The sequence below is a fragment of the Pseudarthrobacter xylosi genome, from assembly GCF_055412765.1.
Genome location: NZ_JBVAYT010000003.1, coordinates 56,348 through 114,018, shown reverse-complemented (window position 1 = coordinate 114,018; position 57,671 = coordinate 56,348). Strand labels below are relative to the sequence as shown.

At 66.3% G+C, this 57,671-nt stretch carries 47 protein-coding genes and 1 pseudogene (2 of these 48 running past the window's edge); 15 read left to right on the top strand and 33 right to left on the bottom strand.

The genetic code is table 11. The features are described from left to right. Positions 1-1,108 carry the 5' portion of a DUF4389 domain-containing protein gene (locus ACZY1F_RS08085; RefSeq protein ID WP_463941246.1) on the bottom strand. 530 nt of this gene lie to the left of the window's left edge, so only the first 1,108 of its 1,638 coding nucleotides appear in the window; its start codon is at positions 1,106-1,108; its stop codon lies beyond the left edge, outside the window. A gap of 252 nt (positions 1,109-1,360) precedes the next feature. Further along, on the bottom strand, positions 1,361-2,806 hold the full coding sequence (locus ACZY1F_RS08080) for a short-chain fatty acid transporter (RefSeq protein ID WP_463941245.1): 1,446 nt from the start codon (positions 2,804-2,806) through the stop codon (positions 1,361-1,363). A gap of 505 nt (positions 2,807-3,311) precedes the next feature. Here ACZY1F_RS08080 and ACZY1F_RS08075 point away from each other — a divergent pair. The 5 genes from ACZY1F_RS08075 (at position 3,312) to ACZY1F_RS08055 (ending at position 8,565) form a co-directional block, all read left to right on the top strand. After that, positions 3,312-4,613 carry an ABC transporter substrate-binding protein gene (locus ACZY1F_RS08075; protein WP_463941244.1) on the top strand — a complete coding sequence of 434 codons (1,302 nt, stop codon included), beginning with the start codon at positions 3,312-3,314 and terminating at the stop codon, positions 4,611-4,613. A gap of 2 nt (positions 4,614-4,615) precedes the next feature. Continuing rightward, complete coding sequence (locus tag ACZY1F_RS08070) at positions 4,616-5,737, top strand: Gfo/Idh/MocA family protein (protein ID WP_463941243.1); 1,122 nt, start codon at positions 4,616-4,618, stop codon at positions 5,735-5,737. Continuing rightward, positions 5,734-6,675, top strand: coding sequence for a DUF6807 domain-containing protein (locus tag ACZY1F_RS08065; protein ID WP_463941242.1), 942 nt, complete (start codon positions 5,734-5,736; stop codon positions 6,673-6,675). Before ACZY1F_RS08070 ends, ACZY1F_RS08065 begins: the two co-directional genes overlap by 4 nt. Then, positions 6,672-7,418, top strand: coding sequence for a cupin domain-containing protein (locus tag ACZY1F_RS08060; protein ID WP_463941241.1), 747 nt, complete (start codon positions 6,672-6,674; stop codon positions 7,416-7,418). The genes ACZY1F_RS08065 and ACZY1F_RS08060 overlap by 4 nt, the downstream gene beginning before the upstream one ends. 100 nt (positions 7,419-7,518) lie before the next feature. Continuing rightward, positions 7,519-8,565 (top strand): LacI family DNA-binding transcriptional regulator, encoded by a 1,047-nt coding sequence (locus ACZY1F_RS08055; protein ID WP_463941240.1) that lies wholly within the window; start codon positions 7,519-7,521, stop codon positions 8,563-8,565. Positions 8,566-8,583: 18 nt separating this feature from the next. On the opposite strand, the gene ACZY1F_RS08050 is transcribed toward ACZY1F_RS08055, so the two are convergent. Together ACZY1F_RS08050 and ACZY1F_RS08045 are read right to left on the bottom strand one after the other, a co-directional pair. Then, positions 8,584-9,843, bottom strand: a complete 1,260-nt coding sequence (locus ACZY1F_RS08050; protein WP_463941239.1) for a M20 family metallo-hydrolase — start codon at positions 9,841-9,843, stop codon at positions 8,584-8,586. Between the two features lie 9 nt (positions 9,844-9,852). Continuing rightward, positions 9,853-10,692 (bottom strand): aldehyde dehydrogenase family protein, encoded by an 840-nt coding sequence (locus ACZY1F_RS08045; RefSeq protein WP_463941238.1) that lies wholly within the window; start codon positions 10,690-10,692, stop codon positions 9,853-9,855. Between the two features lie 202 nt (positions 10,693-10,894). Between ACZY1F_RS08045 and ACZY1F_RS08040 the strand changes: the two genes are divergently transcribed. Then, the gene (locus ACZY1F_RS08040; RefSeq protein WP_463941237.1) at positions 10,895-11,164 is read left to right on the top strand and encodes an RraA family protein; all 270 of its coding nucleotides are present in this window, start codon (positions 10,895-10,897) and stop codon (positions 11,162-11,164) included. A gap of 99 nt (positions 11,165-11,263) precedes the next feature. Here the strand turns inward: ACZY1F_RS08040 and ACZY1F_RS08035 are convergent, their stop codons facing one another. The 7 genes from ACZY1F_RS08035 to ACZY1F_RS08005 form a co-directional block, all read right to left on the bottom strand. Beyond that, complete coding sequence (locus tag ACZY1F_RS08035; RefSeq protein ID WP_463941236.1) at positions 11,264-12,166, bottom strand: aldose 1-epimerase family protein; 903 nt, start codon at positions 12,164-12,166, stop codon at positions 11,264-11,266. Next, positions 12,163-13,683 (bottom strand): L-arabinose isomerase, encoded by a 1,521-nt coding sequence (gene araA, locus ACZY1F_RS08030; protein WP_463941235.1) that lies wholly within the window; start codon positions 13,681-13,683, stop codon positions 12,163-12,165. Before araA ends, ACZY1F_RS08035 begins: the two co-directional genes overlap by 4 nt. Positions 13,684-13,742: 59 nt before the next feature. Beyond that, positions 13,743-14,450: an L-ribulose-5-phosphate 4-epimerase gene (locus ACZY1F_RS08025; RefSeq protein WP_463941234.1), complete on the bottom strand. Its 708-nt coding sequence runs from the start codon at positions 14,448-14,450 to the stop codon at positions 13,743-13,745. After that, positions 14,447-16,171, bottom strand: a complete 1,725-nt coding sequence (araB, locus tag ACZY1F_RS08020; protein ID WP_463941233.1) for a ribulokinase — start codon at positions 16,169-16,171, stop codon at positions 14,447-14,449. The genes ACZY1F_RS08025 and araB overlap by 4 nt, the downstream gene beginning before the upstream one ends. Before the next feature lie 106 nt (positions 16,172-16,277). Then, positions 16,278-17,291: a LacI family DNA-binding transcriptional regulator gene (locus ACZY1F_RS08015; RefSeq protein ID WP_463941232.1), complete on the bottom strand. Its 1,014-nt coding sequence runs from the start codon at positions 17,289-17,291 to the stop codon at positions 16,278-16,280. 129 nt (positions 17,292-17,420) lie between these two features. Further along, positions 17,421-18,641 carry an ROK family transcriptional regulator gene (locus ACZY1F_RS08010; RefSeq protein ID WP_463941231.1) on the bottom strand — a complete coding sequence of 407 codons (1,221 nt, stop codon included), beginning with the start codon at positions 18,639-18,641 and terminating at the stop codon, positions 17,421-17,423. Positions 18,642-18,652: 11 nt separating this feature from the next. Then, positions 18,653-19,927: an FAD-binding protein gene (locus tag ACZY1F_RS08005; protein WP_463941230.1), complete on the bottom strand. Its 1,275-nt coding sequence runs from the start codon at positions 19,925-19,927 to the stop codon at positions 18,653-18,655. Positions 19,928-20,166: 239 nt separating this feature from the next. Between ACZY1F_RS08005 and xylA the strand changes: the two genes are divergently transcribed. Both xylA and ACZY1F_RS07995 read left to right on the top strand, forming a co-directional pair. Continuing rightward, positions 20,167-21,357, top strand: coding sequence for a xylose isomerase (xylA, locus tag ACZY1F_RS08000; RefSeq protein ID WP_463941229.1), 1,191 nt, complete (start codon positions 20,167-20,169; stop codon positions 21,355-21,357). 19 nt (positions 21,358-21,376) lie between these two features. Continuing rightward, entirely contained in the window at positions 21,377-22,954 is a 1,578-nt protein-coding gene (locus tag ACZY1F_RS07995; protein ID WP_463941228.1) for a xylulokinase, read from the top strand. A 67-nt stretch (positions 22,955-23,021) separates the two neighbouring features. Here ACZY1F_RS07995 and ACZY1F_RS07990 read toward each other — a convergent pair whose 3' ends face one another. The 3 genes from ACZY1F_RS07990 to ACZY1F_RS07980 form a co-directional block, all read right to left on the bottom strand. Then, a complete protein-coding gene (locus ACZY1F_RS07990) occupies positions 23,022-23,657 on the bottom strand; it encodes a dihydrofolate reductase family protein (RefSeq protein WP_463941227.1) in 636 nt (211 codons plus the stop codon). Between the two features lie 208 nt (positions 23,658-23,865). Continuing rightward, a complete protein-coding gene (locus tag ACZY1F_RS07985) occupies positions 23,866-24,450 on the bottom strand; it encodes an adenylate kinase (protein WP_463941556.1) in 585 nt (194 codons plus the stop codon). A 334-nt stretch (positions 24,451-24,784) separates the two neighbouring features. Further along, positions 24,785-25,303, bottom strand: a complete 519-nt coding sequence (locus ACZY1F_RS07980) for a flavin reductase family protein (RefSeq protein ID WP_463941226.1) — start codon at positions 25,301-25,303, stop codon at positions 24,785-24,787. A 249-nt stretch (positions 25,304-25,552) separates the two neighbouring features. On the opposite strand from ACZY1F_RS07980, the pseudogene ACZY1F_RS07975 reads away from it, so the two are divergent. From ACZY1F_RS07975 to ACZY1F_RS07965, 3 genes and pseudogenes are all read left to right on the top strand, one after another. Then, a pseudogene (locus ACZY1F_RS07975) lies at positions 25,553-25,954 on the top strand (RidA family protein). A 113-nt stretch (positions 25,955-26,067) separates the two neighbouring features. Further along, positions 26,068-26,286 (top strand): three-helix bundle dimerization domain-containing protein, encoded by a 219-nt coding sequence (locus ACZY1F_RS07970; RefSeq protein ID WP_463941225.1) that lies wholly within the window; start codon positions 26,068-26,070, stop codon positions 26,284-26,286. A 46-nt stretch (positions 26,287-26,332) separates the two neighbouring features. After that, complete coding sequence (locus tag ACZY1F_RS07965) at positions 26,333-27,625, top strand: cation:proton antiporter (protein ID WP_463941224.1); 1,293 nt, start codon at positions 26,333-26,335, stop codon at positions 27,623-27,625. Positions 27,626-27,652: 27 nt separating this feature from the next. On the opposite strand, the gene ACZY1F_RS07960 is transcribed toward ACZY1F_RS07965, so the two are convergent. Both ACZY1F_RS07960 and ACZY1F_RS07955 read right to left on the bottom strand, forming a co-directional pair. Then, positions 27,653-28,840 (bottom strand): 4-hydroxybenzoate 3-monooxygenase, encoded by a 1,188-nt coding sequence (locus tag ACZY1F_RS07960; protein WP_463941223.1) that lies wholly within the window; start codon positions 28,838-28,840, stop codon positions 27,653-27,655. A 124-nt stretch (positions 28,841-28,964) separates the two neighbouring features. Further along, entirely contained in the window at positions 28,965-29,717 is a 753-nt protein-coding gene (locus tag ACZY1F_RS07955; protein ID WP_463941222.1) for an IclR family transcriptional regulator, read from the bottom strand. 238 nt (positions 29,718-29,955) lie between these two features. Here ACZY1F_RS07955 and ACZY1F_RS07950 point away from each other — a divergent pair, with 238 nt between their 5' ends. Further along, positions 29,956-31,023, top strand: coding sequence for a quercetin 2,3-dioxygenase (locus ACZY1F_RS07950; protein WP_463941221.1), 1,068 nt, complete (start codon positions 29,956-29,958; stop codon positions 31,021-31,023). A 64-nt stretch (positions 31,024-31,087) separates the two neighbouring features. Here the strand turns inward: ACZY1F_RS07950 and ACZY1F_RS07945 are convergent, their stop codons facing one another. The 9 genes from ACZY1F_RS07945 to ACZY1F_RS07905 all read right to left on the bottom strand — a co-directional run bounded on the left by ACZY1F_RS07945 (position 31,088) and on the right by ACZY1F_RS07905 (position 43,555). Then, positions 31,088-32,620: a carboxyl transferase domain-containing protein gene (locus ACZY1F_RS07945; RefSeq protein ID WP_463941220.1), complete on the bottom strand. Its 1,533-nt coding sequence runs from the start codon at positions 32,618-32,620 to the stop codon at positions 31,088-31,090. Continuing rightward, the gene (locus ACZY1F_RS07940; RefSeq protein ID WP_463941555.1) at positions 32,617-33,849 is read right to left on the bottom strand and encodes a CaiB/BaiF CoA transferase family protein; all 1,233 of its coding nucleotides are present in this window, start codon (positions 33,847-33,849) and stop codon (positions 32,617-32,619) included. Before ACZY1F_RS07940 ends, ACZY1F_RS07945 begins: the two co-directional genes overlap by 4 nt. Before the next feature lie 41 nt (positions 33,850-33,890). Beyond that, entirely contained in the window at positions 33,891-35,162 is a 1,272-nt protein-coding gene (locus ACZY1F_RS07935) for a DUF3500 domain-containing protein (protein ID WP_463941219.1), read from the bottom strand. After that, positions 35,140-36,891, bottom strand: coding sequence for an FAD-dependent monooxygenase (locus ACZY1F_RS07930; protein ID WP_463941218.1), 1,752 nt, complete (start codon positions 36,889-36,891; stop codon positions 35,140-35,142). Before ACZY1F_RS07930 ends, ACZY1F_RS07935 begins: the two co-directional genes overlap by 23 nt. Continuing rightward, positions 36,891-37,748 (bottom strand): fumarylacetoacetate hydrolase family protein, encoded by an 858-nt coding sequence (locus tag ACZY1F_RS07925; protein WP_463941217.1) that lies wholly within the window; start codon positions 37,746-37,748, stop codon positions 36,891-36,893. Before ACZY1F_RS07925 ends, ACZY1F_RS07930 begins: the two co-directional genes overlap by 1 nt. Before the next feature lie 93 nt (positions 37,749-37,841). After that, complete coding sequence (locus ACZY1F_RS07920) at positions 37,842-38,714, bottom strand: alpha/beta hydrolase fold domain-containing protein (protein WP_463941216.1); 873 nt, start codon at positions 38,712-38,714, stop codon at positions 37,842-37,844. Positions 38,715-38,811: 97 nt separating this feature from the next. Next, complete coding sequence (locus tag ACZY1F_RS07915; RefSeq protein WP_463941215.1) at positions 38,812-39,789, bottom strand: alpha/beta hydrolase fold domain-containing protein; 978 nt, start codon at positions 39,787-39,789, stop codon at positions 38,812-38,814. After that, positions 39,786-40,796: an alpha/beta hydrolase fold domain-containing protein gene (locus ACZY1F_RS07910; protein ID WP_463941214.1), complete on the bottom strand. Its 1,011-nt coding sequence runs from the start codon at positions 40,794-40,796 to the stop codon at positions 39,786-39,788. The genes ACZY1F_RS07915 and ACZY1F_RS07910 overlap by 4 nt, the downstream gene beginning before the upstream one ends. Next, entirely contained in the window at positions 40,793-43,555 is a 2,763-nt protein-coding gene (locus ACZY1F_RS07905) for an alpha-L-rhamnosidase (protein ID WP_463941213.1), read from the bottom strand. The genes ACZY1F_RS07910 and ACZY1F_RS07905 overlap by 4 nt, the downstream gene beginning before the upstream one ends. Positions 43,556-43,705: 150 nt before the next feature. On the opposite strand from ACZY1F_RS07905, the gene ACZY1F_RS07900 reads away from it, so the two are divergent. Next, entirely contained in the window at positions 43,706-44,536 is an 831-nt protein-coding gene (locus ACZY1F_RS07900; RefSeq protein ID WP_463941212.1) for an IclR family transcriptional regulator, read from the top strand. 5 nt (positions 44,537-44,541) lie between these two features. Here the strand turns inward: ACZY1F_RS07900 and ACZY1F_RS07895 are convergent, their stop codons facing one another. From ACZY1F_RS07895 to ACZY1F_RS07860, 8 genes are all read right to left on the bottom strand, one after another. Further along, entirely contained in the window at positions 44,542-46,029 is a 1,488-nt protein-coding gene (locus tag ACZY1F_RS07895; protein ID WP_463941211.1) for a glycoside hydrolase family 43 protein, read from the bottom strand. Beyond that, on the bottom strand, positions 46,026-46,874 hold the full coding sequence (locus ACZY1F_RS07890) for a nucleoside hydrolase (RefSeq protein WP_463941210.1): 849 nt from the start codon (positions 46,872-46,874) through the stop codon (positions 46,026-46,028). Before ACZY1F_RS07890 ends, ACZY1F_RS07895 begins: the two co-directional genes overlap by 4 nt. 5 nt (positions 46,875-46,879) lie before the next feature. Beyond that, positions 46,880-49,198 carry an alpha-L-rhamnosidase gene (locus ACZY1F_RS07885; protein WP_463941209.1) on the bottom strand — a complete coding sequence of 773 codons (2,319 nt, stop codon included), beginning with the start codon at positions 49,196-49,198 and terminating at the stop codon, positions 46,880-46,882. Positions 49,199-49,267: 69 nt separating this feature from the next. Next, positions 49,268-50,278: an oligopeptide/dipeptide ABC transporter ATP-binding protein gene (locus ACZY1F_RS07880; RefSeq protein ID WP_463941208.1), complete on the bottom strand. Its 1,011-nt coding sequence runs from the start codon at positions 50,276-50,278 to the stop codon at positions 49,268-49,270. Beyond that, positions 50,275-52,344 carry a dipeptide/oligopeptide/nickel ABC transporter permease/ATP-binding protein gene (locus ACZY1F_RS07875; RefSeq protein ID WP_463941207.1) on the bottom strand — a complete coding sequence of 690 codons (2,070 nt, stop codon included), beginning with the start codon at positions 52,342-52,344 and terminating at the stop codon, positions 50,275-50,277. Before ACZY1F_RS07875 ends, ACZY1F_RS07880 begins: the two co-directional genes overlap by 4 nt. After that, on the bottom strand, positions 52,341-53,294 hold the full coding sequence (locus ACZY1F_RS07870) for an ABC transporter permease (RefSeq protein WP_463941206.1): 954 nt from the start codon (positions 53,292-53,294) through the stop codon (positions 52,341-52,343). Before ACZY1F_RS07870 ends, ACZY1F_RS07875 begins: the two co-directional genes overlap by 4 nt. Before the next feature lie 62 nt (positions 53,295-53,356). Next, positions 53,357-54,913 (bottom strand): ABC transporter substrate-binding protein, encoded by a 1,557-nt coding sequence (locus ACZY1F_RS07865; RefSeq protein WP_463941205.1) that lies wholly within the window; start codon positions 54,911-54,913, stop codon positions 53,357-53,359. 225 nt (positions 54,914-55,138) lie between these two features. Further along, the gene (locus ACZY1F_RS07860) at positions 55,139-56,401 is read right to left on the bottom strand and encodes a glycoside hydrolase family 1 protein (protein ID WP_463941204.1); all 1,263 of its coding nucleotides are present in this window, start codon (positions 56,399-56,401) and stop codon (positions 55,139-55,141) included. 198 nt (positions 56,402-56,599) lie between these two features. Between ACZY1F_RS07860 and ACZY1F_RS07855 the strand changes: the two genes are divergently transcribed. Both ACZY1F_RS07855 and ACZY1F_RS07850 read left to right on the top strand, forming a co-directional pair. Beyond that, complete coding sequence (locus tag ACZY1F_RS07855) at positions 56,600-57,214, top strand: TetR/AcrR family transcriptional regulator (protein WP_463941203.1); 615 nt, start codon at positions 56,600-56,602, stop codon at positions 57,212-57,214. 263 nt (positions 57,215-57,477) lie between these two features. Then, positions 57,478-57,671: the 5' portion of an amino acid permease gene (locus ACZY1F_RS07850; RefSeq protein ID WP_463941202.1), read on the top strand. The gene runs 1,219 nt beyond the window's last position; the window shows 194 of its 1,413 coding nt (coding positions 1-194); its start codon is at positions 57,478-57,480; its stop codon lies beyond the right edge, outside the window.

The following is a 57,671-nucleotide window of genomic DNA, read 5'->3' as shown; positions in this document are numbered from 1 at the left end:
CAGTCCTGGCAAGGGTGAAGGGCGGATACCTGTCCGTCCCCAAAGCCCCGTAAGTGTAAAAGGCCACCCGCCAGCCCCAACGCAGCACTCCCACGTTGAAGTTGAACAAGGAATGCGGATAGCGGCCCGTAAACAGGATGGCAAACCCGGCAATGATTGTTACCACCACGAACGCGAACCACAGGAAGAACAGCACAATGAAGTGCGGGATGGCCAGGAACCACTTCACCAGCCACATCCATCTGGAAAGCAGCGGGTCCAGTTCACCGCGAAGCCGCGCCGGGTACGGCGACAGCCCTGCAGAAGCCTGGACGTTTGGGGTCTGGACGTTTGATGTCCCGCCGACGGGGCTCTGGGATGCGGAAGGCCTTACGGCGCCCGGATACGAGACTGGCACCGCAGAAGGCACCCCAACGGTGGGCGGCGCCGGCGCTGCGTGCCTGCCCAGCCCTTGGGCTCCAAAGATCAGGAGTGGCACGCCGAGAACCAGCAGGATCACCCCCGCAGTCAGCAGACCCGCGGCTACGGGGCCGAACAGCTCCGACCGGAACCCTGCCTGCAGATCCGCCGAAACTCCGGCGCTGGCATCGGCGTTCATGACCACCACAGACCAGTCACCTGCCTCGATTTTCCAATCCAGGTTCCGTTCGCCGCTCCCGGCGGTAGAAGCCACCCAGAAGTCCTGGCCGGCGGGGGCTGACAGTTGGGTTGTGCCCTGCACTTCCCGGTACTCGGCGCGGAACGGCCGGAACTCCACATCCCGCAATTCGGCGTAGTTGGCTCCGGCGAGGTAGCCGTCAACATCCTTCCTGGGCGCTATGCCGACAAAGATGTCCTTGCCTGGATTGGCTGATTCTGCCCCTAACCGGATGCTGCCCACGTCAAAGGGCAGGGGTCCCGGGTAGGAGTCACCTCGCATAGTGTCAGCCCTGGCGGACACTATCGCTGTGGAATCCACGGCAAAGCGTTCCCTCGGAGAGGTGAGGTATCCGCCGTCGTTCTGGAGCGAGTTGACCCACGAAGCGCCAATGCCGCCGAAGAGCAACCCCCCACCCAGCATCGATAACAAAATGCCGAGAATAAGCATGGTGATGGAACGAGCACGCATGGGAGTCCTCCCGTGGACGAATGCGCTGAGTACTTCGATTCGTACGCCGGCGTTAAGTAGCCAGGCACCCGCCCCGGCTTACTGAGCGGGCTCGTCTAATGAAAACCGCCTTCCAGCGGAAGGGCATCCACACGGGCCGGTGGACCGGGCTGCTGCCGGTGAAAACAGACTACGCCTGCAGGGGACTGCCACCTAGGCTCTGCACCTTTATTGGGGGTTTTGGCGCTCCTGTACCGTCCACGGATTGCCCTGCTATTGCCCGGCGGGCATCACCGGCGGGACGAACTGGAATGTCATTCCGAGCAGCCAGACGAGCAACAGCACCACCGGCAGGTGGAACAGGAACTGCAGGAAGGTGAAGCCGACGAGGTCCCTGGCCCGGAGCCTCAGCACCGCGAGCAGCGGCAGCATAAAGAACGGGTTGACCAGGTTGGGCAGGGCCTCGGCGATGTTATAGATCTGCACGGTCCAGCCGAGGTTCATCTGCACATCGGTCGCGGACTGCATCACATAGGGCGCCTCCACAAGCCACTTGCCGCCGCCGGACGGGACAAGCAGGCCCAGCACGGCGGTGTAGAGAGCAATGACCACAGCGAACGCGCCGCCACCGCCGATGTCCGAGAAGAATTCAGCCAGATGCGCGGAAATGGTCATCCCGCCGTGGCCGGTGGCTTTGGTCAGGATGGCTGCCATGGCCGCGTACAGCGGGAACTGGACCAGGATCCCGGCGGTGGCCGGAACAGCCTTCGTGACGGCCTGCAGGAACTTCCGCGGTGTCCCGTGCAGCACCAGGCCCAGGATCAGGAAGACCAGCAGGTAGCCGTTAAGGCTGCTGACCACGGTCAGGAACGGCTTCGTCAGGAACTGGGAGACCAGCCAGCCCAGCGTCAGGACGCCCGCAAGGATTGGCAGGATCATGCTGTATTCGAGCCACTCGCCCGGGCGTGAACGGGGCGCCGATTCGCTGGGTTCGTCGTCGAGGTCGACGCCGAGATCCTCCGCCGTGCGGATCGCACCGCCCTGGGGCGCGGAGAAGTGCGCGATCACGGTTGTGAGAGCCATCAGTATGGCCAGAGTGAGCAGGGACTGCCAGGTGAAGATAGTGGCCCCGAAGTCCAGGATGCCCGTGATCTTCAGCAGGGCCGGCGGCAGCGACGCGGCGGTGGCCTGCAGCTGGGCGGCGGACGAGGACAGTCCCAGCGCCCAGACTGCTCCGAGGCCCATAAACGCCGCCGCACCAAGCGCACGGTAGTCCACAGTGAGGTCCTTGCGGCGGGCAATGGCCCGGGCCAGCAGGCCGCCGAAGATGAGGCTCAGACCCCAATTCAGGAATGATACGGACATGGACATCAACGCCACGAAGCTGACGGCCGTGCGCGCGGTGGCAGGGATCAGCGCCAGCCGGTTGATGAGCTTCGCAACCGGTGGCGACGTGGCCACCACGTAGCCGGTAAGGACCACCATGGCCATCTGAAGCGTGAACGCCGTCAGATCCCAGAAGCCGTTGCCGAACGAGTCGGCGATCGACTGCGGTGAAGCGCCGATAGCCAAGGCGGCGACGGCGATGATCACAACTCCCGCCAGGGCAAAGATGTAGGCATCCGGGAACCATTTTTCGGTCCAGGCCGCCATCCGTTGGGCCACTCGGGCGAGCCCGCGTTCTTCGGTTCCGGTGTTCGTCAGGGCTGCGTCGGCCACAGTGGACCACCTCTCCGTTGAGTGCAATTGCGTACCCGAGGGAGTCTAGTTCCGATCCTGCGGGAACCTCGGTTAGCGCGGATCCCCGGCGCCGAGTACGACGGCGGACCATTCCGCGGTCGTGTCCTCGCCGAAAATCGCGGCGTACGTTTTTCACTGCGGCCGCAGCAGGATGCGAGAACCCGTTGACAGAAAGTGATCGATAACTAACAATTGTGTTATCGATCACTTTAGTTGGGTTGGGTACCAAGCCCTTTGGTCTGCAGCCTCATCTTCTGATGGACCCCGGTCGGCACCGTTTTCCTCCGTACATTACGGACGTTCCTGTGCCACGCCGCAGTAGGCAAAAACGTCCCAGTTAGGCAGCAATGAAACCGTCACTCCGCCCGGGTGTCGCTTTCCTTCTTGGCCAGAAGTTCCCGGTCAAGGGCATCGCCACCACCGGCATCAAGTAGCCCCCACAACATCAGGCGCCGACGACGACGCCGCCCACGAAAGGACTCCCATGAACTACAGCCCAACCCGCCGGAGCTACCTCAAGCTCTCGACCGCCGTCGCGGTTTCCGTCCTCGCCCTTTCAGGCTGTGCCGCTGATGGCAGCCCTGCCGCGGAGGAGACGGGCCCGGTCACCATCAGATTCACCTGGTGGGGCGGCGACGCCCGCCAGAAAGCCACTCAGAAGGTCATCGACGCTTTCCAGGCGGAAAACCCCAACATCACGGTGGTGGGCGAGTACAGCGACTGGAACGGCTACTGGGACAAGCTCGCCACCCAGGTGGCCGCGAACGATGCCCCGGACATCATCCAGATGGACGAGAAGTACGTCCGCGAATATGGTGACCGCGGCGCCCTGCTTGACATCAAGAAACTCAGCGGACTGGACACGTCCGGCATCGAACCGGACACCCTCAAGAGCGGCGAAGTGGACGGCAAGCTCGTGGGGCTGGTCACCGGCGTGGCCACATTCTGCATCGCTGCCAACCCCAGCGTCCTCGCCAAGGCCGGGGTGGCCATGCCCGATGACACCACCTGGAGCTGGGAGGACTACCAGAAGCTCGGCGAACAGATCAGCGGCAGCGGCACAGGCACCACCGGCGTCGGCGTCCAGTACGGCGACCAGGACCTCTATATCTGGGCCCGGCAGAACGGCGACCGGCTCTACGACGACGCGGGCAAGGTGGTCATCAAACCCGAAACCCTCGTCTCCTTCTGGAAGCACACGCTGGAACTGTCCACGTCCGGTGCCGGGCCCAAGCCCTCGGCCATCATTGAAAACGCCTCGGCCTCGCTGAACCAGACTGCCCTCGCCAAGAACGAGATGGGCCTTACCGGCGTGTTCAGCACGCAGCTGACGGCATTCTCGGGGGCCGCCGGTCAGGAGCTTAAGCTGTTGCGCCTGCCCGGCGAATCCACATCCAAGGAAGCCGGCGCCTACTACAAGCCCTCCATGTTCTGGTCTGTCTCGTCCCGCACCAAGCACCAGAAGGCCTCGGAAAAGTTCCTGAACTACCTGACTAACAGCCAGACCGCCGGCGACATCATGCTCACCGAACGCGGCATCCCGGCCAACACCAAGATCCGTGCGGCCATCGCGCCCAAGCTCAGCGCCACGGACAAGGCCGCCATCGACTTCACCGACGCCATCGCCGACGAAGTCCGGCCCGCCCCGCCCATTACGCCCGCCGGCGGAAGCACCATCACGGACATCCTCAGCCGCTACACCTCCGACATCCTCTTCGAGCGCACCACCCCCGAAAAAGCCGCGCAGCCCTTCATCGACGAACTCTCCTCCTCACTCCGGAAGTAAAAATGACTGACCAAAAAATCCACGACGCCGGAACTCCCCTGCGCGTCGCCTTCCTCGGCACCGGCGGCATCGCCAACGCCCACGCCGAAGCGCTGCAGCAGCAGCCGGATGTGGAGCTCGCCGCCGCCATCGACGTCGACGCGTCCCGTGCCGAAGCCTTCGCGGCCAAGTGGGGCGTCACCCGCACAGCGGCGAACCTCCAAGAAGCCGTCGACGGCGGCGGGCTGGATCTTATAGCCATCTGCACCCCGCCATCCAGCCACTTTCCGCTGGCACTGGAGGCGCTCTCGCTCGGGCTGCACGCCGTCGTCGAAAAACCCCCGGCACTCTCCTTGAGCCAGATGCGGCAGCTGCAAGCCGCCGAGGCAGGATCCGCGGGATCCCTCAGCTGCATCTTCCAGCATCGGTTCGGGTCCGGCGCCCAGCGGCTGCTCGCCCTGCAGCGCTCCGGCGCACTCGGCCGGCAGCTTGTGGGAACCTGCAACACCCTCTGGTTCCGCGACCAGCCCTACTTCGATGTGCCGTGGCGCGGGCTCTGGGACGTGGAAGGCGGCGGGCCCACCATGGGCCACGGCATCCACCAATTCGACCTGCTCCTGCACCTGTGGGGTCCTTGGTCCGAAGTCACCGCCTTCGCCGGCAAGCTCGCCCGGAAAACCGATACCGAGGATGCTTCAGCCGCCGTGGTCCGCTTCGAATCCGGCGCGATCGCCACCATCATCAACTCCGTGATCTCGCCGCGCGAAACCTCCTACCTCCGGCTGGACTACGAAAACGCGACCGTCGAACTGAACCACCTCTACGGCTACAGCGACCACAACTGGACGGTAACACCGGCGCCCGGCCAGGACGCCGTCGTCGGCCTTTGGGCCCAGGGTGAGGACAAACCCAGCGGTCACGCGGCGCAGTACACGGCCATCATCCGCAGCCTGCAGGCGGGCGGCGCCGCCCCCGTCTCCATCACCGACGCCTACGCCACCATGGAACTGGCCGCCGCGATCTACGCATCCAGTGTCAGCGGAACCACCATCGCCCGCGGCCAGATCGACGAAACCAGCCCGTTTTTCACCCGCATGGACGGCCACCTTGAACCCTGGAAGCAAGAGGAAGCACTCAACGCATGAGCACATCAACAGCACTGACCTGGCGGGATGACAACCAGTCCCTGACCGTAGCGCTCGGGGACCTGGACATCGCCACCTACACCTACGACGCCACCGACGAGCAGCGCGAATCCCCGCGGCCGTTCTTCCACCCGCTGCGCACCACCGCCGGGGAAACCGTCAGCGTCTACCGGCCCTGGGACCACGTCTGGCACAAGGGCATCGCCTGGTCCCTCCCCCACTTCGGCGACGATAACTTCTGGGGTGGCCCCAGCTACCGCCGCGGGGAGGACTACAAGTGGCTGCCCAACAACGGAAGCATGCGTCACGAAGGCGTCCTGGAGGCCGGGCTCGACGGCGGCGCGTTCCGTTTTGCCCACACGCTCAGCTGGTGGACGCAGGCCGGCAAACACGTGGTTGATGAAACGCGCTCCATCCGGATCAGCGCGGGCCCGGACGGCGACTCGTGGACGCTGGTCTTCGAAACGGCGATGACCAACGTCTCCGGCAGCGACATCCAGATCGGCTCGCCCACCACCGAAGGCCGGGAGAACGCCGGCTACGGCGGACTCTTCTGGCGCGGAGCCCGCGAATTCGCGGGCGGCCGGATCGCCGGCCCGGGCGGAGTAAGCGGCGAAGCGCTCCGGGGCACCCGCGGACCGTGGCTCGCGTTTGTGGGCCAGCACGATGACAGCTGCCGTTTCTCCACCGTGCTGATCGCCGATGACACCGCTAACGCCCAGCACCCGCCGGAGTGGTTTGCCCGGTCCGAGCCCTTCGCCTGTTTCGGGCCCGCCCCGTTCTTCAGCAAGGAGGTCACCTTCGCCGCGGGAGCCACCATGGTCAACCGTTACGCCGTGGTGATCGCCGACGGCGACTCCGACGAGGCGCGGCTCGACGCCCTCGCAGCGGCCGCTGCCGGTTCGCTGCGGCAACAAAAGGTGGCATCGCACGCATGACGGCAACCCAGCAGACTGTACCGTTCCCCGGCGCGGTGGCCCTCACCCGGCTTGGCGTCTACGACTGGGAGGCGGCCGACGGCGTGTGCGGCGGATCGCCCCACATGCACACGGCCTCCACCGAGGCCTACCTGGTGCTGGCGGGCACGGGGCGCGTGGAAACGGTCACGTCCACCGGCTACGAGTCCCACGACCTTGCCCCCAACGACCTCCTGTGGTTCGGCCCGGGAACGATCCACCGGATCGTGAACACCGGCAACCTGGACATACTCGCCATCATGCAGAACGGCGGGCTGCCGGAAGCAGGCGATGCAGTCCTCACGTTCGAGGCGGACATCGTTGCCGACCCGGAGCGGTACTTCCGGGCCGCAACGCTCGACGCCGGGTCCCCGCCGGCGCCGGACGCGCTGGCTCACGCTGCCCGCACCAGGCGGGACGCGGCGTTCTCCGGTTACCAGCGGCTGAAGGACGCCGCGCTGGCGGGCGACTTCGACGCCGTCGAGCAGTTCCACCGCGATGCCGTCCGGCTGGTCCAGTCCAGGGTCCCCGGGTGGCACGAACTCTGGAACGAGAAGATCGCACCAGAGGCGGCACGGACGGAGCAGTGGCTGGCGGACCTGGCCGAGGGCCGGTTCAGCCACTTCAAGGATGCGGCCGTGTCCCGGACAGCACCGGCCGGCACCGATCGGATCTTCGGCATGTGCGGGATGCTGCAGAAATGGGAGTCCAGCCGACCTGCCTGAGCCACGGATGCGGGTGCGTCTGCGGCAAAGCGGGAGGGATTAGGCTGGAGCCGGATCCCTCCCGCGACAACCGCAGGACAAAAATCTGAAGGGAGGCCCCATGGTGCAATCAGCTGTAGGACCGGGCCGGTCAAAGGCACCCACTATCTATGACGTGGCGGACCTGGCCGGGGTGTCGCACCAGACTGTTTCCCGCTATCTGCGTGACAAGTCGAAACTGAAGCCGGCCACGGTGGAGCGGGTTGAAATGGCGTTGTCGGAGCTGAACTACACGCCCAATCTCGCAGCGCGGTCGCTAAGATCGCGTGAGCTGTACCGCGTTGTGGTGGTGGTTCCCGAAGCCTCCCTGTACTTTCCGGCCCGGATGCTCAATGGAGCTGCCGGGGCGGCCCATTCTGCGGGCTACCGCGTAGATGTAATCGCCATGGAGGGAACCGCTGAGGCCCGCGCGCAACAGCTCCGCAACCTGCTGTCCGGAGAGGACATCGCCGGGATATTGTCCTTTGTACCCCGGCCCAAGTCTGCGGTAACCGTCGATGGCGATTCATCGGTCCCGTTGGTGGTGGCCGGCGAGTACGACAACAAAATGCGCGCCCGCGGGAGTCTGGCCGACGGCACTGCCGCGGGGAAAATCGTCCACTACTTGGCCTCGCTGGGGCACCGGAATTTCTTCCATGTTGCCGGACCTGCCGCCTGGGCGTCCGCCCGCAACCGCAAGGCGGCCTACGAGGAAGCCATTGCGGAACTGGGACTGACGTCGGTGGGCATCGCCGCCGGTGATTGGTCCCCTGCGTCCGGCTACGCTGCCGGCAAGAAGATTGCCGGCCTGAAGGACGTAACCGCCGTTGTGGCGGGGAACGACCAGATGGCCATCGGCGTCATCCGCGCCTTGCACGAGAACGGCGTACCGGTGCCGGGGGCAGTCAGCGTGTTTGGCTGGGATGACATGGCCGAATCGTCGTTCCTGATTCCATCCCTCTCAACCGTGCACATGGACCTCGAAACGCTCGGCGCCCGGAGCATGAAAGAGCTCATCGCACGGATTCGTGGCGTTAGCACGTCGGCTGAACCGCTGACGCTGGACCCCATGGAGCTCGTAATGCGGGAGTCGACGGGACCAGTTCGGGCCCTGGGCGCACAACCTTAGCCTTTTAGATTGTTCTCCCTAGTCCTCCAGGACCCCGTTGCAGAGACGGTTGACCACTTCAGTGAGCATGGCGAGGCCGGCCACGATGTCCGCGTCGGTGGTGTATTCGTGTTCGTTGTGGGAGATTCCGTCCACGCTCGGGACGAACAGCATCACGGTGGGGACCAGATCCTTCATGTTAATCGAATCGTGCCCGGCGAGCGTCATGACCTGCTTGTAGGACAGACCCAGGTCCGCGGCCACCTTGGCTGCAAGCTCAACGCCTTCGGTCTGGTATGGGGTGACCGGCCAGGAGTGTGAGTGGTTCCGTTCCACACTGATGTTGGCTGCCCGTTCAATTGCAGGGATCCGTTCGTGGAGCAGGGCATCGGCCTCGGCCAGGACGGACTCGTCCGCGCTGCGCAGGTCCAGCAGCAGGTTAACCCGGGACGGGACCACCACCGGCGAGTTGGGGTAGACGGTCAACTCACCCACCGACGTGTGCAGCACGCCCGGGAAACGGTCAGCGAGTTCGCGGGCGGCCACCACGAGCATGGCGGCGCCCAGGAGGGCGTCCTTGCGGTCCGCGATCACGGTGGAACCGGTGTGGGCCTGCTCGCCGTGGACCACAAATTCATACTTGTTGGCCGCCCAGCTGGACTGCACCAGGCCGATGGTGATGCCGTCGCGCTCCATGCTGCGGCCCTGCTCGATGTGGATTTCGGCGCAGTACGCAGCCGCGGGCCCGGCGTAGTCCCCCCGGCAGCCGATCCCGTCCAGCGCCTCGCGGACACTGATTCCCTGCCTGTCCGTGGTGTCGAGTGCCGTTTCAAGGGCGAGCTTCCCGGTGTAGACGGAGGACCCCATCATGGACGGCTTGAAACGGGAACCTTCCTCGTTGAACCAGTTCACCACCGCGATGTTGAACTTCGGCTTCCCGGAAGCGACGCCGGACCACTTTTCCACCAGCCGGAATGCAGCATGCGCCGCGGCCAGGACACCGAAGGCACCGTCGTAACGGCCCGCCGTCGGCTGGGAATCCATGTGCGAGCCGACCACCACAAAGGGGGCCCCCGGCACGGCCTCGAAAAGGCCCCACTGGTTACCGGCACGGTCAAACGTCACGGTGAATCCACGGGCCTCCAGCAGCCCCGTCAGCCAACGGCGCTGCTCGCCGTCCGCGATGGTGGCTGCCTGGCGGTCCACGCCGCCGTTTTCGGTGGCGCCGAACTGGCTCATCACGCGGAAGTCTTCAACGAAGGCGGCGTCGGGGGCGGTGAAAGTGGGTGTTGTGGACATGGTGTTCCCCTAGCGGTGTGAGGTGGTGACGGATTTGATGCGGGTGTAGTCCTCGAGGCCGTAGATGGAGAGGTCTTTGCCGGTGCCGGAGTGTTTGAAGCCGCCGTGGGGGGCTTCGGCGGGGATGATTTGGTGGCAGTTGATCCAGACGGCGCCGAAGTCCAGTTCGTTGGAGACGCGGGTGACCACGCCGTGGTTGTTGGACCAGACGCTGGAGGCGAGGGCGTATTTGGTGCCGTTGGCCAGCTCAAGTGCTGCCAGGCGCTGTTCCAGCGCGGCCAGGTCCGCCGCGGCCGGTTCGGACCGTGCCACCACCCGCGGCTCCACCGTCCCGGAACCGATCGCGTGGACCAGGACATCTTCGGGCAGGCCGATGACCACGGGTCCGGGGCGGCCGCTGAGGGCGGTGAAGATCGCGTCATCGACCACCCGGGCCGCGGACGCGGCGTCATCGAGGGTGACTACTTTCTTGGCGGTGCTCCCGAACCAGGCGTTGATGTCGAATTCCTGGAAGGACTCCCGGCCCCGGTCCGCGACCGGAATCAGGCCCACAAACAGGATCATCGGGGTGGCGTCCTGATGCGCGGTATGGATCGCGATGAACGCGTTCGCCGCACCCGGGCCACGGGTCACCATCGCCACCCCGGGCAACTCCGTCAACCGGCCCTCCGCGAGGGCCATAAAACCCGCCCCGCCCTCATGCCGGGTCACCACCATCTCAATGGACGAACCATGCAAACCATCCAACACATCCAGGAAACTCTCACCCGGAACCCCATAAACCCGCTTGATACCGGCCCGCTCAAGCTGGGCAACAATCAGATGCCCGGCAGTGGTTGTTGTGCTCAAAGCTTTATACCTTCTTTTCTAAGATTGAGGGCGGGGTGACACTCTCATCCACGATCCGCAGGACCGGGTGTTGCGACCATGCGGCGCATTTAGCCGCTTGCCGCGTGATGTGGCTCACCCGCTTGCTTCACTCCATTCTTCCAGTAGGTTCACCCAAAATAACTAGCAATACACCACGGGATTTTGGTCCTAGAATGTGAAAATGCACAACAACCGGGCGCTGCTGGAGCTGTACCCCGGAGCAGTACTGGTGGTGGACATGGACGGCGGCCGCCGCCAAAGCCCGCGGCGCCGCATCGTGGTGGACGGCGTGGCGATGGACCTGCTGGAGCTGCAGAGCCCCGGGCTGCCGGTCTTCGCCCGCGGAACCTCGTGCCTCACCACCAAGCGCCCGCACGGCAAAGAGTCTGCAGTCAATGTTCCGGTCAAATGCGGGGATGTGGACGTAGCCCCCGGCGACTGGCCGCACTGATCGGCGCATGAACTGACTTGCGCATGCACAGAAGCGGCCCACCCCGGCAGACTGCCGGGGTGGGCCGCTTCTGTGTGTCAACGCCGCAACCACGGGGCATCAGGCGGCGAAGATGCTCCAGCCGGCCTGGTGGCTGCTGCCCGGCTCCAGCTGCACGAGGTCCTGGCCGCTGTTGAAGGCGTCCGGCGGACACGTCATCGGCTCAACCGCCAGGCCCAGCCTGTTGGGCGCGGGGGCAGGCTTGTCTGCGGTATGTATCTGCAGCCAAGGGCAGCCCCGGCCCCAGGCCATGCCCACTCCGGTTCCACCGGGGTCCCTGGCGATCAGCTGCGCGCGGCCGCCGTCGTCGAACTCAAGGTCTGTGAAGGCGTGGTCGATCTGCGTGCCGCCGATTGCCCGTGACGCACGGAAGTCGAACTCATGGCCCGCCACCGTCCGGGTGGCGACCGGCAGGAGCCGGTCCGGCGTGACCTCGAGGAACGACCCCGCGGGGATCCCAACGGTCCACTCATCCAACGGCGCAGGTCCGGCGAGCAGATAGGGGTGCGGGCACACCCCGTAAGGGGCCGCCTCGTCGCCCATATTGCTTGCCGTGACCGTGGTGTGCAGCCCGGCGTCGTCCAGGCTGTAGTCGACGTGGAGCCGTATATGGAACGGATATCCTGGGGCCCCCGCGATCTCACAGGACAGGCTTACCGCGTCGGCACCGCTGCCTTCAATGGTCCACAAACGGTCGAAGGCGAGCCCATGCAGTGCCGTGCCCCGCTCTGGTTCGTTGATCGGCAGTCGGTGCTCGACGCCGGCAAAAGGGTAGGTGCCGTCGGCGATCCGGTTGGGCCACGGCGCGGCGATGATCCCCCGATAGGCCGGGATGGGCGCATCTGCGTCGAACGGCACCACCAGGTCCCTGCCCTGGAAGGTCAGCCGCCGCAGGGCACCACCGCGCTGCACAATGGCAGCGGTGTAGTCCCCCGAGACCAGCTGAAGTTCTAGGCCGTTCACAGGCCGCCGGCCAGCTTGTAGTAGGCGGCGTTCCAGTTGAGTTCCTTCTTGAACTGCTTGATAGTGGTGCCTTCATCGATGGTGAGGAGCTCGGTCTTGGCAATCTCAGCGAAGTCCTCGAACACCTCCAGACCCACCTGCGTGGACAATACCGTATGGTGCGCAGCGCCTGCGGTGAGCCACGCGGCGGCGGACGTCGCGAAGTCGGGTTTCGGCGACCAGAGGGCCCGGGCTACCGGCAGGTTCGGCAGCGGTTCGTCCAGGTCCACGACGTCGACGGCGTTCGCCACGAGCCGGAAGCGGTCCCGCATGTCAGAAAGCGCCACCACAACGCCGGGGCCGGCGTCGGTGTCGAACACCATCCGGACCGGGTCTTCCTTGCCGCCGATGCCCAGCGGGTGGATCTCGACGCGCGGTTTCGTGGCGGTCAGGGACGGGCAGACCTCCAGCATGTGCGCACCCAGGATCTTCTCGGCGCCGGGGGCAAGGTGGTACGTGTAGTCCTCCATCAGGGAGGCACCGCCGGGGAGGCCGGAGCCCATCACCTTGGCGGCGCGAACCAGGATAGCGGTCTTCCAGTCGCCCTCGGCGCCGAAACCGTAGCCGTCGGCCATAAGCCGCTGCACGGCCATGCCGGGCAGCTGGCGCAGCTCGCCGAGGTCCTCGAAGGAGGTGGTGAATGCGGCGGAGCCGTTGGCCTCAAGGAAGCTGCGCAGGCCCAGCTCGATCCGGGCGCTGTAGCGCAGCGAGTCGTGCCGGGCTCCCCCGGCCTTCAGCTCCGGTACCACCTCGTACAGGCGTTCGTACTCCGCAACCAGGGTGTCGACGTCGGACTCTGCGGCGCCGTGCACGGCGTCGGCGAGCTCGTTGACGGACCAGGTGTTCACGGAGACCCCGAAGCGCAGCTCCGCTTCGGTTTTGTCCCCTTCGGTGACGGCCACGTTGCGCATGTTGTCACCGAAGCGGGTCAGTTTCAGGGTCCGGACGGCTGCCCAGCCTGCCGAAGCGCGCTGCCACACACCCACCTGGCGGGAGACCTCCGGGTTGGACACGTGGCCCACCACGGTTTTGCGGGGAATGCCCAGCCGGGACTGGATGTAGCCGAACTCCCGGTCGCCGTGCGCGGCCTGGTTAAGGTTCATAAAGTCGAAGTCGATGTCCGCCCAGGGCAGCTCCACATTGGCCTGGGTGTGCAGGTGTAGGAGCGGCTTACGCAGCAGGTCCAACCCCTGGATCCACATCTTGGCCGGGCTGAAGGTATGCATCCACGCCGTCACGCCGATCACGGCATCGTCCGAGTTCGCTTCCAGTGCGGTGCGGCGGATGGCGTCCGAATCGGTGAGGACCGGCTTCCAGACCACTTTGACGGGGACATCGGAGGAGGCGTTCAGGGCGGCGGCAATCTCCTGTGATTGGGCGGCTACCTGCTTGAGGACGTCTGCGCCGTAGAGGTGCTGGCTGCCGGTGAGGAACCAGACCTCGTAGTGGCCGAGGGACGTGCTGTTGGCGTTGTTCATGGGTTTCTCCTGGGAAAGTTTTGGGGGTGGGCCGAACGGCGGGCACTGCCGGCCGGATGTCATTGGCCGTAGACGTTCTGGTAGCGGGCGTAGAGGGAGTCGATCCGGGACTGGTCGATGGCGATGGGTTCGCCGAGCTGGCGGGCGACGTGGACGGTGCGCGCCACTTCCTCACACATCACGGCAGCCTTCACGGCGGAACGGGCGTCCTTGCCGATGGTGAACGGGCCGTGGTTCTGCATCAGGACCGCGGGCGAGGTGGAGTTCTTCAGTGTCTCCACGATGCCCTGCCCGATCGAATCGTCGCCGATCAGCGCGAACGGACCTACCGGGATGGAACCGCCGAACTCATCGCCCATCATGGTCAACACGCAAGGGATCGCTTCGCCCCGGGCGGCCCACGCCGTGGCGTAGGTGGAGTGCGTGTGCACCACGCCGCCGACGTCGGGCATGTGCCGGTAGACGTAGGCGTGCGCCGCGGTGTCCGACGACGGCGACAGCGGCGGGTTGCCCCAATGGACAGTGCCGCCACTGCCGATGTTGGCGCCACTGACCGGAGTGCCGTAGAGGTCCGTGACCACCAGAAGCTCGGGACTCAGGTCGTCATAGGAAACCCCGGACGGTTTGATGACCATCAGGTCGTGGCCGGGAACGCGTGCGGAAACATTGCCTGCCGTCCACACCACCAGCTCATAGCGGGTCAGTTCGGCATGCAAGGCGCACACCTCGGCCCTCAGTTGGGCGATCAATTCCAGCAGCGCGCTCATGCGGAAATCCCGGCGGTGACGAGGGGGCGGACGGACCTGCGTTGGATGGCCTTAAGCCGGTGCATCACGTCATTGGCGCCCCGGCCGAAGTAGTCGTGGAGTGTCCGGTATTCCTGGAACAGCTCCTGATAGGCGGCAACGTTCTCCGCGATGGGCGTGTAGACGTCGCCGGGTTCTGAGCCCATGGCCGCCGCGGCCTCGCGGATGTCGGCGTACTTCCCGGCCGCGACGGCGGCGTGGATGGCGGAACCCAGCGCCGGTCCCTGGGTCGAGCCGATGGTGGACAGCTGCAGTCCGGTGATGTCGGCGTAGATCTGCATAAGGAGCTTGTTCTTCAGGAGCCCGCCGGCCACGATGAATTCCTTTACGGGCACGCCCGAATCGCGGAAGGCGTCCACGATGGTGCGGGTCCCGAAGGCCGTGGCCTCCAGCAGTGCCCGGTAGGTGTCCTCGGGCTTTGTGGCGAGCGTCTGGCCCACCACCAAGCCGGAGAGTTCGTGGTCCACCAGCACCGACCGGTTGCCCGAGTGCCAGTCCAGGGCGATCAAGCCGTGCTCGCCGATGGCCTGGCGGGAGGCGAGTTGGGTCAGGTACTCATGGATGCCGAGCCCTGCCGCGGCCGCCGCCTGGTGGTATTCCGGCGGGACACCGTTCTTCGTGAACCAGCCGAAGATGTCGCCCACGCCGGACTGTCCGGCCTCGTACCCCCAGAGTCCGTCGACAATGCCGCCGTCCACCACGCCGCACATGCCCGGCACTTCGCGAAGTTCCGAACCGTTCATGACGTGGCAGGTGGAGGTACCCATGATGGCCACCAGCTGCCCCGGCTCCACGGCTTTAGCGGCCGGAGCCGTGACGTGGGCGTCCACGTTGCCCACGGCCACGGCGATGCCCGCAGGCAAACCCGTCCAGGCGGCGGCCTCCGCCGTGAGGTAGCCCGCAGCATCGCCGAGCCGGCCGATGGTGTGCTCGAGTTTGGTGCTGACGAAGTCCTTGAAGTCCGGGTTCAACGCAGCGAGGAACTCCTCGGAGGGGTACCGGCCGTCCTGGTAGATGCCTTTGTAGCCGGCGGTGCAGGCGTTGCGCACGTACTGGCCACAAAGCTGCCAGACGATCCAGTCGGCGGCTTCCACCCAGTGGTCCATGGCGGCGTAGGCTTCCGGGTCCTCCTCCAGGAGCTGGAGGCCCTTGGCGAACTCCCACTCGGAGGAAATCAGCCCCCCGTAACGCGGCAGCCAGGCTTCGCCGCGGTCTGCGGCCAGCGCATTGATCCGGTCCGCCTGCGGCTGCGCGGCGTGGTGCCGCCACAGCTTCACGTAGGCGTGCGGCCGGTTGGCGAAGCCGTCCAGCTCGTTCAGCGGGGTCCCGTCCGCCTTCACCGGCACCATGGTGCACGCCGTGAAGTCAGTGGCGATGCCGACGACGGCGGCCGGGTCGATCCCGGCGTCCGCAACCGCGGCGGGGACGGCATGGCGCAGGACGTCGCGGTAGTCATTGGGCACCTGCAGTGCCCATTCCCCGGGGAGCCGGGCGGCGCCGTCGCCTGCATTGCCTGCTAGATCCGCCGGCAGAGCATCCGTGACCACCGCGTGCGGATAGTCGAAGACACCGCTGCCCAGTTCCTTGCCGTCACGGACCCGGACCACAACGGCCCGTCCCGAAAGTGTTCCGTAGTCCACGCCGATGACGTAGTTGTCTGTGCCGTCCACTGTGACGTCCATGAAGTCCTCCAAATAGCTGGTCCGATGAGCGCGGATTAATTCAATTGTGAGCGCTAACAATTATGACGTCAAGTACCGGGTCGCGGCTGGGAAGGCCAGGAAAGGATCAGGAAGGAGCGGACGTGCTGCTGCGGACCACGAGCACCGGCTCCACCACGATGGTGCCCGCCCCGGCGCCGCCCTCAAGGGCGCCCAGCATGACGTTCATACAGCGCCGGCCGAGTTCCTCGAAGTCCTGGCGGACGGTGGTCAGCGGCGGCGTGAAGTAGCCCGACTCTGGCTGGTCGTCGAAACCCACCACGGAGACGTCGTCGGGCACGCGGACCCCCGCTTCGTTGAACGCGCGCAGCAAGCCCAGGGCCATCTGGTCGTTGCCCACAAACAGGGCCGTCACCGTGCGCTCAGCGGCAAGCTGCCGGCCGATCCGGTACCCGCTGCCGGCGCTCCAGTCGCCTTCGACCACAAGGTCATCAGGCAGGCCGGCTTCGCGGAGCCGCTCGCCCCAACCCTCGGCACGTGACCTGCCGTCCACCCAGTCCTGGGGACCGGAAACATGGCCGATCCGGCGGTGGCCCAGGTCGATCAGGTGCGAGACTGCCAGGCGCGCGCCAAGCTTCTGGTCCACCAACGCTCCGCTGAAGAGCCCCCCACCCGGCGCACCCACAAGGATCACGGGAACGTCCAGGGTCAAACCCTTCAGCGCCTGAACGGTACCTTCGTGGGGCACGATGACGATTATCCCGTCCGCGCCCTGGTCCGTGAGGTGGCGGACGGCGTCCGAGATGGCCCCCGCTCCAGCCTCCTTGATGGCCTCGATACTCACAAAGTATCCAGCCTCCCGGGCGGCCTGCTGGACTCCGAGGAGTGTGTTGGCCGGGCCATACTGCCCCATTTCGGCCGCGAGAACACCTATGGTTTGCGACCGCCGGGTGACCAGGCTCCTGGCAGCGGTATTGCGCCGGTAGCCGAGTTCTGCAATGGCCGCCTCCACCTTTTCCCTGGTGGCGCTGCTGACATTGGGGTGGTTGTTGATGACACGCGAGACCGTCTGGTGGGACACCTTGGCCCGCGCTGCCACGTCTTCCAGGCGTGGGAGGCGTCGGTCAATGGTGTTGCCCATGCGGGGGACCCTTCGGTGGAAGACAAGGTGGTGTCCAACATTCTATGGCCGCGATCGATACCGAAAGCAGCTCTGTCAGCACAGCCCGGGGGACGCTGCACCGAGGGGAGGTACTGTCATCAGGCACGCTCAGAGCTCCTTCGCGGAGCGTGCGGGCAGGGCGCTGATCCCTGCCGGATCCGCAAGTAATCGGGTAAAGGCCAGTTCCGCAGCCCCGATCATCATGAGGTCGGAGCCCAGCGCGGCACGGTAGATCTTTGCCATGCCCGCTGCCTCGTCCAGGGCCTGGGTCCGGATCAGGCCGTCCAGCGTGTCAGGGGACAGTGCGTGCAGAATGCCCAGGAACCCATCGAGGACAACAGCGTCCGGGTTGAACGTGTTGACGGCGTTACGCAGGGTGATGCCCAGATAGCTCAGTTGGCGGGCCACCTCGCCTGCCAGCTCCGCACTGTCCGTTGCGCGCAGAGCCGTTTCGAGCTGGCTGGCGTCGCCGCCGCGGAGCCCTGCCAGGTCAAAGAGCCGGGACTGGGACACCTCGGTTTCGAGGCAGCCGGAGGCACCGCAATGGCAGATCTGGCCGGCGGTGCGCACAAAGGTGTGCCCCAGTTCCCCGGCATATCCGGCGGACCCGCGCAGCAACGCCCCATCGGCAATGACGCCGCCGCCGATGCCGCTGGCGCCGCCGTTGAGGTAGATCAGGTTGCCGCGGCCGGCGCCGGCCCCGAAAATAAGCTCGGCCTCCGCGCCCAGCGATGCATCGTTGTCCGCCAGGCACGGGTAGCCGGTGGCCTCGCCCATCATCCGCGCCACCGGTTCGTCGCGCCAACCCAAATGAGGGGCGTGGCGAACCACTCCGTCCGCACGGTTGACCAAGCCGGGTACGGCCATGCCTACGCCGACGATTCGATAGGAAGCGTCCAGTTCCGAACGCATCCCTGCAATGACAGCAGCGGCGATGTTAACTGCTTCCTTGGCCGTGGGGATCCGCTCCGTGGCGAAGCGGATTTTCTTCTGGACCTTCCCGCCCAGGCTCACCAGTCCGATGGTGACAGCGTCCACCTCCGGGTTCACCGCCAATGCCGCCGTAGACGGATCAGGCCGGACGTCCGGGCTGGGACGGCCCACCTGGGCCTCGCCCGAGGGCGCCGCTTCAAAGACAAGTCCGAGTGCCACCAACTGGCCCACCAAAGTCCCCACGGTGGACCTGTTCAGCCCCGTCCGCCTGGTCAGCTCAGCGCGGCTGAGCACACCATGGTGGTGCACCAAAGTTGCGATCAGGGCAAGGTTGTTCCGCCGCGACGGATCAGGATCGCTGGCCGTTGCGGGGAGGCGGGCTGCTGTGGACATCATCCGTGACAATATCAGGAGCCGAAGACGGTGTAGTCCAGGAACCTGTTGCGGAACTTTCCGGCAGGATCCAGCCGGCCGGCCAGGGCCCGGAAGTCATCAATGCGGGGGTACAGGGGTCCGACGGCGGCAGCACCGCCGTCGAACAATTTGCCCCAGTGTGGCCTTGCAGCGAAGGGGGCCAACTCCGCCTCAAGCAGTGGCAGTACCGCCTCGACTGCCGGCTGGTCCGGCCGCCAGGTGAAGTGCAGGCCGATGCCGTCGCGGCCATAGTTGGGGCTTAGCCACAACGTATCGGCCGCGATCGTGCGGATCTCGGAGACCAGAAGCAAGGGGGTCAGGACCCCGGAGAGTTTACGTAGCGCGCGGATGGCATCCGCAGCGTGTTCCCTGGGTACCAGGTATTCGGACTGGAGTTCGTCGCCTTTGCTGGGCGTGAATTCCATCCTGAAGTGGGCAAGGCGGTCCGACCAGGGCCCCGGCACTCCGAGTTGTTCCGTGCAGTTGTTCCCGGAGACGCCCGGCAGCGGATGCCGGGACGACAAGGCGGGGGTGCCGCCGAAGAAGTCCTGCCGGCCGGCATCTACGCCCGGATCCGCTACCCGGCTCTTCAGCCAGGCCTGCCCCAGGGTGCTGCCGCTCCAGTCGGTGAAAAGGCTGACGCTGTACGCGGAAGAAGTGACGTCGTCGAAGTTCTCCAATACCTGCTCCCAGTCCAGGTCCTCAAAAACGTGCTGGGCAACCTGGAAAGCCGGCTCAATATCCAGTGTCACGCTGCTGACGATTCCCAATGCGCCAAGTCCCACCACCATGCCGTCAAAGTCCGCAGTCGCGCCGCGCCGGGCGGTGAGGATGCCGCCGTCGGCTGTTACCAGCTCCAAACCGGCGACGGCGGTGGCCAGATTCCCGTTGCCGTCACCGGAGCCGTGGGTGGCGGTGGCAACCGCGCCGGCCACCGAGATATGGGGCAGCGAGGCGAGATTGTGCAGAGCGAAGCCTTGCCGCTGCAGATCCGCGGCGAGCGTGCCGTACCGCGTGCCTCCGCTGACAGTGACGGTCATGTTCCGGGCATCGACGGTGATGGCCGGATCCAGCAGGTCCAGGGCAGTCAGCGTGCCGGCGGTGTCGGCGATGTCATTGAACGAATGGCGGGATCCCAGGGCGCGGATGGTCCGGGCTCCGGCCACCAGTTCCTGCAGCTCGTCCACGCTGAGCGGGTGCGCGATCCGTTCCGCCTGGTAGCCGAGGTTTCCGGCCCAATTCCGTTCCTGCACCCGCTGTTCAGTCACGGTCTGCGTCCTCCATGGCGTTTGGTCGTGAAGTTTGATGTTCTGCACAACATAACAGCTGTAGGTGTATAAAACCAGACGTTTCGTAGGAGAGAGATTTGGAAACTCACGCGGGATACAAGCGCCAAAGAGGTTGACATCACGGAGATTCATAATATGTTTGTGTGCAGAACAAAACGCCTGCAGCCCGCTAAACAACGCGCATGCACTCCTTTTCATACCTACTAACGGAGCATTCAATGACGATTCAGCCCACCCGAGAAGACAAATTTTCGTTCGGCCTCTGGACGGTGGGCTGGGAGGCCCAGGACCAGTTCGGTTCCGCCACCCGCCCGCCCCTGGACACGGTCGAAGCCGTCAACAAGCTGAGCGACCTGGGCGCCTATGGCATCACTTTCCACGACAATGATCTCTTCCCCTTCGGCTGCTCGGCAGCCGATCGCCAGCGTGAGATCGACCGTCTGACAGGTGCACTCAAGTCAACGGGGATGATCGTTCCCATGGTCACCACCAACCTGTTCAGCCACCCGGTTTTCAAGGACGGCGGCTTCACCAGCAACGACCGCGGCGTCCGCCGGTTCGCCTTGCGCAAGGTGCTGGACAACATCGACCTCGCCGCTGAAATTGGCGCCGAAACGTTCGTGATGTGGGGCGGACGTGAGGGCAGTGAGTATGACGCCGCCAAGGACATCCGCGGCGCCCTGGAGCGTTACCGCGAGGCCGTGAATCTGCTGGGCGACTACGTCACGGCCAAGGGCTACAACATCCGCTTCGCCATCGAACCGAAGCCGAACGAACCCCGCGGAGACATCCTGCTGCCCACTCTGGGCCACGCCCTCGCGTTCATCGAAACCCTGGAACGTCCGGACCTTGTGGGCGTCAACCCTGAGACCGGCCACGAGCAGATGGCCGGGCTGAACTTCACCCACGGCATCGCCCAGGCCTTGTACCAGGGCAAGCTGTTCCACATCGACCTCAACGGCCAGCGCAGCATCAAGTTCGACCAGGATCTGGTGTTCGGCCACGGCGACCTGCAGAACGCGTTCTCCCTGGTGGACCTGCTCGAAAACGGCGGCCCCGACGGCGGCCGGGCATATGACGGGCCGCGCCACTTCGACTACAAGCCCAGCCGCACCGAGGACATCGACGGCGTGTGGGACTCCGCCGCAGCCAACATGCAGACCTACCTGCTACTGAAGGAACGCGCTAAGGCCTTCCGTGCCGACCCCGAGGTGCAGGAAGCACTGGTTGCTTCCCGCGTTGCCCAAATCAACGAGCCCACTCTTAACCCGGGTGAAGGCTACGAGCAGCTGCGTGCGGACAAGTCCGCTTACGAGGATTTCGACGCCGACGCCTACTTTGGTGGCAAGGGCTTCGGATTCGTGAAGCTGCAGCAGCTCTTCATCGAGCACCTTCTCGGCGCGCGCTGATACTGTGGCGGCTGCTTCCTTGAACCTTGTTGCCGGGGTTGACTCCTCTACCCAAAGTTGCAAGATTGCGGTCCTGGACGCCCAAAGCGGTGCCCTGGTCCGCGAAGGCCGGGCGGGCCACCCGGACGGGACGGAAGTCCATCCGGACCATTGGTGGCGGGCGCTATCCGAGGCCATCGACGACGCGGGCGGGCTGGCAGACGTGGCCGCACTGTCCGTCGCGGGCCAGCAGCATGGCATGGTGCTGCTGGACCACGACGGCAACGTGGTGCGGCCCGCGCTCCTGTGGAACGACACCCGCTCTGCGGAAGCTGCCGCCGCACTGATCGGCGAGGTAGGGGCCGGCGAGTTCGCGCTGCGGACCGGGCTGGTACCGGTGGCCTCCTTCACGGTCACCAAGGTCCGCTGGGTCAGGGACAACGAGCCCGAAAGTGTGGCCAGGGTGGCCGCCGTCGCCCTCCCCCACGACTGGCTCACCTGGCGTCTGCGCGGGTACGGTCCGGCCGGGGCCAGCCCTCTGGGCCCGGATCTGGACGCGCTCACCACAGACCGATCGGATGCCAGCGGGACCGGCTACTGGGACCCCGCGTCCGGCAGCTATGACCTGGACCTGTTCCGGCTGGCCTTCGGCAGGGATGCACGCGAAGCCTGCCTACAGGAATCGGCGGGAGCCGCACCCGCTTCGGATGCCGCCACTGAAGGTGGCTCGGTCATCCTGCCGCGTGTCCTGGCTGCCGGGGAATCCGCCGGCCGTATTCATCCACGCTGCTTTGCCTGGTCCAACGTCGGCGCAGACACTGGTGCCGACTCCGGTACCGATGCTGTCGCAGATGCCGGTGGCGCAGGTTCTGGTGGCGGGCGGGCGGAAATCCTGCTCGGCGTTGGCGCCGGCGATAACGCAGCCGCTGCATTGGGTCTCGGAGCCAGGCCGGGCGATGTGGTGGTCTCCGTCGGCACCAGCGGAACAGTCTTCGCCGTTGCATCCGAAGCGGGCCATGATCCAAGCGGAACAGTCGCCGGCTTTGCGGACGCGGGCGGCGACTATCTGCCCATCGCCGTCACGCTGAACGCCGCCAGGGTGCTGAGCTCCATTGCCGCGCTGCTTGATGTCGGATTTGATGAGCTCTCCAGGCTGGCGCTGGAAGCTGAGCCCGGGGCAGGCGGTGTGGTATTGGTGCCGTACTTTGAGGGCGAACGCACGCCCAACCTGCCGCACGCCAAGGCCCGCCTGCACGGTCTCAGCATTGAGTCCACCACGCGGAGCAATATTGCCCGCGCGGCCATCGAAGGGATGCTGTGCGGATTGTCCGGTGGCTTGGCGGCATTGCAGGACTTGGGCTATCCGGCGCGTCGGCTGCTGTTGATCGGCGGGGCCGTACAGAACCCGGCGGTGCAGAAGATTGCATCACAGGTGTTTGACCTGCCGGTGGTGGTGCCAAGCCCCGGCGAGTACGTGGCCCGCGGCGCCGCTGTACAGGCCGCATGGGCACTCACCGGGGCCCGTCCGGAGTGGCCGGTGTCGCTTGCCGCGGCGCCGGAACCGGACTTCCAGCCCATCATTGGGGAGCAGTATTTGAGGGCTTGCGGGCATTCTTAGGTGAACAGCCAGGCGATAGGAAGGCTGATCTCCCACCGAGATCATCGCCGGAAACCCGCCGTTGTCCTCAGGCCGGGCCGCTTCCCGGCGGACCGCTGAGTACGGTGGGGATGTACTCGAGCAGCTGGAGCCGGCCGTCGAAGGTCCTGCTGTTCACCATCTCGAGCGAGACGTCCGGATAGCCGTCGTAGATCCGCTCCCGCCCGGTGCTGCCCGTGATCACTGGAAAGACAACCAACCGGAACCTGTCCACGAGACCGGCGGTCAGCAGCGACCGGGCGAGGCTGAGGCTGCCCAGGGTGCTAAGGGTCCCGGACCTGGTCCGTTTCAGCTCCGCCACGGCCTGGACGGCGTCGCCGGTGACCAGCTCCGAGTTCGGCCAGGTCAGGGGCGCCTGCAGGGTGGAGGAGAAGATGACCTTGGGAACGGCGGCAAGGCCGGTCAGGCTGGCCCCCTCATCCTCGGTGAATCCCGAGTCCTCGGCCGCGGCCTCCTCTGACATGCCGGACATCAGCCGGTAGGTGTTCGCCCCCATCAGGAAGGTGTAGTCCTTCTCCCCTTCCTGCCCCAGCCACGCCAGGTATTCCGGCCCATCCAGTCCCCACCAGCCAGGCCATCCCTCGGCCGATGCGTACCCGTCCAAGGAACTGATCAGGTCGACCATCAGGTGCGCTGATGTTGCGTCCGAAGTTGCCTCGCCCATGGCCGTCTCCTCGATTTGATGCCATGTCCAAGCCCAGAGTCCCGACTCGAAACCATGCTGGACAGGGGCCCCATCGGTGCCCGTGCCGGCAATGCTAGCCCTGGAGCGACAAGACTTTCAAGGACGGGCGTTGACTCAGGAAATGCGCTGCTGGCGGGAAGAACGACGGCGGGAGGAACCGCCGTCGTTCTTCCCGCCCGGGAGCCCTTTAGAGGCCGCGGGCGGGCGCGCTCAGCACGCCGTCGATGCTGCCCATAACGCTGTCCGTGACGTCCTCGATCCCGCCCATCCCGTCCACCTCGGTGAGGATCCCGCGGCCGGCATACCTGGCCACTACCGCCTCCGTCTGCTGGTGGTACAGGTCCAGCCGGTGACGGATAACGCTCTCGTTGTCGTCGCTCCGGCCCGTTTCCCTGGCCCGGCCCAAAAGGCGCGAGACAAGTTCCTCGTCGTCCGCGGTCAGCTGCAGGACCACGTCGAGTTTCTGTTCACCGGCAGCGAGGATTCCGTCGAGGTAGTCCACCTGCGCTACCGTGCGAGGGTAGCCGTCCAGCAGAAATCCCTCTTTGGCATCGTCCTGGCAGAGCCGGTTCCGCACCATCTCATTCGTGACGCTGTCCGGCACGAAGTCTCCGTTATCCATATACTTCCGGGCCTCTACACCCAGCGGCGTTCCGCCCTTGACGTTGGCGCGGAAGATATCACCGGTGGAAATGGCTACAACGCCGAGGCGTTCCGATATCCGTTCCGCCTGCGTCCCCTTGCCCGAGCCGGGCGGTCCCATAATCAGCATTCTCGTCATTCAATACTCCTTGCTGCCTATGTGGACGTCTTCGTCCTGGCCCGATGCTACTGATCCGGAGGTTGCGGCCGGGCTGCATCGGCGCCTGACAGCAGAGTACGGGGACGGAGGATCTCCACAGCCGTACTCTCGCATATGTGCTGTTAACGGCGGTACTGGTGCAGTGAGCGGCGCACGGCAGGCATCCTGTGCGATGTGGGCCATGGCAGTGGCCGCACACTCCAGGTCGCCGTTGAGGATGTCCTGCCTGGTGCGTCCGTACATCTGCGACGAAGCTGGGATAGCTCGTATCCGTAGATCATGTGGATCCTGCGCAGGACCGCCGTCATGCGACGCTCTCCAATGCTCCGGACCGGGACGGCACGCCTTCGAAGTACCCGCCCTTAAAGAACAGAAGAGGCTCGGCGCCGTCCCGGGCACCGAGGGCGCGCACCGCCCCCACCACGATGGTGTGGTCGCCGCCGTCGTATTCCTCATGCAGCTCGCAGTCCACCCAGGCGAGGGCCTCGTCCAGCACCGGATTCCCCAGCGGCGAGGCGGTGTAGTCGACGCCGGCAAACTTGTCGGCACCGGAACGGGCAAACTGGGCGGCAAGGTGCTGGTGCCCGGCAGGCAGGATGTTCACGGTGAAGCGACCGGCCTGCCGCAGCAGCGGCCACGTGCTGGAGGTACGGGCAGGGCTGAAGGTGACCAGAGCCGGGTCCAGGGAAAGGGAAGCAAAGGACTGGCAGGTGAAGCCGGCAGGTCCTTGATCGGTCGCCGCGGTGATCACGGTCAGCCCTGACGCGAAGTGGCCCAGGACGTGCCGCAGTCGCTGGGGGGTGAGATCAAAATGTTCCGTCATGTTCTTTCCTCTCAAAGCCGATAGGTCCAACCAACCAGCCGTTCGGACCCCATTCAACCGAGGGCGAAACGCGCCGACGCGCAAGGCAACATGGCTTCACGGCCCGAAGCACGAGGTAACCCAACGGACCCCGGCAACGCCATGTTTCGGCTGTCGCCCGCTGTCTCGCCCGCACTAACGCCTGACATCAGGGCCTCCATGAATCGGAGAGGCCTCCCCCTCGCCGGCGGTCGGTGAGACCATACAGGCATGGCATCCATACAGCGCATCCGCCCCCAGGGGCTCGTTTCGAGCCCGGCCTTCAGCCACGTCGCCATCGTGCCACCCGGCGCCACCACCATCTACGTCGGCGGCCAGAACGCCGTCGACGCGGACGGGGCACTCGTTGGAGAGGGCGACGTGGCCGTATAGTCTGCCCGCGCCCTCGAGAACGTGCGGTCCGCGCTCGCCGCGGCCGGCGCGACCCTCGCCGACGTCGTGCAGTGGACTGTCCTCTTCGTCGATGGAGTGGACCTCGCGGCGGCATACGGAGCGATAGCACCGGAACTGGCGTCCGACGAGCCGGCACTGGTGACCGGAGCGCGTGTCGCGGCGCTGGGCGTGCCCGGCGCACTGGTCGAGATCAGCGCGGTCGCCGCTGTTATGCGGTGAAGGGAGATCCCGGCGAGCGGCTGGCCGGGCGGAGGGCGCAGACCGGGCGCGAGCGCTTTCGCGTCCCAACATACGTGATAGACGCCACAAGCCTTCCGCAGCAAACTAGTTGGATGGAAGATACGGAAAAGCACAACACCATCGCCAAAGTCACCGAGCTGCTCGCCGCAAGGTATCCCGACGCGCCCCGGCCCCTCGTCGTCCAGGTCGTCACGGAGGAATACGAAACACTGGATGCCGGCCGGATCCGGACCTATATCCCGACCCTTGTGGAACACGGTGCCAGGAACAAACTCCACCGAAAGTTCTCCCACCGGAACACGGAAACCTGACGTCCAACCACATCCTCGGCTGGTCGGCGCTCCATAGCCTTTTGCGATGCTGGCTGTCATGGCGCCACCACCAGTAGTGGCGGTAGCTTTGGATTACTTTTCCTTCGAAGCAGCCAAGGTACCGGAGGTACCGCTGATGCAGGGCTTGTCCACGTCATTGGTTCTGATCGCCTTGCTGGCGATCGCTGCGCCCCTTGCGGCACGCTTCCTGGACCGGGTGGTCAGGGTGCCGATCGTGGTCTTCGAAATTGTCCTCGGTATCATGCTCGGCCCCAGCCTCCTGGGGTGGATCCAACCCGCCGAGTTCACGGATACGCTCGCCGATTTCGGGCTGGCAATGCTCTTTTTCGTTGCCGGTAACGAGATTGATTTCGCCCTGATCCGAGGCCGGCCCGCCAACCGTGCGGCTGCTGGCTGGGTCATCTCATTGGCGGCAGGCATTGGCGCTGGCCTGGCCCTTGCCCCCACACCGGAAGCTGCCGTGATCATCGGCGTCGCCTTGTGCTCCACAGCTCTGGGCACGCTGCTGCCGATTCTTCGCGACGCCGGCGAATCGAAATCCAGGCTCGGCATCGCCGTCACCGCACTCGGTGCGGTTGGCGAGTTTGGGCCCCTCATCGCGATCTCGCTGTTCTTTAGCGGCAGGCAGTTGGGACCGGCAACAGCGGTACTTCTCGGGTTTGTCCTCCTGACCGGCCTGGCAATTTATCTCGCCTCACGGGCGCGGCACTCACTGCTCCACTCCCAGGTCACCAGCACCCTCCACACCAGCGGCCAGTTCGCCGTCCGGTCCATCATCTTCATCCTCACCGTGCTTGTGGTGCTCAGCATGGTACTGGGACTCGACATGCTGCTGGGTGCATTCGCCGCCGGAGTCCTCTGGAAGGTCGCCATCGCGCGCGCCCCCGAACAGGACCGGAAGGTCATCGAGACGAAAATCGACGCCATCGCGTTCGGATTCCTGGTGCCGGTCTTCTTCATCGACACCGGCATAGACTTTGACCTACGCGCGTTAACGTCCAGCCTGGCCACTCTCTCGCTGGTCCCCCTGTTCCTGCTTCTCCTGCTCATCATCCGCGGCCTGCCGTCGCTCCTCGCGGCTCCCCCCAGCTCCAGCGCCGCCGACAAACGGTCCGTCATCCTCTTTGGTGCAACAGGATTGCCGATTATCGTGGCGGTGACCGGCATTGGCCGGGACGAGGGGCTTATCACAGGCGGAATCGCCTCCGCACTCGTCGGAGCAGGAATGCTCTCGGTACTCCTGTTTCCGATGCTCGCACTGCGCCAGCATCAACGCAGACCATCCGGGACACAGGCCAGGCAGAAGGAGATCCCCTAGGAGACCCGACGAAGCAGCCCGCGCGGCTCAGCGTGCGCCGGGCCAGCCGGTGTAGGCCTCTGCGAGGTAGGCGCGGCCGTGCCGGGATGAGACTACGCAGTGCAGTTCGCCGAGTTGGCGGGCGCGGTCGAAGTCGTCGGCGCCGGGCACGGTATGCAGCATGGAGGTCATCCAGTAGGAGAAATGCTGGGCCTTCCAGACGCGGTCCAGGGCACGGTCGCTGTAGGAATCGAGCAGCGCGGTGGAACCGGAGGAATAGAACGAGTCGAGGCCTTCGAACAGAATCTTGACGTCGTGGATGGCGAGGTTGAGGCCCTTGGCACCAGTGGGCGGAACAGTGTGGGCGGAGTCGCCGGCCAGGAAGAGGTTGCCGTGGCGCATGGGCGTGTGGACGAAGCTGCGGAACGGCAGGACCATCTTTTCCAGCACCGGGCCTTCCTTGAGTTCGAAGCCGTTACCGTTGACGCGCTTGCGGAATTCGGACCAGATGCGCTCGTCGTCCCATTCGGCCACGTTTTCCTTGGAGTCGCACTGGAAGTACATCCGCTGGACGTTCTCGGTGCGCTGGCTGATCAGGGCGAATCCGTGCTCGGAGTTGGCGTAGATCAGCTCATCGGCGCTCCGCGGGGCCTCGGCCAGGATGCCGAACCAGGCGAACGGGTACTCGTGGAAGTACTGGGTCCGCGAGGCTTCCGGCACCTGGCGGCGGCAGTAGCTGCGTGAACCGTCGGCGCCCACCAGGAAGTCCGCCTGGATCTCGAATTCCTGGCCCTCGGAGTCGGCGAACCAGATCTTCGGCTTGCCTTCGAGGTCCTGAACGGTGGTCTCCGTGACGCTGTAGCGGACGTCGCCGCCGTCGGACTCCCGACGCGCGGCGAGGTCTGCGAATACATCGGTCTGCGGATAGAGCCAGACGGACTCGCCCACAAGGTCCTTAAAGTCGATCCGGTGGCTCTCGCCGTTGAAGCGCAGCTCGATGCCGTCATGGCGGTCGCCTTCGCGCAGCACACGGTCCGAGACGCCGGAGTCCACCAGCAGGTTCACGGTGCCATGTTCCAGGATGCCTGCCCGGACGGTTTCCTGGATTTCCTGGCGGCTGCGGATCTCCACCACAATCGATTCGATGCCCTGTTTGGCCAGCAGGTGGGAGAGCATAAGGCCGGCAGGGCCAGCGCCCAGGATGGCCACCTGCGTGGTGATGGTGCTGCGTGTCATAGTGTTCCTCGCTTCGTTGCGGGCCCCGGCGGCGTTGGCGCTGCGGGGGCGGGGGCTTCTGCCACCAGTGTCACCCGTGCCGAACCACCGGCGTCACAAGAATTCCGTTGAACGGAAGACGCTTTCAATCGTTCGGCATTGCACCGATTTGGCGCCCGATCCCCCGCGCCGCCGTCTGCAGGGCGGGCACCAGGGCCTGAAGGCGCATCTCCGCCAGGGGGACCACGACGCCAAGTGCCGCCACGGTGCGGCGCTTGCTGTCCATGACCGGCACCGCGATGCCCCAGGTATCGGGGTCCACCACGCCGGCGAGCTGCGCGTAGCCCTGCTGGGCGGCTTCAGCAAGTAGTTGGCGGACGACGGCGGCGCTCACCTTGCCGGCGGGATCGCTGAACTGCCCGAGATACGCGGCCTGCAGTTCCCGCGGCTGGTTCGCCATCAGCGCGAGTCCGGCGGAGGAGATGTGGACCGGCATACGGCCGGCGATGCGGGCCCGGTTGGCCACCGATCCGCGCCGGGACAGGCGTTCCACAAACAAAGCTTCCCAGCCATCCAGCACGGCCAGATTCACGTTCTGGTTCAGGACCTGCTGGATGTCCTCCATAAACGGCAGGGCCGCCTGGCGGAGCGCCAATGTAGGTGCATTGCGGTTGACAAGTTCCCACAGCCGCATCCCCAACCGGACGGTTCCGCCAGCACCGACGTCCAGGAATCCGCGGTCGGCGAGCTGCCGGACCAGCCGGTGGGCGCTGCTCAGGGGCAGCTCCGCCCGTTCCGCGAGTTCGGACAGCTGCAGGCTGGTGACGCCCTCCGGGAAGGCGGCGATGACCCGGACCACGCGCTCCACCACGGAATCACCGGATGCTGAATTTGCCACGGCGCGGCTCCTTTGTGACGACGACGGTGCTTCCATTCAATGGTAGTTGCTGGGAGCCTGCCAGCCGGAGGCGATGTCGAAGCATTGGCGGTGTCGAGGGAACGGCGCCGTCGTAGGGTGGGCGACACGGTGGACGTTGAAAATTTCAACCAATGAAATCCGTGCATACTTCCGTCGACGGATCGGTGATGCTTTTTCCAGGACTCCCGTCAGGGCGACGTACAGGAAGAAGGACCCGATGTCCCTCAGCGTTGAGGAAATGAACAAGCAGCTCCCGGTGGCCAATGCCTTGCCCGGCGCGGCTGTGCCCTACTACATGGCATCTGGTGAAGGCGCCCGCTACGAGATCAACGGCCAATTGGTCACCGTGATTGCCCGCGCGGCAGACACCGGCGGGATCTTCAGCGCCGCCTACATCTCCGGCGGCATGGGTGCCGAGTCGCCCTTCGTCACGCATGCCGTTGAGCACAAGACGTTCTACGTGTTCGACGGCATCCTCCATGTCTGGCTGCCCGGTGAGAGCCGCATCCTGACCCCGGGCGACTCGGTGGTCATCCCGCCGGGAACACCCCACGCCTACCGGATGGCAAGCCACTACACCCGCTTCCTGAACTGGATGACGCCGGGCGGCGCCGAGTCCTACTACGAGCGCGTGGGCACGCCCATCGATTCACACGTGCCGCCGGTACACGCCGGCCACAAACGCAGCGCCCGTGAACAGGCGGAGGTAGGCGCCGAATTCGGCATCTCCTTCCCCGACGTCGAACGAGTCCGGCCGTCGCTGGAGCAGGACGCCGGGATTCCGGCGTCGCTGAGCCCGTACTTCCTCAGTGCCGGTGAAGGCGAGCGCCTGGTCAGCTACCAGACCATGTTCACCTATCTCTCGCGGCCGCAGAACACAGGCGAAAACTACTTCGCGGTGCACACCAAAGGCGCCAAGTCGCCATACATCCCGCTGCACTTCCACTCCGAGCACACTGAGAACTTCCTCTGCACGGAGGGCCGGATGTGGCTGTACGCCAACGGCCGCGAAGTACTGCTGACCAAGGGCGACTTCCTGCACGCCCCAGCCGGCACCATCCACTCATTCGCGTTCGACTCCCACAACACCCAGATGGTGGGCTTCCTGACGCCGTCGGTCTTCAACGGGTTCTTTGAGTACTTCAACAAGCCCACCGAGGACCACATGTACACCGAAGGCGGCACCCCGTACATGGACATGGAAGGGTTCGGCCGGGCGCAGGCGGAAATGGACCTCACCGTGGTGGGTCCGCCCCCGCAGCGGCGGACCGCCCTGGACCTCTAGCGCACACCAGAACGGCCCGGACTTCCTTTGCGGGAGGTCCGGGCCGTTCTGGGTTTCCTGACTTCTAGGTTCCGGGCCGCGTGGCCAGCAGGTCCAGGAAGTTCCGTTCGATCGCCAACCCTGCGCGCCGGCAGAACTCCGCCGGTTCCACAGCGGCATCCGGATGCTCGGCCACGATGTGGCTGACCGCATTGCACTCCTGAAGATCCCGCGCGGTAATCCGGAGACTGCGGGCAAGTTCCGGCGCGCGGGACGTATCGCGGTGCAGGATGGCGCTGGCGCCTTCCGGCGCCAACGGCGCCAGCCAGGCGTGCTGCGCGCAAATGATCCGGTCGGCGGGGAGCAACGCAATGGCGGCTCCCCCGGTCCCTTCGCCAAGAATGAAGGACAGGGTGGGCACGGGCAGCTGCGGGAGGAAGGCAAGGCAGCGGGCGATTTCGCGGGCAAGGCCGCCTTCCTCGGCATCCGCGCTCAGTTCGGCGCCCGGCGTGTCGATGACCGTCAGGAGCGGCAGCCCCAGGTCTGAGGCAAGCCGCATTCCCCGCCGGGCCCTCCTCAATTCCCCCGGACCAATGAGGGACCCGGCTGCCTGGGCGCGCCGGTCCTGCCCCACAACGAGGCAGCGCACGTCGCCAAAGGAAGCAAGCGCCACCACCAAAGGGCTGCCTGCTCCCGGGCGACCCGTTCCAGCCTCGTGTGGCGAGACACCGCCCTCGAGTGGCAGCACGTCATGCGCGGCGAAGGCCAACAGCTCCAGGAGCCCGGGCCTGTCCTCGTAGCGGGAGCAAAGGACGGTATCCCAGGCGTCAGCAGCCGTGGCCGTCAAGGGAGGCTCGGCTGGAAGCGCGTCGACGTCATCCGGCATGCCAGCACCGGAGCCGAACCCCGGCGCGGCCCCGCGCACATACCGCAGGACGCCCTGCAGCACGGAGCGTAGTCCCGCCAAGGGCACCACGGCGTCGACCAATCCATGCAGCGCAAGATTCTCCGCGGCCTGCACGCCTTGCGGAAACGGCTTGCCGTACATGGCCTCGTACACACGTGGCCCCAGGAACCCCAGCAAGGCACCAGGTTGGGCGAACGTCAGGTGTCCCAGCGAGCCCCACGAAGCCATGGCTCCGCCGGTGGTCGGGTGCCGCAGGTAAACAAGGTAGGGATTGCCGGCTGACTTGTGGCGTTCAACCGCGACCGCAATGCGCGCCATCGCCAGGAAGGCTGGTGTCCCTTCCTGCATCCTGGTGCCGCCCGAGGCGGGACTGGCCACAACAGGCAGGCCTTGGCAACGGGCACGCTCCAAGGCCGCAGTAATCCTCGCTGCCGTGGCCAGGCCAATCGAACCTGCCAGGAATGAAAACTCGCCCGCGATGATCGCCACCCGGCGGCCGTCCACCGAGCCAACACCAGTCAGCACGGCTTCGTCCGTCCCGCTGCGCTGCCGGGCGGCGGCGAGCGCCTCGGCATAGCCGGCGTCGAGCCCTGCGTACGACAGGGGTGTGTCCCACGAGTCGTACGAGCCGGGATCCACGATGGCGGCAATGAAGTCGGCTGCAGAAATAGCGGCCGCCTTCCTGGCCAGCAGCGACGTGTCGGTGCTCATGGCTTGCCGGGAGGGTCAGCGGCCAGCCAGCTCCGGATACTGGCACCGTGCCTGTTAAGCAGCGGCGGCGCACTGTGCCCGGCAAGGGTGGTTTCGCGCTCGCCGTCGGCCGAGGCAGCAAAGAAGCGCAGCGGCGGACCCGGCAGCGTGATCCGGCCCAGCACCTCGTGCTCCACGTCAACGGCCAGGCCTTGGGAGTGCACCTGGTCCCAGGCGTAGACCTCGTCCATGGAGCGGACCTTGCCTGCGGGGATCCCCGCGAGCCGCAGTTTCTCGAGCAATTCGGCAGCCGGGTAAGCGGCGAACACCCGCTCCACGAGCTCAAGGGTGGTGCTGCGGTGACGGACGCGGTCCGCGTTCGTTGCGACCCCGGCGGCCTCCGCATCGAGCCCGAAGGCCCCGCAGAACTTCTTCCAGAGCGCTTCGCTGCCTACACTGATCTGCACAGCGCCATCGAGGCAGCGGAACAAGCCGTAGGGGGCAATGGAGGGGTGATGGTTTCCCTGGGCTTCGGGGACTTCCCCGGCCACGCTCACCCGGGTTCCCTGGAAGGCATGGACACCCACGACGGCGGCAAGGAGCGAGGTGCGCACCACCTGTCCCCGCCCGGTCCGGCTACGTTCAAGGAGTGCGGCGAGCAGTCCATAGGCCCCGTACATGCCGGCGAGCAGGTCCGCGATGGGCACGCCGACGCGCTGCGGATCGTGCGGCCCGTTGCCGGTGAGGGACATCAGCCCGGCCTCACCCTGGACGATCTGGTCGTAGCCGGCCCGCCCGCCTTCCGGCCCGTCGTGCCCGAAACCCGTGATGGACAGGATGATCAGCCGCGGATTCAGCTCCTGCATGGCAGATGTGGAGAAGCCCAGGCGGTCCATTACGCCGGTGCGGAAATTCTCAATCACGACGTCGGCCCTCGCCAGCAGTTCCTGCAGCACCACGCGGTCGTCGTGGGATTTCAGGTCCAGGGTGATGGATTCCTTGTTCCGGTTGCAGGACAGGAAGTACGTTGCCTGCGGATCATCCTCGGGACCGACAAAGGGTGGACCCCAGCCCCGGGTGTCGTCTCCGGTTCCCGGTGCTTCGACCTTGATCACGCGGGCGCCCAGATCCCCCAGCATCATCCCGGCGTGCGGCCCGGCGAGTGCCCGGCTCAGGTCCACCACGAGCAAGCCTTCCAGCGGACCGGCGGACAGTTGTCCCGCGGCCTGTTGCTCCTCCTTGCTGGTCAAAGCGTCGGTGACTGCCGCCCCGGGGGCGAGTTCCGCCGTGGTCAACTGTCCTGCCCTTCCGTACCTAAGGCGTCCTGCCGGAGACCGGCCTGCTTGAGCAGTGCCCGGCCGTAATCGTTGCCGTTGGGCGTCCGGACCACCGTGTGGATGTGGAATGGGGCCGGTGTGTCGTTGCTGAGGAAGACCCCGGTGTGGTGGTCCAGTTCCAGGATGACCACGGGGCTTTGGATGCGGAAGTAGAAGGCGTCCCCGCCCTGCCAGCCACCGATCCAGGAGAACCAGGTTTCGGCGTAATGCTCACGGATTTCCCTCAGGCGGGCGGCACGCGGGCCGGCCGGAAGATACGCGATGGAGTCGTCCACTATTCTGTCCAGGCATTCCAGCGCCGCGGGCGCCATCGAGCTGGCCGGAATGCCTTCGTACGGAATCACGCGGTTGTCCTGGAAGCAGCCGGCGAGGTGCCGTTCGTCCCCGGGGTGCAGCCGTCCCTCGGGCATGGCGGGGTCCTGCATGTCCGCAAACACCACCGCGTCGGCGCGGAGTCCGTCCTGCAGCGAGGTCATGAGTTCGCGGGCCCACTCGATGCGTTCTTTGAAGACCCGGACATCCTGGTGCGGACCGGCGTCGACGACGTCCGGCTCGGCGCCCAGGAACACCGGAGAGACCACCAGTTGGGTACCGGCCACGAGGCAGTTAAGGGCCACGTGGTGGCCGAAGAGCTGCCAGCCCCAGGGCGTGGTTTCGGACGGCTCGCCAAACAGCGCAAAGTTGTAGCTGAACTCGTTCATCAGCAGCGGCAGGTCCACCAGGTCGCCCAGGAAGCCGTTGATCCGCATGAGGTTCCGCGCCAGTGCATAGCCCTCGGGGCTCAGGCTCGCTTCAACCACGGACAGCGCGGCGTCGCGGACGGCGGGTTCGAGTTCGTCCAGGCGTAGGCCGGTGTCGTGCTGCATAAACTCCGGGTTGGCCCAGCTCTGCCATTCGTGGGCGTCCGCGGCGTAGCCCAGCCGGCCCAGCTGCTCCGCCGACGCGGCGGCCAGGAGCTTCTCCGCCGCGGCCACCATGCCCGGTGTCGGAGCCTCCTCGCCCGGGCGGGCGAAAGCCAGCGGGAACAGGCCATCCCGGACAGCACCGTCGCTGGTCACCCCGACGAAAGGCTCCGGGTAGAGCCTTTTCCAGCCCTCGATCATGGGTCCGGCGAAGGAATCCTCCTTGGCCAACTCCGCGTAGGACCGTGCATCGAGGCCGCGGAGCTTGGCTACGCGGGGGTGGTCCGGAGCGTAGAGGTAATCACGAAATGACGGCGTTGACATGAGCGTTCTCCTGTATCTCCAAAGGTTCACTCCGGCTCCATCCCGCGGCGATGCGGAGGGCTCGGGCGGCGGCGTCGGCGGAACTTCCGCGCCATGCCACGTGTTGGTCCGGGCGGACCAGCACGGCATCGGCAGCCCACAGTTCGGCGATCGGCAAACCCTGCCAGTCCGGCCCCAAGGCGACAACAGTCAGCGGAATCCGCTGGTCTGCTGCTGCCGCCAGCACGGGCGCGTAGGCGCTTTCGACGGCGGCACCTGCCAGCGCGCCGGCGTCGACGAACAAGGTGAAGCCTTCGCCCAGTGCGTCGTAGATGGACGCTGAATCGTCGAGCCACGCATGCGGAAGCAGCGCGCCGGGGCTGGCCGAGGGGGTATACCGGATGGGGTCTTCCGCCGGCACGGGAGACCCGTCCGGGACTACCAGCGGGGACGCCGCGTAGCTGTAGCCGAGCACCAGTCCCAAGGAATCGAATTCGCTTTGCTTAACGCCAAGGGCTTCGTGGGCGCTGGCCCGGGCGGCGATGCCGTCGGCTCCTACTGCCTCCAAGGCGGGGTCCGCGAAGTGGTAGGCCAGGGCCTTGCCGTTGGCCGCGGCGTCGTTGATGGTGCGCTCGGCCACGGGGCGCCGTTCCAGTTCGTAGCTTTCCAGCAACTGCGGACCGGCCCACCCGCCAAGGATGGCGGCGATCTTCCAGGCGAGGTTTGCTGCATCGCCGATGCAGGTGTTAAAGCCGTGTCCGCCCCAGGGCGGGTTCTGGTGCGCGGCGTCGCCCACCAGGAACACGCCGTCGCGTCCGTAGGAGGGAGCCAGAAGCATGCGCGCAGTCCACGGATCGGTGGCAATAACGTCCACCTCGACGTCAGCCCCCACCAGGGAACGGACCAGGCCCACGGGATCGAGGTCCTCGGTACTGTCCGCGCCCTGGGCATCGACGCCCTGGATGATGGCCCACCACGTCCGGTCCAGGTCCATGCGGCCCACCATGCCGGCGGCACCAGGGCCGAGGACCCAGTACTGTACGGCAGGATCCAGCGTGATGGTGCCGGCGAGGTCGCTGGACCGGAAGAGAATGCTGATGTTGGACAGTGCCGCGGAGCCACCCTCGAACCGCAGCCCCAGGCCACGGCGCACGGTGGAGGAACCGCCGTCGGCCCCCGCCAGGAACGTGCTCCGGACCGTGCGGCGGCCGCCGTCGGAATCTGTGACGGTGACGCGCTGGCCGGTGGCCCCGCCATCACCGGCGGCAGCGCCGGCGACCGCAAACTCTTCCACGCGCAATCCGGTCAGGAGCGACGCGTGGGAGGAGGCCTTCACGGCTTCACGAAGCACCGTTTCGAGCACGGGTTGGGGTACCTGCTGCCCGCATTCGGGCTGCGGCAGGTATCGGCCCGTTTTGAGCTGGAAAGCGTGGGGGAAACGCCGGATTTCGCGGCCCGTCAGCGACGAGCAGAAGATCACATCCTGCGCGAAATCCACCGGCAGCGGGGACGCGGCACGCAGGGCCGCCGCCAGGCCGAGGCGCCGCAGGTGGGTCATGGTGCGCGCGTTGGTGGTCTTGGCACGCGGCCGGTCCTGGTCGATGGAGGTGCGTGGCTCGATCACGATGCTGTGGATCCCCCGCTGTGCCAGGTCCAGCGCCAGGAACAATCCGCTGGGGCCGCCTCCGGAGATGAAGACCGGGATCTCGTCCGGCAGGTCCGCCACCCGGGCATCGTGGATGGCGGTCATCAGGCCCTCGCCCTGAGTCCGGGGTCGCCGATGGGGGTTACCAGGGTGCCCAGCCGCTCAATCTCGACCTCCACGGTGTCGCCGGCCTGCAGGAGCCACTGCGGGGTGCGGGCATAGCCCACGCCCTCGGGCGTGCCGGTGGCGATCACGTCGCCGGGGTGGAGCGTGAAGGTTTGGCTGATCAGCGAGATGATGGCGGGAACGGAGAAGATCATGTCCAGCGTGTTGCCGTTCTGGACTTCGGTGCCGTTGACACGGGTGCGCACCTGCAGCCCGTCGCGGAGATCGCCTGCTTCGTCGCGGCTGACCAGGGGTCCCAGGGGGCCGGTGAAATCGCCGTTCTTGCCAAGGGTCCACTGCGATGTCAGCTTCTGGGCGCGGCGAGCGGTGATGTCGTTGAAGGTCGAATAGCCGAACACGGCCTCTTCTGCGGTGGCCTCATCCGCGGACTCCACCCGCTTGCCGATGTAGGCGGCCACTTCGCCTTCCCAGTCCAGTCCGGCCTCGCCGCCGGGCACAGGGACCGGGACGTTGCCCACGGACAATGACGCCGTCCAGCGGCCGAAGAGAGTGGGGTACGGGGGCAGGTCCTGGTCCTTGTAGCTGCCTTCCGCTGCGTGGGCCTTGTAGTTGAGCCCCACGCAGATCACGCGGGCCGAGGCCGGAACCAGCGGCACCTCGGTGACCTCCGAGCGCTCGCGGCCAGCCGTGGTGTCTGCCACGAGGGCCGGCGTTTTCTCCTGCCAGCGGGCTGCATCGGCCCAGAAATCCGTCACGGACGCCACCGGGAAAACCTTGGTGCCGGTCAGGGCTGCCACCCAGGTGCCGCCGTCGTGGTTAATGCCTATGTACTGCATGTGGGGCCTTTCAGCTTCGCCCGGAGGCGGTTGTCGGTGGTGGGCACGGCAAGGAGACCCATGGGGTGATGCCGAAGCGGGTGGTGCGGGAATCTAGGTGGGGTGGGACTGCCGGCGGAAGAACGAGACGGTTGCGGCCAGGGCTTTCTCCGCCGCGGCAGGGCTGCCGTCCGGAAGGGACCACATGTGGTCCGCACCGTCGATGAGGAGAAGTTCGACGTCGGCGCCGGCCTTCCGCAGTTCAGCGGCCAAGGACTGTGATTGGGCTGCGGGAACAAAACGGTCCGCTGCCCCATGGATCAGCAGGAAGGGCGGGGCGCCGGGGCGCACATAGCTGATGGGGCTGGCTGCCGCCGCCTTCTCGGGTGCGGCGGCCAGGACCGCGCCCACCAGCAGCTCTTCGCGGGAGCCAGGATCGCTGGCCCGCGCGACGGCGTTGGGCAGCGCCTGCTCCCCCATGCGGTTCAGGTCCGTGGGCGGATACCATGCGGCCACTGCGGCGACCCGGCTGTGCTGCTCGCCGGCTCCCCCGGCAAAACCGGTGAGCCCAACAAGGCTGGCAAGGTGCCCGCCAGCTGAGTCGCCCCAGGCGTAGATCCGCGCCGGGTCAACGCCATACTCCCCCGCATGGCTCCTGAGCCACGCCACCGCAGCCTGGGCGTCCTGCAGCTGGGCCGGGAATTGCGCCTCGGCACTCAACCGGTAATCCGCGGAGGCAACCACAAATCCCGCGTCGGCCAGGACCTCGAAGGGGCTCAGGCCAAAGCCGTCGCAAACCGGCCCCAGCGAGGACCGCTCACCCACGCGCCAGCCACCACCGTGGAAATGCACGACGGCGGGGCGCAACTGTCCTTCCGGGACGGCCGGGTGCCGCGCCGCGGGCAGGTAGAGGTCCAGCAGCAGCGGGCGCGGGCCGTCGCCGGTGTGGGCGAACTGAATGCCCTTCAACACCTGGCCTTCCGTCATCGTTGACTCCCTCTGTGCGTCTGCCGGATCCTCGAAGTCCCCGCCTGTTCCTCCAAGAATGTCCGATCGGTGCCCTGACCTGAACCCTCCATTTCAATCATTGAAATGGCTTCGCCGATGCCAGTTCAGCGGCCAGAAAGGACAAGCCCCGTTGGACTACGCCCATGGCTGCGGAATGGTTGAGGTATCCGTGTGTGGCGCCCTCCTCCAGCCGGAATTTCACTGCAGTGCCCGAGTGCCGGAGGCTGTCCGCGTAAAGCTCCGCGGAGGTGCGCAGATCATCGTATTCGCAGGCCAGCACGGCGGCGGGCGGCAACCCGGACGGGTCCGCATTGCCCGGTACGGCGTATGAGGACGCCATCCCCACAGGGCCGCCGATGTAGTTCTCCAACATGCCGCGGCAGTCGTCGGCAGTAAAACGCAGGATCCGGGGAAGCGCCGACAGGACGCCGGAGGCGTCCTCCACCGGAGGCAGCGCCGCGTGCAGGAAGGGATAGGCCAGGAGCATCTTGGCAGGAAGCGGTTCGCCGATGTCGTTCAGATACATGGCCGCCCCCACCGCAAGGTTCGCGCCGGCGCTCGCGCCACCGATGCACAGCCTCGCCGGAACCACACCAAACTCCCGGGCATTCACGGCAGTCCAGAGCCAGGCCGCGAGAGTATCTTCATGCGGCACGGGGAAGTGCACTCCCTCCCGAGCCAGGCGATAGTCCACGGAGAAGACAACACCGCCGGTCCGCCCCACCAGTTCGCGTGCCACTTGGTCGGCTTCGCGCATGTCCAGGTCGCCGCCGCCAAATCCGCCGCCATGCAGCCAGACGAGTCCGGGTACACCGCCATCGGACGCATCAGGCGCTAGCGTGTTGCCGGAACCGTAGATCCGCACAGGCACCGGGCCGTTGGGACCGGGGGCATTGACCGTGCGGACGGGGACGTCCGGGGGCGAGTACGCCAGCCGGCCGCCGCTGAAGGCCTCGAGCCGCGCCGGTCCGGCTGGACCGGCGAGCAACTCGGCGAAAGAGCCCGCGCCGGCCACATGTTCCATGAGGCCAGCCAGTTCCGGATCCAGGCTCACGGCTGGCCGGCTTCGCGTGGCCGGCCGAATTCGCGCCGGAAGAAGTCGACGGCGGCCGCAAGGATGTCATCCAGCTGGTCCTCCGCACCGAAGAAGCAATGGTCGCCGCCCTTGATGGTGACCACTTCGTGCTCTACCCCGGCGGCCGCCAGCGCGGCGGCAAGGAGGTCGGTCTGCTCATGCGGCACCAGTCCGTCGCTGTCGCCGTGGATCAGCAGGAACGGCGGAGCGCCGGGGGTCACGTAATTGACGGGGCTCGCCGCGGCCAGGAGTGCTGGATCGGCTGAGCCGCCCACCAGCATGGGTCCGGGCTGAAGCGGCATCCCGGCCGGCACCGCGGCAGTCATTGCGGGCGGGAACAGTCCTGCGAGCTCGTCCCTGGCCGGGATTTGGGCGAGTGAGGACGTTCCGTAGAAATCCACGACGGCGCTGATGCTGCTGGAGTGCCCCTGCGCACCGAGGCCGCCGTGCAGGTCTTCCCGGTTTCCAGTCAGTCCCAGCATCGCCACCAGCTGGCCGCCCGCGGATTCGCCCCACGCCCCGAACCGGTCCGGATCGACGCCCAGGTCCGCTGCGAATTCCCGCAGGTAGCGGACAGCAGCCTTCGCGTCATGCAGCTGCGCCGGGAACGGCGCCTCCAGGGAATGCCGGTAATCGACTGTGGCGCAGGCGATCCCCGCTTCGTTGAGCAGGCGGAACACCGAATCCGGGGCGAAAGTGGGCGGCAGCTCGCGGCGGTCGCCGAGCTGGAAGGCGCCGCCGTGGACCCACACCACCAGCGGCACAGATTCGGCAGCCTGGCGGGGAAGCCAGATGTCCATCTTGAGCGGCCGGAAGCCGATGGCGCGGGCGTAGGTGACTTCCCTGTGCACTGCGGAGACGTCCGAGACGTGCTCGGGAACGCCCGGCGCGTCAAAGACCGGGAACGGCGGAACCTTCAGGCCGCCCGGCCGGGCAGTGTCGGGCCGCTCGGTTTCGTGGACGTCGGTGGCCTGGCTGAGACTCATGGCGTGCTCCTTACGAGCTCTGGGTTTTCGGTGGTTCCGCAGCTGGTCGCGGCAGTGAAGTGATAAGTTCCGGGTCCGACGACGGCGGCAGGTCCGCCGGGGAGGCGGACTTCGGCGGTTGTCCCCGGCGGTACGGTCGCACTGAGCCGCAGCCCGCCGTCGTCCGTTGTCCACTGCACCGCAATGAGGCCATGCGGGCCGCGATGCCACGTGGCGGCAGAAGTCAGCGCGGCCCCGGGGTGCGGCTCGATGATGATCCGCTCGTAGCCCGCGCTGCCCGGAGCCTGACGCAGGCCCGCCGTGTAGCGGTGGAGGAAGGACACCACAGCACCCTTGCTGTAGTGGTTCAGGGACTGGTGCGGGGTGCCGTCGGCGTCGAGGCCGTTCCATAGCTCCCACATGGTGGTGGCCCCGCGGTCCACCATCGCCAGCCACGACGGTTCCGAGTCCTGCATGAGGAGTTCGTACGCCAGGTCCAGTTCGCCGTTGGCCGCGAGGACGGGCAACAGATAGGGCGTGGCCAGGAAGCCGGTCCCCACGTGCGTGCCGGCGGCCCGGATGAGCGAGACCAGCTGGGCCGTGACAGCGGTGCGCTGCTCAAGGCTGACGAGATCAAACGCCAGTGCGCGGACGCAGTTCGCCTGGCTTGGTTGCGTGACCTGCCCGGCGTTGTCCAGGTATTCCAGTTCCCAGGCATTCCGGACGTCCTCGGAGAGTTCGGTGAGCGCGGCAGCTTCCTTGGCGTGGCCGAGGATGCCCGCAATCCTAGCCATCAGGGCGGTGGTCTTCCGGTAATAGGCGGTGGCCACAATGCCGTGGTCGGCGGTGCGCGCCGCGAAGAGGTCCGGTTCCGGCCCGTCCGGTTCCATCCATTCGCCCCAGTGGAAGCCGGTGTCCCAGAGGTACTGTTCGTGCGGGGCGGGTGTGGGACTGGCAGCTGCGCGCTCCGGATGCCGGTTGGCTTCGGCGGTGGTCCGGACGAAGTCCAGCCAGCGCGTCATCGCTTCCCAGTTCTCCGCGAGGATTTTGGCATCGCCAGTCGCCAGATACAGCTCCCACGGCACCATCACGATCGCGTCACCCCAGCCCGCGGACCCGTTGACGAAGGCCATAAAGTCTGCCGAGGTGGTTTCAGGGCCGGGCGACGGCGAGATGTTGGCGACGACCCCGTTCTCCCACTGGTCCGCGCGGACGTCGTTGAGCCATTTCCGCGAAAAGCCGGTTACGTCGTAGAGGTACGCAGCAGTAGGCACAAACAGCTGCCAGTCCCCCGTCCAGCCGGCCTTTTCCCGCTGCGGGCAGTCGGTGGGGACTTCGCAGGCGTTGTCCCGGAAGCTCCAGACCACAATTTCGTGGAGCTTGTTCAGGCGCTCATCGCTGCAGGTGAAGGTGCCCAGGGGCTCCACATCGGTTTGCACTAGGCAGGCGGTAATGTCTTCCACCGAAAGGTCCACGGCGAGGCCCTGAACGGAGGCGTACTGGAAGCCATGCGTGGTGTGCCGCGGCTCGAACACCTCCCCCAAAGCTCCCGACGCCGTCACCTCGTCGACCTGCCCCGCGGACAGGAAATGGCCCGGGCGGCGGAAGTCGTGCGGGCGGAGGTGGTCCTGGGTCACGTCGCCGTCGGCGTCCAGCGCCTCGCCGTAGACGAGGGTGACCTGTTCCCCCGGCGCGCCCAACCTCGTGAGGCGCACCCAGCCGTGGATGTTCTGGCCGAAGTCCACCACCTGGTGGCCGGTGGCCAGCCGGCTGACGGATACCGGCGCGAGTTCCTCCACAATGCGGGTGGGCGGCGCCACCGTAGCGGTCAATGTTCCGTAGCTGCCGTGACGCACGACGGCGGGACTCCCCGTGGCTGCCTGCTTTCCCGTGAGCGCGTCCCTGTTAAGCCGCCGGAAGTCCACCCGCTGCCCGGCCATCAGGTCGGCGCCGAGGATCTCCGTTCGGGTCACCAGCCAGGACGCATCGGTGCCGATGGCCGTCCTTCTGTTCCCGGACTGGATCTCCAGCTGCGCAAGGAGGGCTGTGTGCGTGCCGTACATGTCGGCGTCGCGCGGGTATCCGAAGCTTCCGCGGTACCAGCCGTCCGTGAGGACCGCTGTGACCGTGTTGGTGCCAGGGTCCAGCAACGCGGTGATGTCGTAGGTCTGGACCTGGAGGGTGGTGTTGTAGCTGGTGGAGCCGGGCGTGAGTTGCTGGTCGCCTACGCGCCGTCCGTTGAGAAAGAGCTCGTAGATGCCGTGCGCGGTAGCGTAGGCGCGGGCGGTCTCCGGGACGGCGTCCAGGGCGAAGGTCTTGTGCAGGGCGTAGCCGGGTCGTTCGCCGGGGGCCGGGGCTTCCGGCTCGTCCGGGCCGATCCATTGCGCCGTCCAGTCCGAGCGGTGCAGGAGTCCGAGCTCCACGGGCATCGCCTCAGACCAGGCGCTTTGAGTCTCCGTGCCGTCGGCGTTGGCGTTCCAGGTCCGCACCCGCCAGTCGAACCGGCTGCGGGACTGCAGCGCCGGGCCCGAGTATGGGACCAGAGCGTGCTGGGCGGACTCCACCCGGCCGGTGTCCCAGCCATTGCTCGCCGTGATGCGGTAAGCGGCCTGCACTGTTGTTTGGGCCGGCCCCGTTCCTTGAGGCAAGGTCCAGCTGAGCCGCGGCCCGGTATTTGTGATGCCCATGGCCTCGCGGAGGTGCTCCACGCGAAGCCGGGCGGGCGCGGTGGGGCTCAGGAGGGTTTCCTCAACGCCGGCGTCGAGACTGGTGGAGGTCATGCAGGAAGCTCCTGAACGTGGGGTGCCTTGGGGTTCCAGCTTCGTTTCCGGCCGGCACTCCCACACAGGCTTCTTTCATTGGTTGGAATGGTATTGTGCTGTAGCTCACGGACTGCGGTCCGAAAGGAACGGCGCAAAGGATCACAGGCCATGACTGTCCAAGCGGACACCGGCTCCACCCCCACCCGCGGGAAGCGGCCCAAACAGGGCGAACCGGTGATTGACCGGGCACTGAGCCTGCTCGCGGTCTTTTCCGACCGCCGTCGGGCGCTGACACTGTCGGAACTGGCCCGCCACGCCGGGATGCCGGCGCCCACGGCGCTGCGCCTGATCGCGCGGCTGGTTGCGTGGGGCGCCCTGGAACGCCTCGACGACGGCCGGTACGTCGTGGGGGTCCGCTTATGGGAGGTCGCGTCCCTGTCGCCGCGGGGCCATGGGGTGCGGGAGATCGCGCTGCCGTACCTGGAGGACCTCTTCGAGGTGACCCGGCACCACGTGCTGCTTGCCGTCCGGGACAACGAGGAGGCGGTGCTGATCGAGCGGCTTTCCTCGAAAGACGCCACCGAAGTGGCCTACCGCGTGGGCGGGCGCGCTCCACTGCGGTCAACCGCCGTCGGTCTGGTGCTGCTGGCCGGCGCGGACCAGCATTTCCAGGAGGCCACGCTCCGGAAACCGCCGGAAAACGAGCCCGGCGTGGACCACATGCCGGAAGGACAGCTGCGCCGCACGCTGTCCGACGTGCGGCGCACCGGAATCGCGATGATCCGCCGCTCAGCCCCCTCGCGGACGGTGTCCGTGGCGTCGCCGATCTTTGACGCGCAGGGTGCCGTGGTGGCAGCGCTGTCCATCGTGGTGCCGGACGGCTCCACGCCGGCCAATGTGCTGGCACCGGCGGTCCGCGCCACGGCTCGCGCAGTCTCGAGGAACCTGGGCCACCTGGCCGAAGTCAGCTCGGACGTCCGGACACATTCGGAAGGGTAAGGGCCTCAGCCCACACCGCTGTACCGCAGACGCCGTACCAGGACCTCACCGTCCACGGCGTAGACGCCGAGGGCCCGGCCGGTGAATGCCTTTGCGGTTTCGAATGCCCAGTGCCTTCCGTCGAGTTCGGCCAGAAGCACCGCGTCCTCACTATCCTCGGCCCCTGCCGCACTGACAAGGAGACGGATTCTGTCGCCGCCGACGGCGCCGGCGCTGAAGTCCCGTGACGGATGGGTTGTCAGGATCGCCAGCTCAATGTCGCCGCGGGAAACTACTGCCTCCCACGTGTGTTCAAAACTGGCCACTACGGCTCGGGCGGTGATCCTGATGGTGTCTCCGTCCTGTTTGGCTTCGATGCCGAACCAGTTGTCCTCGGCGTTGCGCACGGCGACTCCGCCCGTGCCGGAGCTGACGTCGAGCACCGCCCGGAAGTCGACCCCGAGGTGGCGCTGCCGCTGGGCGAGGAAGCTGGGCCGGGCTGAATCCAGGCTGTTCCCTTCGCCCTTGAGAACAAGGCCGTCAGGCGTGCGTGCTGCGAATTCCGAAGGCATCCTGCGCACAGCGATCCACGCAGGGTCCTCCAAGCCTGCGCCACTGGTGAAGTCGTACTCCACCTTTTCCGAATGCGTGCCGGAAAGCTGTGGCGTCCGGGGATGGGGCCAGCCGTCAACCCAGTCCACCGTGGTCAGGAACGTCTCCCGGCCCAGGGGTGAGAAGGCCTGGGTGAGGCCCACTGGACGCACGCCAAGCAGGGCCATGCCTGTGCCGCCGTCGGGAAGTTCGAACAGGTCTGCGTGTCCGGTGTTCTGGACCAGGGCGCCTGTCCCCGCCGCGGTGAGGATGGGGTTGTGCGGCGCGGAGTCAAAGGGTCCTTCGGGCCGGAGGGAGCGGGCGACGGTCACCGCATGGCCACGGTCGGTTCCGCCTTCTGCCGCTATCAGGTACCACCAGTCGCCACGCCGGTACAGGTGCGGCCCTTCAGGGGAGTAGAGCCCGCTGCCGGACCATAAAGGACGTGGCTTTTCGAGTGCTTCTCCGGTGGTGAGCTCCACCCGCACCTGCTGGATCGCGTCGGGGTGCCGGGCAAATGTCACGTACGCGATGCCCTCGTCGTCCCAGGCAAGATCGGGGTCGATGCCGTCCACGGCCTCGATGACGGTCCCGTCGCTCCAGGGCCCGGCGGGGTCGCTTGCAGTGAACAGGACACACCCCCGGCCGCCAAGGAAGACCGAGACGATCAGGTAGAAGACCCCGTTCCGGAATCTGAGGGTCGGCGCCCAGACACCCCCGGGTGTCGGTACGTCGGCCAGTTGGACCTGTTGTTCGCGCGTCGCTACGTGGCCAACAAGCTGCCAGCTTTCCAGGTCGCTGCTGTGGTAGATGGGGAGCGCCGGAAGGTATTCGAACGACGAGGTGGCAATGTAGTAGCCCTTTGGCGTGCTGACTATGCTCGGATCCGGATTGAACCCTGGGAGGATGGGGTTGGACTTCATCGGTTGCGGTGTCTCTCAATCAGTTGCAGTGCCGACGCGCCCTCGAGCTGACGGATGAGGTCCTCCGCCAACTCGGTACTGTCGATTTGGTTGTGGACCACGGTTCCTGGGGAAGGCTTAATCGTGAGGGTGTCGAGGCCCCCAACAAACGGCACGAGGACACTGTCACCCAGGGTCAGCGTTCTGCCCAGCTGCACGAAGGGCGGAACGTCGAGCAGTCGCCCAGCGAGCCAGGAACCTGTCGACGAGGCGTTAGCGAGATCGTTCCTCACGGCATCCACCGCGAAGGTCATCTGTGTGTACTCCTCTAAGGGAACCCGGACAACTGGCATTCCCGACGCCAGGGCTTGCGCTGCCGCCTCAAGGTCAGTATCAGAGTTATATTCGCCGCTCCCGGCTTCATCCAGCGTGCCGCCCACCCACACCAGTACTGCCCTTTCGGCCAGCGCTGGTTCCAGCCGAAGCGCGGCAGCAACGTTGGTCAGCGGTCCTCCACAGAGAACAATGGACCGCTCGAACCGGGCCGAGGTGTCCACGATCGCTCGTGCAGCTGCGCTGACCTGCTCCTCCGTGATCCCGGTGGACTCCGCTCCGGCAATGACCCGCACATCGTGTCGCTCCAGAAGCTCGACGAGGCGCTCGGCGAGCTCCCGCCCCCGCGTGGCTGTGGTTGTTGGGTCCACGCCGGCTGCTGAGGCCAATCCCGGATCCAGTGGCGATGTGGTGACTAGCACGGCTGCATCCGGCCCGGCCCGCAAAAGGATGTGGGCCAGGGCAACGAGGCCGTCAGGGTCGCCGCCGAAGTCGTTATCGACGATCAGCAACTCTCCAGAAGCTTCAGACACAGTGCTCACGCTCCAGACGGGATGGCCAGCGCGGCTGGCGCGGTGAAGCGGTGCGTGCCGCCGGCAGCGCTGTGGCGCTCGCCGCCCGGAAGTACGACGTCGGCCTCCACTCCCTGAGGCACGGTCGCCTCGAGATGGAGGGTGCCGTCGTCGTCGAGCGTCCATTCCACCCGGACGGTTCCGTGCGGGGTCTTCAGTGACGTCTTGGCCCAATCAATGCCAACACCTGGCACCGGTGCGATCCGGACCTTACTGTAACCCGGGGCCAGCGGGCTGATGCCGCCGATCCCCTTGTGCAGCCAGTCGGCCACGGCGCCCAGCGCGTAGTGGTTGAAGCTGGTCATCTCGCCCTTGTTGATGGTGCCGTCCGGCAGCATGGAGTCCCAGCGTTCCCAGACCGTGGTGGCGCCCATGGTCACCGGGTAGAGCCATGACGGGCAGCCCTCCTCCAGGAGCAGGCGGTAGGCCTCCTCGCTGTGGCCGGTGTCAGCGAGGGCGTGGGTGATGAACGGGGTCCCGGCAAACCCGGTGGACACACGGTAGTTGTTTTTCCGGACCAGCTGGGCAAGGCGCTCCCCGGCGAAGTCCATATGCTCGGCGCTGGGCAGGATGCCGAAGGCAATTGCGAGAGCGTAGACCGTGGTGCAGTCGCTGTTGATGGTGCCGTCGGCAGCCACGTAATGCTCCAAGAACGAAGCCTGGACCCGGGCCGCCAACCGCTCGAAGTACTCGGCGTCCGCCTGGTGGCCCAGCAGCCGCGCCGTCTTCGCCGTAATGGTGGCCGTGCGGAACAGGCACGTGGTGGCCACGACGCCGGTGTCCGCCTTCGCATCCCACGGCTTGTCCGGATCTGCGTCCGGGTCCAGCCAGTCACCGAACTGGAAGCCCTGGTCCCACAGCCCGGTGGAAGACAGCAGCCCCTCCACCCGGCGGGTGTGCGCGGTCATCGATTCATACTGGTTCTTCAGGACAGAGACATCGCCGTAGGCCTCCCACAGCGCCCACGGCACCCAGACCGAGGCTTCGCTCCACAGCGCTGACGATTCCGGCGCCGGGAATTCCGGCGGTTGAGGGCAGTATTTCAAAGCGTCGGGGACGGTGATGGGCACCAGGCCGTCGGCCGCCTTCTGCTCAGCCGCCAGGTCCAGAAGCCAGTCCTGGAGGAAGCCTTTGACGTCGTAGAGGAACGCCGCGGTGGGCGCGAAGACCGCGATGTCCCCGGTCCAGCCGAGCCGCTCATCACGCTGCGGGCAGTCGGTGGGCAGGTCCAGGAAGTTGCCCCGGAGCCCCCACACAATGTTGCGGTGCAGCTGGTTGACGAGCTCGTTGGAGCACTCGAAGGTGCCGGTGCGCTCCAGCTCTGAGTGGACCACCACGGCCTCCAGCGAGTCCTCGGTGAGCGCGCCCGGCCAGCCGGAAACCTCTGCATAGCGGAAACCGTGGAAGGTCTGGGAGGGCTCGAAGAAGTCCTCGCCGCCGGAAAGGATGAACGTGTCCGTGGCCTTGGCGGAGCGCAGGGGGCGGACGCCCAGCTCGCCGTCCTCAAGGACTTCCGCGTGGCGGACGGTGATGGTCTCCCCTGCCTCGCCTTTCACTTTGAACCGGAGCCAGCCCACCAGGTTCTGGCCAAAATCCACCAGCGCCTTGCCGGTGGGCGACTCGAGGATTTCCACGGGCTTGAGAACGTCCGTCCGCACCACCGGCGGGCCTACAGGCTCGGCCAGCCGTCCGGCGTCGAACTCCAGTTCGCGCACCCCGGTCCAGTTGCCGCCAACAGCCGTGCCGCCAACAGCCGTGCCGGCGGCGAAGTCAGGCCTCGCCCAGCCGGGCTGGGCCCGGCGGGCGTCGATGGTCTGCCCGTCATAGAGATCGTTGAAGGTGGTGGCCGACGGGCCGGACTGCCAGGTGGTGTCCGACCCGATGGACTGGACGTAACCGTCCGCGAACTCGACGTCCAACTGCCCGAAGAAGCCCAGCTCGGTGCCGTAGAGGTTGGACATGCCGTGCCAGGCGAGCCGCCCGCGGTACCAGCCGTTCCCCAGGGACACCCCGATAACGGTGTCCGGCTGGACCAGCCCGGTCACGTCGTAGCTGCGGTAGCGGAGACGCCACTCGTACGCGCTCCAACCGGGGCTCAGCACGTCCTCACCCACGGGAACCCCGTTGATCAGCGCTTCGTAGATGCCCAAGGCGGTGGCACGCAACGTAGCTTTGGCCACGGCGCCGTGCCCCTCCACAAGCTGAAATTCCTTGCGCAGCAGCGGGGCGCCGTCGAAGTCTTCATCGGGGGTGATCATTGTTGCTTGCCAGGGTGCCAGCGGCATGTGGTGGTGTTCCGTTCTGGTGGCCGTCAGTGCATGACGGAGGAAAGGTCAGGGGTGGGGGAAGGCGGGTCAGGAAGCGTAGTGGCAGGCAACCTCGGCCGCCCCCACCAGGCGGAGCGCGGGGCGTTCGTCGCGGCAGAGGTCTGTGGCCATGGGGCAACGGAGTCTGAAGGGGCACCCTCCGGGACCGGGGGTGGCGGCCGCTCCAGTCCGGACGCCCAGGGACTCGCGGGCCTGCCGCCGCGCGGCCTGCTCGGCGGGACGGGGCACCGGGGACGCCGCCACGAGGGCCTGCGTGAACGGGTGCTTGGGGTTCTCGGTCACGGCGGCGGCAGGTCCGTTTTCCATCACCTGGCCGCGGTAAAGGACCACCACGCGCTGGGCCAGGAACTGGACCACGGCGATGTCGTGGGCGATGAACAGGTAGCTCAGGCCGCGCTCGTCGCGTAGGTCCGCCAGGAGGTTCAGCACCTGGGCCTGGGTGGAGAGGTCCAATGCGCTCACGGCTTCGTCGCAGACCACCAGGTTGGGGTCGCAGATGAGGGCGCGGGCCACGGAGATGCGCTGGCGCTGGCCGCCGGAGAACTGGCTCGGGTACCGGTCAACTGCCTCGCGGGGCAGGCCCACCCGTTCCAGCATCTCCTCCGCGCGCTGCCGGGCCTCGGCCGCGTTCACGCCGCGGAGCCGGAGCGGTTCAGCAAGCGAGGAACCTACGGTGTTCCGCGGGTTCAGCGAGGAGTTGGGGTCCTGGAACACGGCCCGCAGTTCCCCGCCCAAAGCCCGGCGCTGGGAGGCGCCGGCGGAGGTGATGTCCTTGCCCTGGTACGTGATGGACCCGCCGGAGACTTTCTGCAGGCCGAGGATAGCCTTGCCGATGGTCGACTTGCCGGAGCCGGACTCCCCCACCAGGCCCACGGTTTCCCCTGGCCCGATGCTGAAGCTGACACCGTCAACGGCGGCGGGAGCGGCGGCTGCCTTGCGGCCACGTCCGTAGCGGACCACCAGGTCCTTGACCTCCAGCAGGGGCTGGGCGGCAGCGGACCGCGATGATTCGGGGCGGACCGAGGTTGCGGTGCTCATGCGTGATCCTTTTCAACAGCCCTGGTTTCGGACAGGGTCAATAGGTGATGGCCGGGGACGTCCGTCGCCACCCAGTCCAGGCCTTCAACGGCCAATTCGTCCGCTTTGACGCAGCGCACAAGGCTGTCGCCCGTTCCGGAGGACAGCAGCGGGATGGGGACCATGCAGGCGGAGCCGGCGAACTGGCAGCGTGCGGCAAACCGACACGAGCTGGGCCAGTCCTTGGGCTGCGGGACCTGGCCGTTGATGGTGGCCAACCGTTCCGGCATGTCCGCGGCGTGGTTGGCGTGCGGATCCGCGGCAAGCAGGGCAAGGGTATACGGGTGACCCGGCTTCTCCAGGATGCTGTCCGTCCTGCCGTTCTCCACAACCTGGCCCGCGTACATCACGGCCACCTGGTCGCAAAGGTCGGCCACCACGCCAAGATCGTGCGTGACCATCACCACGGACATTCCGGTGTCCTTCACCAGGGTGCGCAGCAGCGAGAGGATCTCGGCCTGCACGGTGACGTCCAGTGCGGTGGTGGGTTCGTCGGCAACCAGCAGGCGGGGGCGGCCGGAGAGCGCCAACGCGATGGCCACACGCTGGGCCATGCCGCCGCTGATCTGGTGCGGGTAAGTCTTGAGGATGCGCGCGGCGTCCACGATGCCCACCTTTTCCAGCAGGCTCAGGGCTTCGGCCTTGGCTTCGGCCTTGCCAGCCCTGCGGAGCCGGCGGATGGCGGCGGTGAGCTGGTAGCCCACCGTGAACATGGGGTCCAGGGCGCGCATTGGCTCCTGGGAGATGAGGGCAATCCCGCGTCCGCGGATCCCTTCCATGTCTTTGTCCGTTGCCGCAGCAACGTCCTTGCCGTTCCAGAGGATCTGTCCGCCGGTCACGGACACTCCTGAGGGCAGCAGCCCGAGCAGGGACAGTGCCGTCATGGTCTTGCCACAGCCGGACTCGCCCACCAGGCCCAGGACCGTGCCGGGCTCGACGTCGAAGGAGACGTCCGTGACCAGGCGGACTCCGTTGTCCACGCCTACAGAGAGGTTGCGAACGCTGAGCGTGTCCTTCGCTGAGTCTTTCGGAGCCGGCGCAGCCGCGGCGGTCGCGGCGACGGCTGCTTTTACGGACATGGTCCGTCGGCGCCGGGCGGCGGCGGAGGGCAAATGCGAGGCGGTGGCGTTGGGCGCCTTGCCGAGGGCGTTACCGATCGCATTGGCGGCAAGGACGGTCAGTGCCAGCACGGCGCCCGTGGGAACCATGAGCCAGGGGGCGTCGTAGACGTGCTGCGAGGCGCCCTGGATCATGCCACCCCAGCTCGGTTCCGGGATGGGCGGACCGAAGCCGATGAATGCCAGGCCGGCCTGGATAAGCATGCCGACGGCGAAGATCAGGGCCGCCTGGACCACGATGGTGTTGGTCAGCCCGGGCAGCACGTGGCGGAGGCTGATGCCGGCCATGCTCACGCCGTCCACCTTGGCAGCGTCCACATAGAGCTGGGACTGCAGCGACTTGGCCTGGCCCAGCATGACCCGGTAGATTCCCGCCGAGATCAGCACGCCCAGGATTCCCATGATCAGCGGGATATTGATTCCCACGGCGCCGATGACGGCCAGGATGATCACCGTGCCGGGCAGCGACATCATGATTTCGGTGATGCGGCTGATGACGTTCTCCACGCGTTCACCTGCGGCTGCTGCCATCATCGCCAGGAGGGTTCCGAGGCCGACGGCGACAATCACCGTGATCATGGACGTCCCCAGCGTGCCGGCTGCGGATGCGAAGATGCGGCTCAGGAGGTCCCGGCCTAGTTCGTCGGTGCCGAGCCAGTGGGCGGCGGTGGGTCCGGAGAGGACCGCGTTGAAGTCCTGGTCCTCGGTTTTGAACGGCAGCCAGAGCGGCGCGGTCAGGGAGGCGGCCACCAGGGCGGCCAGCCAGATGACCCCGGCGATGCTCGCCGGTGAGCCGAAGAGCTTGCTGCCGGAGAATTTCCTGGCCGCACTCCGGCGAGGGGCCTTGGGAAGGACGGCAGCCGCCGTCGTCGTTTCATCCGCAGGTGCGGGGGCAATGTTGGGGATCATGAGGCACGCAACTTCGGGTCGAGGAACTTGGTGGCCAGTTCCAGCACCAGGTTCACGGCAACCACCACAACGGTGGCGATCACCACCACGCCCTGCACGGACGGGGCGTCATGGGTGCTGACGGAGTTCTGGACGGCCTGGCCCAGGCCCGGCATGGCGAACAGCTGCTCGGCGATGACGGAGCCGCCGAAAAGCTGGATGAACTGCAGCGCGATGGCGGCCACAATAGGGAGGCTGGCGTAGCGCAGGGCGTGGACGTACAGGATCTTCCACGTAGGGGTGGCGGTGGCCCGGAGGGTGCGGATGTGTTCCTGCTGCAGAGCCTCGAGCATGGTTGCCCTGGTCTGGCGGGCAATGAACGCCCCGCCGCCCACGGCCAGCGTGATCACCGGCAGGGCCAAAGACAGCGCCCAGTCCTGCGGTGAGTCCTCGAACGGGACATAGCCGGTGGCCGGGAAGACGGATGACTGGACAGCCAGGAGGTAAACGAAAATGATGCCAATCCAGAAGGCCGGCAGGGCTACGGCCATGCCGCAAACGCCGCCGATGATGCGGTCAACCATGCCGCCCCGCACAGCCGCGGTGACACCCAGCGCGATGCCGAGGACACCGCTGAGCAGGGTGGCGCCGGCAGCAAGCGACGCGGTGACCGGGAGCCTGCTGGCTAGGTCGGCACTGACGGAGCGCCCGTCAATGAGTGAGATTCCGAGGTCACCCCGGACTGCGGCGCCGAGCCAGTTGAGGAATTGGGCTACGAGTGGATCGGACCAGCCGAGCCGTCGGTTGACCTCTTCGATCGCTTCCTGGGAGGCGCCGGCGCCGAGTGACACGGCTCCCGGGCTGCCGGGCATTGCGTGCACCAGCAGGAATGCCAGCACCGCAACCACCAGCACGGTGGCCAGCGCCATCAGCAGGCGTTTGGTGATAAATAGTGCCATGGTGACCTCCATCGGTCAGAGCCTTTCCGGGCGGCCGTCCAGCAAGGGGCGGCCGCCCGGAATGCTCGGGGGTATTAGCTGGCCGGCTTGTAGGACGAGAGGAGCGGGTAGGCGTTGGTTCCGGCGAACTCCACCTGGGCCACCTTCTTGGTGTTGTAGCCCTGGTTGTTGAGCGCCTCGTACAGCGGAATCATCCAGCCGGATTCCACCAGCCGGGTGTTCAGCTTGGTGGCCGCAGCCTTGATGGCGGCGTCATCCTTGGCCGCAGCCAGCTCGCCGGTGGCTGCGCTCAGCTGCTCATCGGTGGCTTTCTGCACGTTGGTGAAGCCGCTCAAGATAGCTCCGTACATCACACCCACAGGGTTGTCCCAGTTCAGCGGGGCGTAGCCCAGGGGCGTGGTGGCGACAGCGGCGAAGGCTTCGTCAGTGGAGGAAGCCATCTTCACGTTCATGGTGATCCCAACGGCGGCAAGGTCCTTCTGGACTGCCTGCAGGTCCGTTTGGGTCTGGGCGTTGGCGATGATGGTGAACTCGAAGCCGTTCGGGTAGCCGGCTTCGGCCAGGAGGCTCTTAGCCTTTTCCGGATTGTAAGCGAACGTGGTTTCAACGTCCTTGCTGAAGCCTGCGGAATCCTTGGGGAGGGCGTTCCAGGCGGGGATGTCGCCCTTATGGAGGGCGTCCACAAGGGCCTGCCGGTTGATGGCGTACTGGATTGCCTGGCGGACCTTCTCCTCAGCGAAAGCGGGGGCGGTCTTGCCAATCTTGTCGAAGGAGATCATGGTGTTGACGGTGCCGCCGATCTGGGACACACCCACGCCCTTGGACTTGGCGAAGTCTACGGTGTTCGAAGTCAGCATGGACACGTCGGCCTGGCCGGATACCAGGGCGTTGGCCCGGGCCTGCGGGTCAAGGACAACACTGAAGATAACCTTATCGAAGGCATATTTCGAGGCCTCCGGGCTCTTAGTGTTCTTCACCAGGACGTACTTGTTGCCCTTCACTGTGGCCGGGTCCAGGGTGTAGGGGCCGGATCCGTCAGGGGTTGCGGCGAGGCTTGCGGTGTCCATGACGCCGTTCTTGCCAACAATCATGCCGGTGGTGGAGGCCAGGTTCTTCTCGAAGCCGGGCTGGGGCTTGGTGAAGCTCAAAGCCACCTGCGTGGGGCTGACCACGTCAACCGAAGCGATTTCCTGGGCGCCGCCCTTGGCTACGGCGGAGTAGGCGCTCAGGGCGGGATCGGACCGGCGGTCGAGGTTTGCCTTGACCAGTTCGGCGTCGAGCTTTGACCCGTCCGTGAACGTCACGCCGTCCTTGAGTATCAGCGTCAGGACGGTGTTGTCGGCGTTGTAGCTGAACTCCTTGGCCAGGCCAGGACCTGCTGAGCCGTCCGGCTGAAGCGTCATCAGGCTCTCGTAGAGGCCCTCGAAGAACTGCCGCTGTGCAGCCGAAACGCGCAGCGGGTCAAAGCCGAACGATGCCGAGTCGCTGTCGATGGCGAGGGTCAGGGAGCTGGTGTCCGCTTTGGCGTTCGCCTGGCTGGAGCCGCCGCCGCAGGCGGTCATCGATCCCAGCAGGAGCGCCCCGGCCAGAACGGCGGAGCTCGCACGGGCGGTGGAGTTCAGAAGTTTCATGTAGTGCGCCTTTGCATTCTGATGTGACAACGGTGAGTGAAAAACCTTGGGGGCCGGCGAGTGGCTGGCTCCTTCAAGCATCGGCGGCAGCCCATCGGTGCAAACATGAGAATTTCATTGGTTGAAACAGTATTGTGGTGCGGGTCACCACAACGCCTTAACGCCCGACGGCGGCCCGCACCGTGGGAGGTGCGGACCGCCGTCGTGATTCCCTTACGGGTGCCCTCAGCTGGTTAGGCTGAGGCGCTCCCCGGCCTGCTTGGCCAAGCCGCCGAGCCAGTAGGCGCTCGGTTTCGGGGTCCGGATCTGGGTGGCGCGGTCCACGGCGATGATGCCGAACGTGGGGCCGTAGCCGAAGACCCATTCGAAGTTGTCAAAGGCGGTCCAGGCGATGTAGCCGCGCACGTCGATGCCGTCCGCGAGGCAGGAGGCCACCCCGGCCAGGGCGGTCTTGAAGTAGTCGAGCCGCTGGCTGTCGTCACTGGTGGACAGGCCGTTTTCGGTCACCATGACGGGAATTCCGGCGATCCTGTGGGCCTCACGGATGGTTGCCTCAAGCGCCTGGGGGTAGATCTCCTCACCCATCTGGTTGGTGACAGCACCCTGGGGAGCGGGCGCCACGCCGTCGGGGCCGAACACTGTCCGCCCGTAGGTCTGGATCCCCACAAAATCGTCGCCGCGGGACACCTCAAGGAACCGTTCATTGACGTCGCGCCGCACTTGGTCCGCCACATCCTGGCCGCCGTCGGCCGCCTGGATATCCGTGTTGGCGAGCGTCCAGCCAACCATCAGCCCCGGGCGCCGTGCCTTGATGGCATCCCGTCCGGCTCGGTGGGCCGCGAGCTTGGTGTCGAAACCGGCTTCTGAGACGGTGAACTGGAACGGCGCAACCCTGCTCGGATCGATGCCCAGCCGTTCGCCGGCCGCCGACCACAGGGGAACGTTCGCCCGGTGTTCCGCCAGCTCACCACCGATGCCGAGGGCCTTGAGAAGCCACGGCAGGTTCGGTTCGTTGAGGGTGCAGGCGACGCCGATGAGGTCACCCAGGTGCTCTGTAGCGCGGTCACAGTAACGGGCGAACCGTGCGGGGGTGGCGGCGTCTTCCCAGCCGCCCGCGGCAAGAAGCCACAGCGGCGAGGTGAAGTGGTGGTAGGTCACCACGGGGGTCAGGCCGTGCTCGTGGCAGGTTTCGAGCATCCGGCGGTAGTGGTTGAGGGCAGCGATGGAGAAGTGGCCCTCTTCCGGTTCGATGCGGGCCCATTCCAGCGAGAAGCGGTAAGTGCTGAACCCCAGCGAGGCGATCAGGGCGATGTCCTCGCGGTACCGGTGGTAATGGTCGATGGTGTCGCCGGACGGTTCCGCGAAGATCGTGCCGGGCAGGTGTTCGAGGAACCACGTGTCGTTGTTGGTGTTGTTGCCTTCCACCTGGTGGGCGGCGGTGGCAACGCCCCACAGGAAGTTGTCGGGGAAGTGCTGGAGGTCGGTCATGGAAATCCTTTCTGGGGTCCGCGGTGGGGCCGGGCGCACTGTTTCCCGTTCGCGGGAGGCGCCTGCCCTGCGGCTGGTTCCTACCCTAAGCAAACTTGGACCAAGTTGGAATAGATTCATGCAAAAATCTTTACCAATATGGAAAGGAAAAATTGGTAGGCTGGCCGTCAAAGCACCAGTCCCCAGGAGGGCACAGCCATGAGAGAAGTGACGCGGCAACCTGCACGCAGCGGCGGGCGGGCGCCCTACGCCAATGGTGAGCGCAAACGCGCCGAGCTGGTTGACGCCGCCTTCGCGGTATTTGCCCAAAAGGGGTTCCAGCACCTCTCGATCCGCCAGATCGCGGAAGAGATCGGGACAAGCCACACCGCCCTGCTGCATCATTTCGGCGGCAAAGATGCCTTACTGGAGGCTGTGCTGGCCCACCGTGAAGAACGAGAAGGCCCCTGGCGCCGCACGCTGCTCCAGGAGAAGGGCCTGCTAGAAACAGTTCCCGAGGTCATGCGCCACAACGCGGGCATTCGGGGCGTGATCCAGCTGGACGCCACCCTGCGGGCTGAGGCCGTGAGCCCCGATCATCCGGCCCATGCGTTCATCTTCCGCCGCGACCAGGGGATCATCGCTTCGCTGCGGTCCGAGTTTGAGCGGGAGATCGGCGCCGGCCGGGTGGCGTCGCATCTGGACCCTGCCATCCTTGCCCGCCAGACCGCCTCACTCATCGAGGGCGTGCAGCTCGCCTGGCTTTACGACGATTCCGTGGACATGGCCGCCTCGCTGGAGCATTTTATGCAGCTGCTCAGCACTCCCGCCTAGGGCGCTTAGGGGGAGACGCTCGCTTATCCGGGACCGGCATTCCCTGGCCCGAGCCCGTTGATGCCTGATTGTTTACCTATGGGATACTGCAGGGCGGTTTTATGTAACTAATTCCGCAACCGCACATTCCCCGAGTCCCGTGGTTGGTCAAACGACCAATGCCGTTCCTGCGCCCGACGACTACCTTCGATAGGTGATGTGGTTCAACTCATATTCCGTTCAGTGCTGAACGTATCAGTTCCGCCAATCGAAGGCTTCTCACTATGCACACGGACACACAGCTGTCAAAAACCCTCAAGCCGCGGCACCTCTCCATGATCGCCATCGCCGGCGTCATTGGCGCCGGGCTGTTCGTTGGCTCCGGAGCAGCGATTCAGCAAGCGGGCCCGGGCATCCTCCTGGCGTATGCGGCGGCCGGGCTCGTGGTCATCCTGGTCATGCGGATGCTCGGCGAAAT

Excerpts from the sequence above, each read along its gene's own strand:
- ACZY1F_RS08075 (WP_463941244.1), top strand. The coding sequence starts at position 3,312 with ATGAACTACAGCCCAACCCGCCGGAGCTACCTCAAGCTCTCGACCGCC.
- ACZY1F_RS08070 (WP_463941243.1), top strand. The coding sequence starts at position 4,616 with ATGACTGACCAAAAAATCCACGACGCCGGAACTCCCCTGCGCGTCGCC.
- ACZY1F_RS08065 (WP_463941242.1), top strand. The coding sequence starts at position 5,734 with ATGAGCACATCAACAGCACTGACCTGGCGGGATGACAACCAGTCCCTG.
- ACZY1F_RS08060 (WP_463941241.1), top strand. The coding sequence starts at position 6,672 with ATGACGGCAACCCAGCAGACTGTACCGTTCCCCGGCGCGGTGGCCCTC.
- ACZY1F_RS08055 (WP_463941240.1), top strand. The coding sequence starts at position 7,519 with ATGGTGCAATCAGCTGTAGGACCGGGCCGGTCAAAGGCACCCACTATC.
- ACZY1F_RS08050 (WP_463941239.1), bottom strand. The coding sequence starts at position 9,843 with ATGTCCACAACACCCACTTTCACCGCCCCCGACGCCGCCTTCGTTGAA.
- ACZY1F_RS08040 (WP_463941237.1), top strand. The coding sequence starts at position 10,895 with ATGCACAACAACCGGGCGCTGCTGGAGCTGTACCCCGGAGCAGTACTG.
- araA (WP_463941235.1), bottom strand. The coding sequence starts at position 13,683 with ATGAACAACGCCAACAGCACGTCCCTCGGCCACTACGAGGTCTGGTTC.
- ACZY1F_RS08025 (WP_463941234.1), bottom strand. The coding sequence starts at position 14,450 with ATGAGCGCGCTGCTGGAATTGATCGCCCAACTGAGGGCCGAGGTGTGC.
- araB (WP_463941233.1), bottom strand. The coding sequence starts at position 16,171 with ATGGACGTCACAGTGGACGGCACAGACAACTACGTCATCGGCGTGGAC.
- ACZY1F_RS08015 (WP_463941232.1), bottom strand. The coding sequence starts at position 17,291 with ATGGGCAACACCATTGACCGACGCCTCCCACGCCTGGAAGACGTGGCA.
- ACZY1F_RS08010 (WP_463941231.1), bottom strand. The coding sequence starts at position 18,641 with ATGATGTCCACAGCAGCCCGCCTCCCCGCAACGGCCAGCGATCCTGAT.
- xylA (WP_463941229.1), top strand. The coding sequence starts at position 20,167 with ATGACGATTCAGCCCACCCGAGAAGACAAATTTTCGTTCGGCCTCTGG.
- ACZY1F_RS07990 (WP_463941227.1), bottom strand. The coding sequence starts at position 23,657 with ATGGGCGAGGCAACTTCGGACGCAACATCAGCGCACCTGATGGTCGAC.
- ACZY1F_RS07985 (WP_463941556.1), bottom strand. The coding sequence starts at position 24,450 with ATGCTGATTATGGGACCGCCCGGCTCGGGCAAGGGGACGCAGGCGGAA.
- ACZY1F_RS07980 (WP_463941226.1), bottom strand. The coding sequence starts at position 25,303 with ATGACGGAACATTTTGATCTCACCCCCCAGCGACTGCGGCACGTCCTG.
- ACZY1F_RS07970 (WP_463941225.1), top strand. The coding sequence starts at position 26,068 with ATGGAAGATACGGAAAAGCACAACACCATCGCCAAAGTCACCGAGCTG.
- ACZY1F_RS07965 (WP_463941224.1), top strand. The coding sequence starts at position 26,333 with ATGCTGGCTGTCATGGCGCCACCACCAGTAGTGGCGGTAGCTTTGGAT.
- ACZY1F_RS07960 (WP_463941223.1), bottom strand. The coding sequence starts at position 28,840 with ATGACACGCAGCACCATCACCACGCAGGTGGCCATCCTGGGCGCTGGC.
- ACZY1F_RS07950 (WP_463941221.1), top strand. The coding sequence starts at position 29,956 with ATGTCCCTCAGCGTTGAGGAAATGAACAAGCAGCTCCCGGTGGCCAAT.
- ACZY1F_RS07945 (WP_463941220.1), bottom strand. The coding sequence starts at position 32,620 with ATGAGCACCGACACGTCGCTGCTGGCCAGGAAGGCGGCCGCTATTTCT.
- ACZY1F_RS07935 (WP_463941219.1), bottom strand. The coding sequence starts at position 35,162 with ATGTCAACGCCGTCATTTCGTGATTACCTCTACGCTCCGGACCACCCC.
- ACZY1F_RS07930 (WP_463941218.1), bottom strand. The coding sequence starts at position 36,891 with ATGACCGCCATCCACGATGCCCGGGTGGCGGACCTGCCGGACGAGATC.
- ACZY1F_RS07925 (WP_463941217.1), bottom strand. The coding sequence starts at position 37,748 with ATGCAGTACATAGGCATTAACCACGACGGCGGCACCTGGGTGGCAGCC.
- ACZY1F_RS07920 (WP_463941216.1), bottom strand. The coding sequence starts at position 38,714 with ATGACGGAAGGCCAGGTGTTGAAGGGCATTCAGTTCGCCCACACCGGC.
- ACZY1F_RS07910 (WP_463941214.1), bottom strand. The coding sequence starts at position 40,796 with ATGAGTCTCAGCCAGGCCACCGACGTCCACGAAACCGAGCGGCCCGAC.
- ACZY1F_RS07905 (WP_463941213.1), bottom strand. The coding sequence starts at position 43,555 with ATGACCTCCACCAGTCTCGACGCCGGCGTTGAGGAAACCCTCCTGAGC.
- ACZY1F_RS07900 (WP_463941212.1), top strand. The coding sequence starts at position 43,706 with ATGACTGTCCAAGCGGACACCGGCTCCACCCCCACCCGCGGGAAGCGG.
- ACZY1F_RS07895 (WP_463941211.1), bottom strand. The coding sequence starts at position 46,029 with ATGAAGTCCAACCCCATCCTCCCAGGGTTCAATCCGGATCCGAGCATA.
- ACZY1F_RS07885 (WP_463941209.1), bottom strand. The coding sequence starts at position 49,198 with ATGCCGCTGGCACCCTGGCAAGCAACAATGATCACCCCCGATGAAGAC.
- ACZY1F_RS07880 (WP_463941208.1), bottom strand. The coding sequence starts at position 50,278 with ATGAGCACCGCAACCTCGGTCCGCCCCGAATCATCGCGGTCCGCTGCC.
- ACZY1F_RS07875 (WP_463941207.1), bottom strand. The coding sequence starts at position 52,344 with ATGATCCCCAACATTGCCCCCGCACCTGCGGATGAAACGACGACGGCG.
- ACZY1F_RS07870 (WP_463941206.1), bottom strand. The coding sequence starts at position 53,294 with ATGGAGGTCACCATGGCACTATTTATCACCAAACGCCTGCTGATGGCG.
- ACZY1F_RS07865 (WP_463941205.1), bottom strand. The coding sequence starts at position 54,913 with ATGAAACTTCTGAACTCCACCGCCCGTGCGAGCTCCGCCGTTCTGGCC.
- ACZY1F_RS07860 (WP_463941204.1), bottom strand. The coding sequence starts at position 56,401 with ATGACCGACCTCCAGCACTTCCCCGACAACTTCCTGTGGGGCGTTGCC.
- ACZY1F_RS07855 (WP_463941203.1), top strand. The coding sequence starts at position 56,600 with ATGAGAGAAGTGACGCGGCAACCTGCACGCAGCGGCGGGCGGGCGCCC.